Origin of the sequence: Xenorhabdus sp. Sc-CR9, assembly GCF_963897815.1 — a bacterium.
Classification (GTDB): domain Bacteria; phylum Pseudomonadota; class Gammaproteobacteria; order Enterobacterales; family Enterobacteriaceae; genus Xenorhabdus.
In genome coordinates this window covers 1-57671 of sequence record NZ_CAWQTY010000097.1, presented here as the reverse complement: position 1 = coordinate 57671, position 57671 = coordinate 1, and the positions used below count along the sequence as shown (strand labels likewise).

49 protein-coding genes, 1 pseudogene and 1 riboswitch are annotated in these 57671 nt (G+C 45.3%); of the genes and pseudogenes, 26 read left to right on the top strand and 24 right to left on the bottom strand.

The features are described 5' to 3' along the window. Positions 1 to 250 precede the first annotated feature (250 nt). Positions 251 to 1288 (top strand): tRNA (adenosine(37)-N6)-threonylcarbamoyltransferase complex transferase subunit TsaD, encoded by a 1038-nt coding sequence (gene tsaD / locus AACQ81_RS04670; protein WP_237386502.1) that lies wholly within the window; start codon positions 251 to 253, stop codon positions 1286 to 1288. Between the two features lie 121 nt (positions 1289 to 1409). On the opposite strand, the gene AACQ81_RS04665 is transcribed toward tsaD, so the two are convergent. Together AACQ81_RS04665 and plsY are read right to left on the bottom strand one after the other, a co-directional pair. After that, entirely contained in the window at positions 1410 to 2450 is a 1041-nt protein-coding gene (locus tag AACQ81_RS04665; RefSeq protein ID WP_237386501.1) for a zinc-dependent alcohol dehydrogenase family protein, read from the bottom strand. Between the two features lie 332 nt (positions 2451 to 2782). Then, entirely contained in the window at positions 2783 to 3436 is a 654-nt protein-coding gene (gene plsY, locus AACQ81_RS04660; protein WP_237386500.1) for a glycerol-3-phosphate 1-O-acyltransferase PlsY, read from the bottom strand. Between the two features lie 109 nt (positions 3437 to 3545). Here plsY and folB point away from each other — a divergent pair, with 109 nt between their 5' ends. After that, a complete protein-coding gene (folB, locus tag AACQ81_RS04655) occupies positions 3546 to 3899 on the top strand; it encodes a bifunctional dihydroneopterin aldolase/7,8-dihydroneopterin epimerase (RefSeq protein WP_237386515.1) in 354 nt (117 codons plus the stop codon). An 82-nt stretch (positions 3900 to 3981) separates the two neighbouring features. Here the strand turns inward: folB and AACQ81_RS04650 are convergent, their stop codons facing one another. Then, complete coding sequence (locus AACQ81_RS04650; protein WP_237386499.1) at positions 3982 to 5160, bottom strand: multifunctional CCA addition/repair protein; 1179 nt, start codon at positions 5158 to 5160, stop codon at positions 3982 to 3984. 27 nt (positions 5161 to 5187) lie between these two features. Further along, the gene (locus AACQ81_RS04645; RefSeq protein WP_237386498.1) at positions 5188 to 5808 is read right to left on the bottom strand and encodes a TIGR04211 family SH3 domain-containing protein; all 621 of its coding nucleotides are present in this window, start codon (positions 5806 to 5808) and stop codon (positions 5188 to 5190) included. 303 nt (positions 5809 to 6111) lie between these two features. Here AACQ81_RS04645 and AACQ81_RS04640 point away from each other — a divergent pair, with 303 nt between their 5' ends. The 3 genes from AACQ81_RS04640 (at position 6112) to hldE (ending at position 11516) form a co-directional block, all read left to right on the top strand. Then, positions 6112 to 7086, top strand: coding sequence for a CYTH domain-containing protein (locus AACQ81_RS04640; RefSeq protein WP_237386497.1), 975 nt, complete (start codon positions 6112 to 6114; stop codon positions 7084 to 7086). A 56-nt stretch (positions 7087 to 7142) separates the two neighbouring features. Further along, positions 7143 to 9992, top strand: coding sequence for a bifunctional [glutamate--ammonia ligase]-adenylyl-L-tyrosine phosphorylase/[glutamate--ammonia-ligase] adenylyltransferase (gene glnE, locus AACQ81_RS04635; protein WP_237386496.1), 2850 nt, complete (start codon positions 7143 to 7145; stop codon positions 9990 to 9992). 99 nt (positions 9993 to 10091) lie between these two features. Then, entirely contained in the window at positions 10092 to 11516 is a 1425-nt protein-coding gene (hldE, locus tag AACQ81_RS04630; protein WP_237386495.1) for a bifunctional D-glycero-beta-D-manno-heptose-7-phosphate kinase/D-glycero-beta-D-manno-heptose 1-phosphate adenylyltransferase HldE, read from the top strand. A 219-nt stretch (positions 11517 to 11735) separates the two neighbouring features. Here the strand turns inward: hldE and ubiK are convergent, their stop codons facing one another. After that, positions 11736 to 12011 (bottom strand): ubiquinone biosynthesis accessory factor UbiK, encoded by a 276-nt coding sequence (gene ubiK, locus AACQ81_RS04625; protein WP_237386494.1) that lies wholly within the window; start codon positions 12009 to 12011, stop codon positions 11736 to 11738. A 670-nt stretch (positions 12012 to 12681) separates the two neighbouring features. Between ubiK and ribB the strand changes: the two genes are divergently transcribed. Continuing rightward, positions 12682 to 13335 (top strand): 3,4-dihydroxy-2-butanone-4-phosphate synthase, encoded by a 654-nt coding sequence (ribB, locus tag AACQ81_RS04620; protein ID WP_237386514.1) that lies wholly within the window; start codon positions 12682 to 12684, stop codon positions 13333 to 13335. Positions 13336 to 13744: 409 nt separating this feature from the next. Next, positions 13745 to 14521, top strand: coding sequence for a 4,5-DOPA dioxygenase extradiol (gene ygiD, locus AACQ81_RS04615; protein WP_237386493.1), 777 nt, complete (start codon positions 13745 to 13747; stop codon positions 14519 to 14521). A 5-nt stretch (positions 14522 to 14526) separates the two neighbouring features. Here the strand turns inward: ygiD and AACQ81_RS04610 are convergent, their stop codons facing one another. From AACQ81_RS04610 to tolC, 3 genes are all read right to left on the bottom strand, one after another. Beyond that, a complete protein-coding gene (locus AACQ81_RS04610; protein WP_237386492.1) occupies positions 14527 to 15687 on the bottom strand; it encodes a glutathionylspermidine synthase family protein in 1161 nt (386 codons plus the stop codon). A 6-nt stretch (positions 15688 to 15693) separates the two neighbouring features. Further along, positions 15694 to 16392 (bottom strand): DUF1190 family protein, encoded by a 699-nt coding sequence (locus AACQ81_RS04605; RefSeq protein ID WP_237386491.1) that lies wholly within the window; start codon positions 16390 to 16392, stop codon positions 15694 to 15696. A 182-nt stretch (positions 16393 to 16574) separates the two neighbouring features. After that, the gene (tolC, locus tag AACQ81_RS04600) at positions 16575 to 17939 is read right to left on the bottom strand and encodes an outer membrane channel protein TolC (RefSeq protein ID WP_237386513.1); all 1365 of its coding nucleotides are present in this window, start codon (positions 17937 to 17939) and stop codon (positions 16575 to 16577) included. 216 nt (positions 17940 to 18155) lie between these two features. Between tolC and nudF the strand changes: the two genes are divergently transcribed. The 8 genes from nudF to folA all read left to right on the top strand — a co-directional run bounded on the left by nudF (position 18156) and on the right by folA (position 27882). Beyond that, positions 18156 to 18797 carry an ADP-ribose diphosphatase gene (gene nudF, locus AACQ81_RS04595; protein WP_237386490.1) on the top strand — a complete coding sequence of 214 codons (642 nt, stop codon included), beginning with the start codon at positions 18156 to 18158 and terminating at the stop codon, positions 18795 to 18797. Positions 18798 to 18894: 97 nt separating this feature from the next. After that, positions 18895 to 19734 (top strand): 3',5'-cyclic-AMP phosphodiesterase, encoded by an 840-nt coding sequence (cpdA, locus tag AACQ81_RS04590; RefSeq protein WP_237386489.1) that lies wholly within the window; start codon positions 18895 to 18897, stop codon positions 19732 to 19734. Continuing rightward, positions 19734 to 20342, top strand: a complete 609-nt coding sequence (gene yqiA / locus AACQ81_RS04585; protein WP_237386488.1) for an esterase YqiA — start codon at positions 19734 to 19736, stop codon at positions 20340 to 20342. Before cpdA ends, yqiA begins: the two co-directional genes overlap by 1 nt. 73 nt (positions 20343 to 20415) lie before the next feature. Continuing rightward, the gene (parE, locus tag AACQ81_RS04580; protein ID WP_237386487.1) at positions 20416 to 22311 is read left to right on the top strand and encodes a DNA topoisomerase IV subunit B; all 1896 of its coding nucleotides are present in this window, start codon (positions 20416 to 20418) and stop codon (positions 22309 to 22311) included. Positions 22312 to 22347: 36 nt separating this feature from the next. Next, positions 22348 to 24597 carry a DNA topoisomerase IV subunit A gene (parC, locus tag AACQ81_RS04575; protein ID WP_237386486.1) on the top strand — a complete coding sequence of 750 codons (2250 nt, stop codon included), beginning with the start codon at positions 22348 to 22350 and terminating at the stop codon, positions 24595 to 24597. A 137-nt stretch (positions 24598 to 24734) separates the two neighbouring features. After that, positions 24735 to 25466: a 1-acylglycerol-3-phosphate O-acyltransferase gene (locus AACQ81_RS04570; protein ID WP_237386485.1), complete on the top strand. Its 732-nt coding sequence runs from the start codon at positions 24735 to 24737 to the stop codon at positions 25464 to 25466. 322 nt (positions 25467 to 25788) lie between these two features. After that, on the top strand, positions 25789 to 27210 hold the full coding sequence (gene ftsP / locus AACQ81_RS04565) for a cell division protein FtsP (protein WP_237386484.1): 1422 nt from the start codon (positions 25789 to 25791) through the stop codon (positions 27208 to 27210). 186 nt (positions 27211 to 27396) lie between these two features. Further along, a complete protein-coding gene (gene folA / locus AACQ81_RS04560; protein ID WP_237386483.1) occupies positions 27397 to 27882 on the top strand; it encodes a type 3 dihydrofolate reductase in 486 nt (161 codons plus the stop codon). Positions 27883 to 27933: 51 nt separating this feature from the next. Here folA and apaH read toward each other — a convergent pair whose 3' ends face one another. The 6 genes from apaH to lptD all read right to left on the bottom strand — a co-directional run bounded on the left by apaH (position 27934) and on the right by lptD (position 34830). Beyond that, positions 27934 to 28761 (bottom strand): bis(5'-nucleosyl)-tetraphosphatase (symmetrical) ApaH, encoded by an 828-nt coding sequence (apaH, locus tag AACQ81_RS04555; protein WP_237386482.1) that lies wholly within the window; start codon positions 28759 to 28761, stop codon positions 27934 to 27936. A 3-nt stretch (positions 28762 to 28764) separates the two neighbouring features. Next, positions 28765 to 29142, bottom strand: a complete 378-nt coding sequence (apaG, locus tag AACQ81_RS04550; protein WP_237386481.1) for a Co2+/Mg2+ efflux protein ApaG — start codon at positions 29140 to 29142, stop codon at positions 28765 to 28767. 28 nt (positions 29143 to 29170) lie between these two features. Further along, on the bottom strand, positions 29171 to 29998 hold the full coding sequence (gene rsmA, locus AACQ81_RS04545) for a 16S rRNA (adenine(1518)-N(6)/adenine(1519)-N(6))-dimethyltransferase RsmA (RefSeq protein WP_237386480.1): 828 nt from the start codon (positions 29996 to 29998) through the stop codon (positions 29171 to 29173). Then, positions 29991 to 30983 (bottom strand): 4-hydroxythreonine-4-phosphate dehydrogenase PdxA, encoded by a 993-nt coding sequence (gene pdxA / locus AACQ81_RS04540; RefSeq protein WP_237386479.1) that lies wholly within the window; start codon positions 30981 to 30983, stop codon positions 29991 to 29993. Before pdxA ends, rsmA begins: the two co-directional genes overlap by 8 nt. Next, complete coding sequence (gene surA, locus AACQ81_RS04535) at positions 30970 to 32274, bottom strand: peptidylprolyl isomerase SurA (protein WP_237386478.1); 1305 nt, start codon at positions 32272 to 32274, stop codon at positions 30970 to 30972. Before surA ends, pdxA begins: the two co-directional genes overlap by 14 nt. Before the next feature lie 204 nt (positions 32275 to 32478). Next, complete coding sequence (gene lptD / locus AACQ81_RS04530; RefSeq protein WP_237386477.1) at positions 32479 to 34830, bottom strand: LPS assembly protein LptD; 2352 nt, start codon at positions 34828 to 34830, stop codon at positions 32479 to 32481. Positions 34831 to 35012: 182 nt separating this feature from the next. Between lptD and djlA the strand changes: the two genes are divergently transcribed. Continuing rightward, positions 35013 to 35837 (top strand): co-chaperone DjlA, encoded by an 825-nt coding sequence (gene djlA, locus AACQ81_RS04525; RefSeq protein WP_237386476.1) that lies wholly within the window; start codon positions 35013 to 35015, stop codon positions 35835 to 35837. Between the two features lie 134 nt (positions 35838 to 35971). On the opposite strand, the gene rluA is transcribed toward djlA, so the two are convergent. From rluA to AACQ81_RS04510, 3 genes are all read right to left on the bottom strand, one after another. Continuing rightward, entirely contained in the window at positions 35972 to 36625 is a 654-nt protein-coding gene (rluA, locus tag AACQ81_RS04520; RefSeq protein WP_237386475.1) for a bifunctional tRNA pseudouridine(32) synthase/23S rRNA pseudouridine(746) synthase RluA, read from the bottom strand. Between the two features lie 147 nt (positions 36626 to 36772). After that, the gene (gene rapA / locus AACQ81_RS04515; RefSeq protein WP_237386474.1) at positions 36773 to 39682 is read right to left on the bottom strand and encodes an RNA polymerase-associated protein RapA; all 2910 of its coding nucleotides are present in this window, start codon (positions 39680 to 39682) and stop codon (positions 36773 to 36775) included. Positions 39683 to 39914: 232 nt separating this feature from the next. Beyond that, complete coding sequence (locus AACQ81_RS04510; protein ID WP_237386473.1) at positions 39915 to 42263, bottom strand: DNA polymerase II; 2349 nt, start codon at positions 42261 to 42263, stop codon at positions 39915 to 39917. 360 nt (positions 42264 to 42623) lie between these two features. Here AACQ81_RS04510 and AACQ81_RS04505 point away from each other — a divergent pair, with 360 nt between their 5' ends. Beyond that, complete coding sequence (locus AACQ81_RS04505; RefSeq protein ID WP_237386472.1) at positions 42624 to 44390, top strand: hypothetical protein; 1767 nt, start codon at positions 42624 to 42626, stop codon at positions 44388 to 44390. After that, positions 44390 to 44692 (top strand): HigA family addiction module antitoxin, encoded by a 303-nt coding sequence (locus tag AACQ81_RS04500; protein WP_237386471.1) that lies wholly within the window; start codon positions 44390 to 44392, stop codon positions 44690 to 44692. Before AACQ81_RS04505 ends, AACQ81_RS04500 begins: the two co-directional genes overlap by 1 nt. A 164-nt stretch (positions 44693 to 44856) precedes the next feature. Here the strand turns inward: AACQ81_RS04500 and thiQ are convergent, their stop codons facing one another. From thiQ to thiB, 3 genes are read right to left on the bottom strand one after another with little or no spacing between them, the layout of a single operon-like run. Beyond that, the gene (thiQ, locus tag AACQ81_RS04495) at positions 44857 to 45558 is read right to left on the bottom strand and encodes a thiamine ABC transporter ATP-binding protein ThiQ (protein WP_237386470.1); all 702 of its coding nucleotides are present in this window, start codon (positions 45556 to 45558) and stop codon (positions 44857 to 44859) included. Continuing rightward, complete coding sequence (gene thiP / locus AACQ81_RS04490) at positions 45551 to 47155, bottom strand: thiamine/thiamine pyrophosphate ABC transporter permease ThiP (RefSeq protein WP_237386469.1); 1605 nt, start codon at positions 47153 to 47155, stop codon at positions 45551 to 45553. Before thiP ends, thiQ begins: the two co-directional genes overlap by 8 nt. After that, positions 47131 to 48144, bottom strand: coding sequence for a thiamine ABC transporter substrate binding subunit (gene thiB, locus AACQ81_RS04485; RefSeq protein ID WP_443089534.1), 1014 nt, complete (start codon positions 48142 to 48144; stop codon positions 47131 to 47133). The genes thiP and thiB overlap by 25 nt, the downstream gene beginning before the upstream one ends. 88 nt (positions 48145 to 48232) lie before the next feature. Beyond that, positions 48233 to 48337: riboswitch (TPP riboswitch) on the bottom strand. A gap of 116 nt (positions 48338 to 48453) precedes the next feature. On the opposite strand from thiB, the gene rppH reads away from it, so the two are divergent. The 8 genes from rppH to AACQ81_RS04445 all read left to right on the top strand — a co-directional run bounded on the left by rppH (position 48454) and on the right by AACQ81_RS04445 (position 55457). Beyond that, positions 48454 to 48984: an RNA pyrophosphohydrolase gene (rppH, locus tag AACQ81_RS04480; RefSeq protein ID WP_237386468.1), complete on the top strand. Its 531-nt coding sequence runs from the start codon at positions 48454 to 48456 to the stop codon at positions 48982 to 48984. 10 nt (positions 48985 to 48994) lie between these two features. Continuing rightward, positions 48995 to 51241, top strand: a complete 2247-nt coding sequence (gene ptsP, locus AACQ81_RS04475; protein WP_237386467.1) for a phosphoenolpyruvate--protein phosphotransferase — start codon at positions 48995 to 48997, stop codon at positions 51239 to 51241. A 208-nt stretch (positions 51242 to 51449) separates the two neighbouring features. After that, the gene (gene lgt / locus AACQ81_RS04470; RefSeq protein ID WP_237386466.1) at positions 51450 to 52340 is read left to right on the top strand and encodes a prolipoprotein diacylglyceryl transferase; all 891 of its coding nucleotides are present in this window, start codon (positions 51450 to 51452) and stop codon (positions 52338 to 52340) included. Further along, the gene (thyA, locus tag AACQ81_RS04465) at positions 52337 to 53131 is read left to right on the top strand and encodes a thymidylate synthase (RefSeq protein ID WP_237386465.1); all 795 of its coding nucleotides are present in this window, start codon (positions 52337 to 52339) and stop codon (positions 53129 to 53131) included. Before lgt ends, thyA begins: the two co-directional genes overlap by 4 nt. Positions 53132 to 53267: 136 nt before the next feature. Further along, entirely contained in the window at positions 53268 to 53945 is a 678-nt protein-coding gene (locus AACQ81_RS04460) for a prepilin peptidase-dependent protein (protein WP_237386464.1), read from the top strand. Then, the gene (locus tag AACQ81_RS04455; RefSeq protein WP_237386463.1) at positions 53942 to 54553 is read left to right on the top strand and encodes a prepilin peptidase-dependent protein; all 612 of its coding nucleotides are present in this window, start codon (positions 53942 to 53944) and stop codon (positions 54551 to 54553) included. Before AACQ81_RS04460 ends, AACQ81_RS04455 begins: the two co-directional genes overlap by 4 nt. Positions 54554 to 54558: 5 nt before the next feature. Beyond that, complete coding sequence (locus AACQ81_RS04450) at positions 54559 to 55044, top strand: YgdB family protein (RefSeq protein WP_237386462.1); 486 nt, start codon at positions 54559 to 54561, stop codon at positions 55042 to 55044. After that, the gene (locus AACQ81_RS04445) at positions 55041 to 55457 is read left to right on the top strand and encodes a prepilin-type N-terminal cleavage/methylation domain-containing protein (protein WP_237386461.1); all 417 of its coding nucleotides are present in this window, start codon (positions 55041 to 55043) and stop codon (positions 55455 to 55457) included. Before AACQ81_RS04450 ends, AACQ81_RS04445 begins: the two co-directional genes overlap by 4 nt. 84 nt (positions 55458 to 55541) lie before the next feature. On the opposite strand, the pseudogene AACQ81_RS04440 reads toward AACQ81_RS04445, so the two are convergent. The 4 genes and pseudogenes from AACQ81_RS04440 to AACQ81_RS04425 all read right to left on the bottom strand — a co-directional run. Then, a pseudogene (locus AACQ81_RS04440) lies at positions 55542 to 55781 on the bottom strand (transposase); the annotation flags it as partial. A 149-nt stretch (positions 55782 to 55930) separates the two neighbouring features. Continuing rightward, positions 55931 to 56635 (bottom strand): DUF2931 family protein, encoded by a 705-nt coding sequence (locus AACQ81_RS04435; protein ID WP_237386460.1) that lies wholly within the window; start codon positions 56633 to 56635, stop codon positions 55931 to 55933. A 35-nt stretch (positions 56636 to 56670) separates the two neighbouring features. Further along, on the bottom strand, positions 56671 to 57375 hold the full coding sequence (locus AACQ81_RS04430) for a DUF2931 family protein (RefSeq protein ID WP_237386459.1): 705 nt from the start codon (positions 57373 to 57375) through the stop codon (positions 56671 to 56673). A 35-nt stretch (positions 57376 to 57410) separates the two neighbouring features. Next, positions 57411 to 57671 (bottom strand): DUF2931 family protein (locus AACQ81_RS04425; protein WP_237386458.1); only part of this gene is annotated, 261 nt, incomplete at its 5' end.

The following is a 57671-nucleotide window of genomic DNA, read 5'->3' as shown; positions in this document are numbered from 1 at the left end:
GCGCTATTAACATTAACCACACAGGAGATTCAAGTAGGGTACTGATTATAGACTAAACAGGAAAAATAGCCAGCCTATAAATAGTCCGGTTAAGCCATCATTCAGTGAGGCGAGTACAGGTTGTGAATAGTGGTTATAAACGGATAGTGGTACACTTATGCCCGATTTAGGGGAATACGATATACGAATTCATGTGCACCAAGAAATATGAATAGTATGGTGACGATAGAGTGACGAGACGAAAAGTACAATGCGAGTTTTAGGTATAGAAACGTCCTGCGATGAAACCGGAATCGCAATTTATGATGACAGATCCGGTCTGCTAGCCAATCAACTTTACAGTCAGGTAAAACTGCATGCTGATTATGGCGGTGTTGTGCCGGAACTGGCATCGCGAGACCACATTCGTAAAACGGTTCCCTTGATTCAGGCGGCTTTGAAAGAAGCGGGGCTGACAAATAAAGATATCGATGCCGTTGCTTACACTGCGGGGCCTGGTTTGGTTGGTGCATTATTGGTCGGGGCAACTATTGGGCGTTCACTGGCGTTCGCGTGGAATGTACCGGCTATTCCCGTACATCATATGGAAGGTCATTTATTGGCACCGATGCTGGAAGAAAATAGCCCTGAGTTCCCTTTTGTTGCCTTGTTGGTTTCTGGCGGTCATACCCAGCTTATTAGTGTAACGGGAATTGGTGAATACCAATTGTTGGGGGAATCTATTGACGATGCTGCGGGTGAGGCTTTCGATAAGACCGCAAAGTTGCTTGGGTTGGATTACCCCGGAGGCCCGGTACTTTCCCGTATGGCACAGCAGGGTAAAGCCGGACGTTTTATTTTCCCACGTCCAATGACAGATCGCCCCGGGCTGGATTTCAGTTTTTCTGGTCTGAAAACATTTGCTGCCAATACCATCCGTAATAACATTCATGGCCATGATAGTGTTGAGGATGGGCAAACCAAAGCGGATATTGCCCGTGCCTTTGAAGATGCAGTTGTCGATACGCTGGCGATTAAATGCAAACGGGCGTTGGAACAGACGGGGTTTAAACGTCTGGTGATGGCTGGGGGTGTGAGTGCCAACGGGACATTGCGGACAAAAATGCAGGAATTAATGGTAAAACTGGGTGGCGAAGCCTTCTATGCCCGTCCTGAATTCTGTACTGATAATGGTGCGATGATTGCTCTGGCTGGCATGATCCGCTTACAAGGCGGAACCACAGGTGAATTGGGTGTTACAGTAAAAGCGCGCTGGCCGCTGTCGGATCTTCCTGCATTGCAGAAATGATAAGAAATGTACTGAATGACTTGGGTTGACTACCGCTTGGTGCTCAGCCTTGTTCAGTAACCGTTGTTATTTTAGCAGGAAGAAGTAATTAGACTTCCCCTTCCTGCTTTGAGTTATAGGCTTATTCTGATGTTAAAACAATTTTCAGTGCTTTTTCCTGAGCGGCGTTATTAAAGACTTCATAAGCTGTTTCAATTTCACTCAATAGATAACGATGCGTCACGAGTTTTTCAGGTGAAATTTTGCCGGATTGAACACTTTTAAGCAGCATCGGTGTGCTGCTTGTGTTCACCAATCCGGTAGTAATGGTGATGTTTTTGATCCAAAGTTCTTCCAGATGCAATTCAACGGATTTTCCGTGAACACCAACGTTAGCAATATACCCACCAGCAGTGATGATATCCTGACAGATTTTGAATGTTGCAGGTATCCCGACACATTCAATCGCGACATCGACCCCAATGCCATCAGTGATTTTTTGAATCTCTGCCACGACATTTTGGCATGCTGGGTTGATAATTGTGTTAGCCCCAAACTGTTGGGCGACATGAAGACGATTGTCATCAGTATCAATCATAATGATGTGTGCTGGAGAGTAGAATTGTGATGCCAGAAGTGCAGAAAGGCCAACTGGACCAGCACCAATCAAGGCAATAGTGTGACCTGGCTGAACTCTGCCGTTGATGACACCGATTTCAAGACCTGTCGGTAAGATATCACTAAGCATCAATGCAGCGTCTTCATTTATCCCTTCTGGTAAACGATGTAAGCTGTTATCAGCATGAGGAATGCGTACTTGCTCAGCTTGAGTACCATCAATTTTATGTCCAAGGATCCAACCACCATCTTCACAGTGTGAATAAAGCTGACGCTTGCAATAACTACAACTGCCACAAACTGTAATACAGGAAATAATGACTTTATCGCCCACTTTGATATTACGGACAGATTTCCCAATATTTTCAACAATCCCTATACCTTCATGGCCTAAAACCCGGCCCTTATCTACCGTAGGAACATCCCCTTTGAGGATATGTAAATCTGTTCCGCAGATAGTCGTTTTAATAATACGGACAATGGCATCAGTTGACTCAATAATTTGAGGCAATGCTTTTTCTTCCCAATGTTTTTGACCTGCTCCATGATAAACAAGTGCTTTCATAAAACCCCCTTTCACAGATAGTTTGTATTTTGCACTAGAAATCTAGCGTATTATTAAGGTTAAAAATAATGAGTGGTTCAAGAAATACAATCATTTTCACAAAACAATAATGGTTTTCAAAGGTAAGTTTATGTCATATTTATGGTTATAAATATAGATTTTACAGGTTAATTTGATGCTATCTTCTATTTTATCATGATAACGATAGAAGCAATCGTGACGTTAGTCGGGGATGTGATCGGGGTGAGTGAGCGCAGCCAACAAAGCTGCAACTTGAAAGACGACAGGTATATATTAGCCAAGAAAGCCCCTACAATAAGGGGCTTTTGGATTCAGTCGTCTTGTTGTTCTGTTGTGGATTGAATTTTTTCTTTATCCGTCATTTCCTGTTTCTTTTTTAATTTCTGCCAGATACGGCTTTCTTGCCCACGCCAGAGACGCTGGATATTATCGTGGTGGCGTACTAAAACCAAGCACGATAACATTGCTACAGGGAAAGTGAATTCAGGTTTGAACCACCAGACGTAGAAAGGAGCGACCAGTGCGCTGACAATGGCACCTAGTGAGGAATAACCGCTTAACAGCACAGTCAGCAGCCATGTACCAGAGACTAATCCCATTAGATCCCAGCCAATGGCAGCAATGGCACCAAAAGCGGTTGCTACGCCTTTTCCCCCCTTGAAATGGAAGAAGATGGGATAAATATGCCCCAAACAGGCAGCAATGGCGATAACACCTAAGTAAAATGGCGGAATACTGAGTTTGTATGCCAGCCAAACCGGAATAAGCCCTTTGAGGACATCACAAATCAGTACTGCCAATGCAGCCCATTTACCACCAATGCGCAGTACATTTGTTGCTCCAGGGTTACCGGAACCATGTTGACGGGGGTCGGGAAGCCTTGCCAAACGGCATATCAATATCGCGCTGGATATAGAGCCACATAAGTACGCGAAGATGATCATGCCAAGCGCGATTGCACTCATAAGATATCTCCAATGAATAAGAGTCGTTTTATTAAGTCTAACAAGGGATAATACGCACATTTCGCCGGAAGTGGTATCTGGCGGACAGAAAAACGGGGAAAAGGTAGTGATGGATATCGTATTTATTGACGAATTAACGGTGATTACCACTATTGGTGTTTATGATTGGGAACAAACGATTAAACAGAAATTAGTGTTCGATATCGAAATGGGATGGGATAACAAACGCGCTTCTTCCAGCGATAATGTCGAACACTGTCTGGATTATGCCAGGGTCAGCAAAGCCATAATTCATCATGTGGAAAGCCAGCGTTTTGCGTTGGTCGAACGGGTAGCTGAAGAAGTGGCAAATATTTTGCTGAATCAATTTCATTCACCTTGGGTGAAGATCAAAGTGAGTAAACCGGGTGCTGTCGCACAGGCAAAAAGTGTTGGTGTGGTGATTGAGCGGAGTGCAGGTTAACTGATAAATCCTTCCGATGATGATATCAAAAAGCGTCCCAACGTTATGGCTGTTTTGGGACGCGTGTATTTGGCGCCAGAAATTAATTTACCGACCGCTGTTTCCAGTTTGTGATGGCAATATGTCGCTGACGTTCTAACTCTGTGCGTATTTCCGCGCCCTGAAACCCACGGGCAATGACTTCTTGAACGTTTACCTGACTGGCAATCGTAAACACTTCGCGCAAATAATTTCCTTGCAGATAAGCCGAGATTTCTGGAGCTGTGTATCCACGGTTGTCTGCTTCACTGCAAATAATTAATTGCTCGATTCGTTGTGGTTTACGCCAAGCATCAATGGCATTAAACAAGATCAGTAGCTCTTCCGGCAAAAGTTGTTCTGCGGTATGAACCCAATGGTGATATTGGGTCACAATCACGGCTAAGTCGCGTGCTGAGTTAGGAATGCGCAGTCGTTCGCACATTTGTTTTACCTGAGTGATTCCAATATGGCTACATAGTGCGGCGAAACGAATGTCGATCTCTTTGCTCAAGTAAGTGGACATTTGTAAGACGTGCAATGAGTGTAGCCCAGCATCAGGTTGATCTTTATCGTGCGTTTTTTCCCGTACAGGAACGGTAAACAAATTATCGATTTCTGGAAAAAGCACTGTCAGCGCACCACAATCACGCAGAACTTGAAAATAGACTTGTGGTGATTGTGATGTGAGGGCTTTTTCTGTTTCCCGCCAAACTCGTTCAGGGGTCAATGCTGACAATTCACCACTCGCTACCATTTCTATGATGAGCGATTGCGTTTCCGGTGCGATTGAAAATCTTAAATGGGCAAAGCGGGCGGTAAAACGAGCCAAACGCAGAACACGCAGGGGATCTTCTGAAAATGCGGCTGAGACATGGCGCAAGGTACGATTTTTGAGATCATTGATGCCATGACAGGGATCGATAATTTCGCCTTCTGGCGTTTGTGCAATGGCGTTAATCGTTAGATCACGACGCAGCAGATCTTCTTCTAAAGTCACATCGGGAGCCGCGTAACAGGTAAAGCCGGTATATCCCTGCCCTGATTTTCTTTCTGTGCGTGCAAGGGCGTATTCTTCATGGGTTTTAGGATGCAGGAAAACGGGGAAATCTTTCCCGACTTGTTGATATCCTTGTGACAGGAGTTTCTCTGGATTGCCACCAACAACAACCCAGTCCCTTTCAGTCACGGGCAGCCCCAATAATTGATCGCGAACTGCACCGCCAACCAAATAGATTTTCACTCTTCTTTCCTTAAAATCAGCCTTAAATCAGCTCATCCAGCGATCTTTATTTTTACGGCGTGGGATCATATGTGGCAGGATAAGTCCCAGGAGTAGGCCAATTCCCGCAACACCACCACCATACATAAACCACTGTAAAATAATTTCTCTTTGCTTATCATCCAGTTGCAAGTTAGCAACTTCTACCTTTTTCTCAGCTACTGTCAATTTGCTCTGGAGTTGAGCATTCTCTTTTTTCAGGTCATTGATGATCTTATCGCTGGTAGCCACTTTGTTTTGCAACTCTGCGGTACGTTTATCCCACGTATCATCAATATTCTCCAGATTGTCAGTCAGCGTTTTGATCTTCTGTTCCATAGCAGGAATGCGTTCACGCAGGCTTGGAATATTGCTGAGTTCATTTGATAGTATCCAACTTGTGCGTCCTTTACGGTCTTTTATCTGTATGAATCCACCCTCTGATTTTGGGCTGATCAAGGTGACTTCCTCACCCGCATCCAGTGAGCCGATGATACGGTTCTGAATGCTTGGCCCGCTACGAATATAAGCTGACAGCTCATCAGAAACATAACGTTTTTCTTCAGCGTGTATGGATAATGGGAGCGTAAAACCCAGTAACAGGATAAATAATCGATGTAGTTTTTGCATTCTGTGTTCAACTGTTTTTGTGTATGGGCTAATTGTGATTCAAACTACTCAAAGGATAGTAAAGAGTTAAGTTTGTGGGTGCAATCAGTAAACCAGAATGAGAACTTTCTCAACTGGCCGAATACAGACCTTGTTAGGGTTTTTTTGGCGAAGTAAGTATGATGATTGTTGAGATAACGCTCTATTGTGGCTTATTTGCACTTTTTATAAAACAAAATATGTTACGAAATAAAGTATGTTACGAAACAATGTGTGAACAGGGTTAAGAAAAAATTCTGTTATGTGACCTGAGGAATAAAAAATATGAGTTCTAGTTCTGTAGAAATAGAGTTGAAACTGTCTGCTAAGCCTGATGTGATAGCCGCAGTTCGCCAGCAATTATTTCAGTTTCCTCATCACTATACTTCACCACAGCACCTGACTAATATTTATTTTGAGACGCCGGATAACCAATTGCGGCGTTGGGATATGGGACTGCGCATCCGTGGTTTTGACGGGCAATATGAGATGACGATTAAAACCGCAGGTAAAGTGATTGGTGGATTGCATCGGCGCCCTGAATTTAATATCCCATTGCACCACCCTGAATTAGACTTAGCTCAATTTCCTGCCCATATCTGGCCTGAAAACATCAATCTTACGCACCTACAGGCGCAATTGGCCGCATTATTCAGTACCGATTTTACTCGTGAAAAATGGCTTGTAGCCTACGGACAAAGTGAAATTGAAGTGGTGCTGGATCAGGGAGCTATCTTCTGTGGAAATCAGCCTACAGGAACGCAGACGTTACCCATTTGTGAGTTTGAGCTGGAGCTAATAAGCGGGAATGTCACCGATATTTTGTCATTGGCAGATAAATTAGCATCCCAGAATGGCTTGCGTTTGGCGGATAAAAGTAAAGCGGCCCGGGGATATGCGCTTGTGCATGGCCTGTCGCATAAAGCATTGCCAAGTGTGCCTGATGAACCGGAATGGCAGCAACCATTGTCTGCGATCCTCTCTGAAATTCTGGTGCAATGGCAAGAGCAGGAAGAAGGATGGCTGGCGGGCCTGGCAGGAGGTAAAGTGGGACTGGAACAGGTTTTTCAATGGGTACAGCTGTTGACTGAAAAGCGGCCTGAGAGTTTACCCGAACTTGGCCTGTTACCTGAGTTATTATCTGAATTAAAACAGGCGTTGACGGCGGCCAGCGCAGATGCTGAAACAGTATGTTACAACACTTCATGGCTGCAATGTAAGCTGGCGTTAACGCAGTGTTTGATGGCTCAACCTCAGTAAGTTCTTTCTGTTACGCTACTAAATGGTAATATGTGGTAATTAAGGAAAACCCAGTTATGTTGCCTCTCTCACCACCTTTAGCTCAACAATTGCAGCATATTGTTGCAAATATCCAACCACTGGAAGGAACGGCAATATCCTTTACGCTGGATGAAAAAGCCTTACTGTCATTGAGTGATTTTGTAGCAGAAAATTTACTGTCACATCCTGAATGGTTGGATGATATCCGTCAAAATCCTCCCCAGCCGGAGGAGTGGCAGCATTATTTTCCTTGGCTGGCTCAAACGTTATGTACGGTAAATGATGAAAATGGTTTGATGCGAGTTTTGCGTCTGTTTCGTCACCGAATATTGGTGAGGATTACATGGTTGCAGGTATTGCGACACAGTACGACAGAACAGACATTGCAGCAGTTGAGTATGCTGGCTGAAACCTTGATCCTGGCGGCTCGTGACTGGCTTTACCCGCGTTGCTGCCAGGATTGGGGAACGCCCACCAATAATGAAGGTATGGCCCAATCTTTGTTGATTCTGGGGATGGGAAAATTGGGCGGAGGGGAACTCAATTTTTCCTCTGATATCGATCTTATTTTTGCTTATCCAGAAAATGGCGTAACACAAGGCGGACGTCGGGAAATGGATAATGCCCAGTTTTTTACCCGCTTGGGGCAAAAGTTGATCAAAGTACTGGATCAACAAACTGTAGATGGATTTGTCTACCGTGTTGATATGAGATTGCGCCCGTTCGGCGATAGCGGGCCGTTAGTCTTCAGTTTTTCAGCATTGGAAGACTACTATCAGGAACAGGGGCGGGATTGGGAGCGCTATGCACTGGTGAAAGCGCGCATACTGGGGCATGACGAGCAGGAATATTGTCAAGAACTACGCCAGATGTTGCGACCGTTTGTTTTCCGCCGCTATATCGATTTCAGTGTGATTCAATCCCTGCGCAATATGAAAGGCATGATTGAGCGGGAAGTCCGTCGCCGTGGGTTAAAAGATAATATTAAACTGGGTGCAGGTGGGATACGTGAAATTGAGTTTATCGCGCAAGTCTTTCAGCTTATTCGTGGGGGAAGAGAGCCAAGCCTGCAATCCTGCTCATTGCTGCTGACATTAAAAGCGATTGAAGATTTGTCTTTATTGCCGCCGGAACAGGTGAAGCAGCTTGAAGAGAGTTACTTATTCTTGCGCCGGCTTGAAAACCTATTGCAATCGATTCATGACCAACAAACGCAAACTTTACCGAAGAGTGAATTAGATCGTGCTCGCTTGTCTTGGGGGATGGGTTTTGCCGATTGGAGTGAATTGATGGCCGAAACCGAATGCAAGATGAAGGCGGTGCGGAAGATTTTCCAGCAACTGATTGGCGATGAAACTGATGAAAATGGTGAGGAAGCCAGCTATGTGCCCTTTAAGAGCTTATGGCAGGAAGTCCTGAATATAGATGAACTCATGTCATTGGTTTCCCATCTTTCTGAGACAGAAGCCCAGAAGATGCTTGATGTAATTTCGATTTTCCGCCGGGACTTCAGTAAACGCACTATTGGCCCACGAGGGAGGGATGTGCTTGACCAATTGATGCCGCGCCTGTTGGCTAAAATTGGGGAGCGGAAAGATGCCAACACAGTTTTGGAAAGGGTTATCCCCTTATTGCTCAGTATTGTCAGTCGAACAACTTATCTGGAACTGCTGCTGGAATCAGAGCAGGTCATGATTCATGTTATCCGCTTATGCGCTGCTTCCCCGATGATTGCCAGTCAGCTTACTCATCATCCGCTTTTATTGGATGAACTACTCGATCCAAAATCACTGTATCAACCATTACCGATGGAAGCTTATCGTGATGAGCTTTATCAATATCTGCTGCGTATTCCTGAGGATGATGAGGAACAATTGCTGGAGGCGTTGCGTCAATTCAAACAATCTCAATTATTGCGGATTGCAGCAGAAGACATTGTAGGGGCTCTGCCAGTGATGAAAGTGAGTGATCACCTGACTTATCTGGCTGAATCCATTATTGGTGCTGTTGTGCAGCAAGCGTGGAATCAGATGGTAAAACGCTACGGTGCCCCAGCTCACTTGTCGCAACGTCAGGGATTGGGTTTTGCCATTATCGGGTATGGAAAATTGGGGGGTTGGGAACTAGGTTATAGTTCTGATTTAGACCTCGTATTTTTGCTGGATTGTCCAATGGGCGTGGTGACGAATGGCGCTCGTTCCATTGATGCCCGCCAATTTTATTTACGCCTTGCCCAACGCATCATTCACTTATTCAGTACCCGAACGGCGTCGGGGATATTGTATGACGTTGATGCCCGCCTGCGGCCATCCGGTGAGTCTGGGATGCTGGTCAGTACTCTTGAAGCCTTTGACGATTACCAGAAAAATGAAGCATGGACTTGGGAACACCAAGCGTTGATTCGGGCACGTATGGTGTTTGGTGATGAGAAGATGCGTAATGATTTTGAACGCATTCGCCGGGAAACATTATGTCTTCCTCGCGATCCTGATCTTCTGCGACAGCAAGTACGTGAGATGCGAGAGAAAATGCACCGACATTTGGGCAGCCATCAATCTGATCAGTTTGACATTAAAGCTGATCCGGGAGGGATAACGGATATTGAATTTATTGCTCAGTATCAGGTTCTGCGCTATGCCGCCGAAAATGCCAGTCTGACACGCTGGTCTGATAATGTGCGCATATTCGAATTGATGGCGAACCATAATATTATGGAGGATCAGGAAGCGATGGCTTTGATGCAGGCTTATATTACCATGCGTGATGAACTGCATCATCTTGCTTTGCAGGCGCTACCCAGCCGCGTTTCAGACGTTCATTTCAGCCAACAGCAGGCATTGGTCTGCAATAGCTGGCAAAAATGGCTTGGGAATGATCTTGGTTGATCATCGCCGAAATCAGCTCTTTTCCTGATGGGTATTGCTGGCATGTAGTCTGGTTATGGTAATATCCACAACAGTTTATTTTGATATTTGGAGCATGGGATGAAAGTAACACTCCCTGATTTTTATCGTGCAGGTGTTTTGGTTGTTGGCGATGTTATGTTAGACCGTTATTGGTATGGCCCAACCAGCCGTATTTCACCGGAAGCTCCCGTTCCCGTGGTTAAGGTAGAAAATATTGAAGAACGCCCGGGTGGAGCGGCTAACGTTGCCATGAATATTGCATCATTGGGCGCGAATTCGCGTTTGATCGGTTTAACGGGCATTGATGATGCAGCACGTGCATTGAATGAAAAACTCAGCAGTGTGAAAGTCCAATGTGATTTTGTTCCTGTTCCAACTCATCCAACCATCACCAAACTACGTGTATTATCGCGTAATCAGCAATTGCTCCGTCTGGATTTTGAAGAAGGTTTCCAGAATGTGGATGCACAGCCGATGCTGGAGAAAATTCAGCAATCCTTGCCGCATATTGGGGCGTTGGTGCTGTCAGATTATGCCAAAGGCGCACTGAATCAGGTTCAGGCAATGATTAAGCTGGCCAATGAAGCTAATGTTCCTGTCCTGATCGATCCAAAAGGCAGCGATTTTGAACGCTATCGTGGCGCAACGCTGCTCACGCCAAATATGTCAGAATTTGAAGCTGTTGTAGGACACTGCAAAGGTGATGATGATGTGGTGCAAAAGGGTATGCAACTGGTAAAGGATTTGGGGCTGAAAGCGCTGTTGATCACACGTTCTGAACGCGGCATGAGTTTACTGCGTATCGGGCAGCCTCCTTTGCATTTACCGACTCAGGCACAGGAAGTGTTTGACGTTACTGGGGCGGGAGATACTGTCATTGGCGTATTGGCCACGGCCCTGGCTGCCGGAAAACCACTGAACGAAGCTTGTTATCTTGCAAATGCTGCTGCGGGGGTGGTGGTTGGCAAACTGGGAACTTCTACTGTTTCGCCTGTGGAACTGGAAAATGCAGTGCGTGGGCGTGCAGAAACCGGATTTGGCATGATGAGTGAATCCCAGCTGAAAGAAGCTGTCGGACAGGCTCGTCAGCGTGGTGAACGTATCGTCATGACCAATGGCTGTTTTGACATCCTTCATGCCGGACATGTTTCTTATCTCTCGAATGCGCGTAAATTGGGCGATCGCCTGATCGTTGCCGTCAATAGTGATGCTTCCACCAAACGGCTGAAAGGAGAAACCCGGCCTGTAAATCCACTGGAACAGCGTATGATCGTGTTATCAGCATTGGAGTCTGTGGATTGGGTGGTGGAGTTTGAAGAAGATACACCCCAGCGCCTAATTGCAGGCATTCTGCCGGATATTTTAGTCAAAGGCGGAGATTACAAGGCAGAAGAGATTGCCGGTAGTGAAGAGGTTTGGGCTGCTGGTGGAGAAGTGAAGGTATTGAACTTCGAGGATGGTATTTCAACAACCAATATCATCAAAACGATTAAGAGCCAGTAAGTTTATCGTTGTGATGCCGTTATGTTTTTTTAGGCATAACGGCATATCCCTTTCGCCTTTCAAGGTTCCTTTTTGTTGGTGATTTAGCCAATTTTCATCTCTATTCATCCAACTTCGGTAACCCTATTTAAAACAAAGGGGGCTTAAGCGCTTGATAAAATGAGCCGCTTAAGCCCCTTTGGCGGGGAGCTGGTATTTCCCCTCATACAATTATTCCAATTATTCAGCCTGCTCAGTTTTTTTCTCTGTCCCTTCAAGACGGGCTTCCAACTCATTCAAACGCTGTTCCATTGCGACCAATTTTTCACGGGTGCGCAGCAGGACTTGAGTCTGGACATCAAATTCTTCCCGATTGACGAGATCCAATTTGCTTAACTGAGATTGCAGAACGGTACGCAATTTTTTTTCTACGTCATCCCCAAATTCTTTAATGCCTTTCGGCATAGAATTATGGATCTGGCGGGCAACTTGTTCAATTTTCTTTGGGTCGAGCATGATGGGCATCCTTTTACGAAATACTTGTGCTTATGAAATACTAGTGTTGGCGTATTTTAGTACCTGATGGCGAAAGCATAAATGATTGCGAGTCAGGTTTCATATTTGATTTTTGTAGATTGCTCCCCCAAGTCATTAGCGCTATAGTGAAAACGTTTATCTCAGGGCAGGGTGAAAGTCCCTACCGGCGGTAACATAAAATGATCGAATGATTATTTTATGAAGCCCGCGAGCGCTCTGTTTGTTGTTATCCCTAATTTTGGATTTTTTGAAATTCAATAGAGGATATACCCAATGGATTTCAAGATGTAGCTAGGCGGCAAGGGAATGACAAATTCGTCGGGAGCGAATTTGCCCAGCCAAAGGCTGGCCTCCGGTGAAAGGCAGGAGCCTTTCATTAATCCCCAAGAGCATAGTTAACTATGTGACTGGGGTGAGTGAACGTAGCCAACAACGCTGCGACTTGAAAGACGACGGAGATATGGCAGAGGTCAGCAGATCCAGTGTGATTCTGGAGCCGACGGTGATAGTCCGGATGGGAGAGAATAACAGCATCAATCGAGTGCCTGCGCTCGTCTGTTGTTTTTATTGCTGTAGTATTGAGCAATACGAACTCCTCAAAATTGCCCTGATTCTGGTAATCCATACATTTAAAAGAGGTTTCTTTACCATGAATCAGACGCTACTTTCCTCATATGGTACGCCATTTGAACGTGTTGAACGCGCACTTATTGCTTTACGTGTGGGTCAAGGCGTGATGGTGCTGGACGATGAAAATCGTGAAAATGAAGGTGACATGGTTTTTGCCGCCGAAACGATGACGGTGGAACAAATGGCACTCACCATTCGTCATGGCAGTGGAATTGTCTGTCTTTGCTTGACTGAAGAACGTCGCCAGCAGTTGGAATTGCCTATGATGGTAGAAAACAACTCCAGCCAGTATCAAACTGCTTTTACCGTGACTATTGAAGCTGCACAAGGCGTAACAACCGGCGTGTCGGCAGCAGATCGTATCACGACAATTCAAGCTGCTATTGCAGAGGATGCTCAGCCAAGCGATTTGAACCGCCCTGGGCACGTTTTTCCTTTGCGCGCGCAATCTGGAGGGGTTCTGATCCGCCGTGGTCATACTGAAGCAACCATTGATTTAGTGACAATGGCTGGCTTCAAGCCTGCGGGAGTGCTGTGTGAACTGACAAAGGATGATGGCTCAATGGCTCGTGCACCTGAAGTGATTGAATTCGCCAAACAGCATAATATGCCGATAGTCACCATTGAAGATTTGGTGAGTTACCGTCTAAAAATAGCAAAGGCAGCTAGCTGATAACTTACTCAGTTAAGTTATCTAAAAGTAAATGTTGAAATTATTTCTAAATGGTACTGTTTTCTTGGCATTGGACAGAAAACAGATTGAGGAAGAATATATCGGTTATACTCATCAGGCTTCAGGCTATTGTATCGCTATATTGGCACGATAACCCGGAAGGTGAGGGAAATATATCGCATGTACGTATGAGAGGCTACAGCCCACACCCTGTGGCCTTTCAGTATTTTTGAAACACTCCATCATTTTTGATTGGCTATATTCAGGGAAGAAAAGTCTTAATCTTGTCATAGCGTTTTTATCACAATTCACAATTCACTATCTTATACCCAATAGATTTCAAGATGCCGCCAACAGAGCCGTAACTTGAAAGACGGGTTAACTGTTTAATTTGCTGTAAGGGGCGAAAATGAGTCTCCTGAGAATGCCTGCTTTATTCGTTGGTCATGGCAGTCCAATGAACGCCATTGAAGATAACTGTTACTCACGTGCCTGGTTTGAACTGGGGAATAAATTGCCCAGACCAAGGGCAATTCTTGTGGTTTCTGCGCACTGGTACACACAGGGTACTGCTGTGACTGCGATGGCTCAGCCCAGAACTATCCACGATTTTGGTAACTTTCCCAGAGAATTGCATGAAAAACAGTATCCGGCCAAAGGATACCCTGAGCTGGCGGTGCTGGTGCAGGATATCCTTGAACCAATTAAGGTCGAGACTGATTTCGAACATTGGGGACTGGATCATGGATCTTGGGGTATTTTGGCGAAAATGTATCCCGATGCAGATATTCCGGTTATCCAGCTGAGTATAGATCGCAATCAACCCGCTTCTTTTCACTATGAAATTGGCAAGAAATTGACTTTACTGCGGGATGAAGGCGTTTTAATCCTGGGGAGTGGGAATGTCGTACATAACCTGCCAGCCGAAGAAATCGGAGCAAAACCGTTTCCATGGGCGCTTTCTTTTGAGCAGTTTGTGCGTGAAAGCTTGACCAGCCGTGAAGAGCCTCATCCGCTGTTTACGGCGTTGGATAGGGAAGATGGCCTATTATCCAATCCAACACCGGAGCATTTCCTGCCGTTGCTATATGTGATAGGAACATGGGACAAAGAAGAGCCGGTTTCAACTCCGGTGGAGGGCATTGAAGACGGCTCTTTGAGTATGCTGTCGATTCAGATTGGGTAACGGTATCAATCCAGAATAATATGTGGGTAGAAACGTGACAGATCTTGAGTAATTAACTCACGATCTTCACGGATACAGATACCCGCTGATTGATCATCCACCAGCCAGCTACCGATCAACGCATAGTTATCACCAAATTTTGGTAATGTGTGGAACTGTTGCACGATCATGCCTTCTTCCCCGTAAGGGCCATCGGCACTGGCGACTTCTTTGCCATTTTCAATGATGCGAATGTTGGCACCTTCGCGGGAGAATAGCGGTTTAATAACATAGCTATCCATATCAGAAGGACGTTCATCCGCGAAATACGCTGGCAGCAGGTTCGGGTGATTCGGAAACATTTTCCACAGCATTGGCAGTAGTGCTTTGTTGGAGATAATGCTCTTCCATGCTGGCTCCAGCCAGCGGACACCTGCATCGGCCAGCTTGGTAGAGAACATCTCGCGCAGCATAAATTCCCATGGATACAGCTTAAACAGGTTGCCGATCACTTGATCCTGCAAGTCAGTAAACTGCCCTTTTTCACCCAGCCCGATATCCTCAATAAACAGGAATTCGGTTGGAATACCCGCTTCCGCTGCGCAATCCTGCAAATATTGGATTGTGCCACGATCTTCTTCAGTATCCTGGCAACAGGCCATGTGTAGCAGGCCAAAGCCATGTTTTTCACGTAACTGAATAAAACGGTCAATCAGCTTTTCTTGCAGGCTGTTGAACTGATCGGCATTTGACGGCAGATTGCCCGCATTGATTTGGTCTTCCAGCCAGATCCACTGAAAGAAGGCCGATTCATACAATGATGTTGGTGTATCGGCGTTGTTTTCCAGCAACTTGGGTGGATTTTTGCCATCATAGGCCAGATCCAGACGGGAATAGAGCGAAGGCTGGCTGGTTACCCATGAAGAGCGGACAAACTCCCAGCAGTGTTTCGGGATCTGGAATTTTGTCAGCAGCTCTTCACTATCGACCACTTTTTCCACGACCTGCAAACACATTTGGTGCAGCTCTGCCGTTGCGTCTTCAATTTCTTCAATCTGGTTCAGCGTGAACTGGTAATAAGCCTCTTCACTCCAGTATGGCTGATCATACATAGTGTGGAAATTGAAGCCATATTCTGCCGCTTTTTCGCGCCAATCCGGGCGCTCGGTAATTCCAATGCGTTTCATACTTAATTAACCACCCATAGAACGGGAAGAACTGGAACTTGAGTTCGCAGACGAACGCTGCATAGTCGATTGCTTCGCTACCGATTCACCGAACCCGCCGCGGGTAATGGTGGAGGTGGTGGCTGGTTTCGGTGCCATTGCGGTTTTCGGCACAGTCATGCTGCGACCACCGGCAGTGGCAGGGCCATAGCTTTTACCCGTTGCATCAACAAACTTACCATTGGCTGGGCTGGCGGCTGATTTTGATGTGAACAGTGGCTGAGATGGCGCAGAGCTGCCGCCCATCAAACGTCCCATCATATAGCCTGCCATCAAGGGCATCCAGAAACTGCCGCTGCTGTTCTGTTGTGCCTGAGCCTCACCGACTCCAGCCTGAGCGGGGGCTTGGGTACATTGCTGTTCACCGAATTCAGCCACACACTCTTCGCGGGTTGCATATTTCGGTGCGGTTTTCTCTGCTTCTTTCAGAGCATTGTTGTAAGCGAGTGTGCATTGTTCGCTTTGAGAAGGATTCGCCTGAGAACACTCATCGGCATTGGTATAGAGTGAGACCGTTTCATCGTTCTGTTCACAGGCAGACAGCATAAAAACAGCACCGACAGCCAGTGCAACTGGTGTCAGGCGATAGCTTCGCCACGTTTTGCGGAAAGAATCCCGATTTATCTCTTTTGTCCGTTTCCTGGGTATGAAAGAAATAATAGTCATAGGGGGCATCCATCTTGAGGGTAACTAATTAAGAGCATATCCCATTTATGGTGCCCAATGGGAATGGCTCTCAGAGATAGGCTTAAAAAACAGCCCACACAATCGGATTGGCGGGCTGTTTTCTTTATTAGTATAGCGTTTTTAATATAACTTTTTTTAATCGTAAACGATAGTACATTAAATCAGCGAACTGATGGTGTTTCCATCTCTTTGATAATACTGCTGGCAGCAGTTGAGACTTGCGCGCCCAGCATTTTGTTCAATGTGACCAAATCGTTTTCATTCAAGGCGCCACGAGCCAGTTGGATACTTAATTGTGAAATCAGATAGTCGTAGCGAGCTTTAGATAAGTTTTGCTTAGCTTGAAACAGCTTGGTTGTAGCTTCCAGCACATCAACGATAGTGCGGGTTCCGACCTGATAACCTGCTTCCATTGAATCCAGTGAGCTTTGTGCAGAAAGTACGGCCTGTTTGTTGGCCTTAACACTACTGATGGCAGCAGAGATATTATTAGAAGAAGAATGAACTTCTTGTATCACCTTGCGGTAGGTGCTTTCCAATTCCTGGCTGGTACTGACGAAATTATATTTTGCTTGCTCCACTTGGGAATAGGTGGCACCACCATTAAACAGAGGCAGATTTAAAGATAATGAAACGGAATTATTTCCGGTATAGTTATCTCTGCGTTCTTTTCCGCGTGTATGGTTATTCTCAATTCCCCTATTTGCTTTCAAATCAATAGTTGGCATATAGCCGGTTTGTGATTCTTTGATTTGTTCGCGGCTTAGATCCTGCTTTAAACGTGCTGATAACAGGTTTAGATTGCGAGTTTCTGCTTCTTTCAGGACAACATTAGCGGGTTCAGGTTTTTGGGTTTTGAACTGGTCAATATTCAATGAGGCCAGCTGTGGGTAGTAAATTCCTGTGACTGTGCGTAGTTCTTCCAGTGCATTTTCTAGCGCGTTCCGATTGGAAACTTCTTGCGCCAGAATAGAATCATATTGAGCACGGGCATTTTGCACATCAGTAATGGCAACCAAGCCCACATTGAAGCGTTGGGTAGTTTGATCCAACTGGCGGTACAGTGAAGCTTTCTGGGCTTCGCTGTAGGTCAATGCATCAATTTTATTCAGAACATCAAAATATTTTTGGGCAGTATCCAGAATCAATTTTTGTTGTGCTGCCTGATAGCTGATATCTGCAATACCGGCATTTTTCTCCGATTGGCTCAGCTTATTCCATTTTGCCATATCGAAGATGGTCTGGGTGAGTTGCAGACCAGCATTTGTGCCGTGAGATTCTGAATTTCTGCTGCTGCGAAAGCCTTTGCTATAACTAACACCCGCACTTAGACCCAATTGAGGCAGCAACGAACTGCGGGCTTCATTAATTCTTTCAACCACCGAATTGCGGTCAGCTTGTGCCTTAAGCAGTTCGGGATTTGTTTCTTTCGCTTGCTGATAAATCTGTAGCAGATCCGCTGCATGGCTTGAAGTACTAAAACCTACCAGATTCATAGCAATAAAAAGAGAGAGCAATTTTTTCATTTGCGTTCCTTGTTGTGCAGCTATTTTGCTTAAGTTGCCTCTGCATAAAACCAATAGCACAGATTCTAGCAGAGAATGCCAGCAGGGTAGGGTGGCTGTTTGTGCCATATTGCCTCATTTTTCATCTTGTTTGTATCATTGAAATGAATTTATTTAGATCAATCGAGCAAAATACATTTTAATAATAGGAAATTTTAAAAATAATCAGGGGGTTTTATGAACGAAAATTTTTCCTCTATATACAATTTTACGAAACAAGATGTAGAAGTGATTTCCCGAAAAACACTTTATCGTGGTTTTTTCAAAATGACGGAGTATCAGTTCAGGCATCGCCTGTTTCGGGGCGGCTGGAGTGAAACAGTTCGGCGCGAGGTTTTTGAGCGGGGTCATGCCGCTGTTCTGCTGCCTTATGATCCGGTGCGCGATGAAGTAGTTTTGATTGAACAAATCCGCATTCCCGCGATTGAAACCAGTGATACACCATGGTTGTTGGAAGTCATTGCCGGCATGATTGAAGAGGGTGAAAGCGCTGAACAGGTAGTTCGCCGTGAAGCAGGGGAAGAGGCAGGCATTGAAGTTAAGCGCTGCCAGACGGCATTGAGTTATCTTTCCAGCCCCGGCGGTACAACAGAACGCATGAATATTTTTGTCGGCGAAGTTGATGCTTCCACCGCATCAGGAGTTCATGGTCTGGAAGGTGAACATGAAGATATCCGCGTTCTTGTGGTCAGCCGTGAACAGGCTTATCAATGGGTGGAAGAGGGAGTTATCGATAATGCGGCTTCGGTTATTGCAATACAGTGGCTGGCATTGCACCATGAAAAACTTAGGAAAGCGTGGCTGGGTAATGATTCTTAATTTACTCTGGAAAACGGGAAGTGTGCCCCAGTCAGCAGATCTTTTGCATGAAGACACGTTAAAATAACCCTTATGATCGACAGGAAAAGGAAACCTTTTGGAAAGCCTGCTTGAAGTACCTGTGGCAAAAGGCGCCACAACCAGAATACTGCAAATTACTGATACGCACCTTTTCGCCAATAAAGGTGACTCACTGCTGGGTGTCAATACCTACAACAGTTATCATGCTGTACTGGATATGATCCTTGAGCAGTATCTCGATATTGATTTGATTGTTGCCACGGGAGATTTGGTACAAGATCAAACCATCAGTGCCTATCAGCATTTTGCTGAGGGAATTGCCCGTTTGTCTGCTCCTTGTGTGTGGTTACCCGGTAATCACGATTATCAACCCGCAATGGTCGATACGTTGGCAGCCGCAGGGATTTCTCCTTCCAAGCAGATATTTATCGGGCAGCACTGGCAGTTAATTATGCTGGACAGTCAGGTACAGGGTGTTCCTCATGGTGAATTGACAGATTATCAGCTAGAGTGGATGAAAAAATGTCTGGATGAGCACAGTGATCGCCATGCGGTTGTTATGCTTCATCATCATCCTGTACCGTCTGGATGCACATGGTTAGATCAGCACAGCTTGCGCAATGCCCCCGAATTATCTGAATTATTGAAAGGCCAGACACAGGTAAAAGCCATCTTGTGTGGGCACATTCATCAAGAAATTGATGATATGTGGAATGGCATTCGTGTTTTGGCAACACCATCAACCTGTGTGCAATTTAAGCCACATTGTACTAATTTTATGCTTGATACAGTGGCTCCGGGATGGCGTTATCTCGAATTGTCTGTGAATGGCAACCAAGACGTGGGGCTGCAAACACAGGTTCACAGGCTTAAGAGTAACGAGTTTTGCCCGGATTTAGATTCGGACGGGTATTAATGTCAACGTTACTTTATTTACATGGTTTCAATAGTTCGCCCAAATCAGCGAAAGCGAATGCGCTGAGAACTTGGTTGCACCAGCATCATCCTGAAATTGACATGCTGGTGCCGCAATTGCCCCCTTATCCTGAAGATGCGGCTATTTTGCTGGAAGAACTGGTAATGGGGCGTTCTGGTGAGAACATCGGGCTGGTTGGTTCCTCCCTTGGCGGTTATCTGTCTATTTGGCTTTCCCAGTGCTTTGGTCTGCCTGCTGTGATCGTCAACCCAGCAGTACGTCCATTTGACTTGCTTCAGAATTATCTTGGGGAAAACGTGAATCCCTATACCGAAGAGCGGTATACTCTTGAACAAAGCCACATACATGATCTCAAAGTGATGCACATCGATCCGCTGGTATCCCCTGATCTCATCTGGTTATTGCAGCAAACAGGGGATGAACTACTTGATTACCGTCAAGCCGTTGCTTACCTGACGCAATGCCGGCAGACGATTGAATCCGGTGGGAATCATTCTTTTGTGGGCTTCGAATGTTATTTCCCTCAAATCATCAACTTCTTGGGGCTGACCAGTGGCAATAGTAAAAAAATTGCCAAAAATAGGTAAGCGACTGGTATTATCAACAGTATATCAATACTGATTGGCCCTCTAATAACGAAGCAACCGACAGAATTACAACATGACTCAATCTAGTTACAACGCAGAGGCCATTGAAGTCCTCAGTGGCCTGGAGCCAGTTCGCCGTCGTCCCGGAATGTATACTGATACAGCCCGTCCGAACCATTTGGCACAGGAAGTGATCGATAATAGTGTGGACGAAGCTCTGGCTGGTCACGCGAAGCATATTGAAGTGATCCTTCACAGCGATCAGTCTCTGGAAGTGATAGATGATGGCCGTGGTATGCCGGTTGATATCCATCCTGAAGAAAAAGTTTCTGCTGTTGAATTGATTCTGACCCGCCTGCATGCGGGAGGAAAATTCTCCAATAAAAATTACCAATTTTCTGGTGGCTTGCATGGTGTTGGGATCTCTGTGGTCAACGCCCTGTCCAAACGTGTGGAAGTCACTGTTCGTCGTAACAGTCAGGTTCATCAAATTGCCTTTGAAAATGGCGAAAAAGTTCAAGAACTGGATGTCATTGGCAGCTGTGGTAAACGCAATACCGGAACAAGTGTCCATTTCTGGCCTGATGAAAGTTATTTCGATATTCCCCGTTTTTCTGTCACTCGCCTGACGCATTTGTTGAAAGCTAAGGCGGTATTGTGCCCGGGCGTTGAAATTGTCTTTAAGGACAAACTGAACGATACCGAGCAGAAATGGTGTTATGCCGATGGGCTGACAGATTATCTGCTGGAAGCCGTCAACGGGTTAGTAACGCTGCCACAATCCCCATTTGTCGGCACATTAAGCGGGGATACCGAAGCGGTTGACTGGGCATTGCTCTGGTTGCCTGAAGGTGGCGAATTACTGGCGGAAAGTTACGTTAACTTGATTCCGACAGTACAGGGCGGAACCCACGTCAATGGCTTGCGTCAGGGTTTGCTGGATGCCATGCGTGAATTCTGTGAATTCCGTAATTTGTTGCCGCGTGGTGTCAAACTTTCTGCCGATGATATCTGGGATCGCTGTGCTTACGTGTTATCCCTCAAAATGCAAGACCCACAATTTGCCGGACAGACTAAAGAGCGTCTCTCTTCACGCCAGTCAGCAGCCTTTGTTTCCGGCGTGGTGAAAGATGCATTCAGCCTGTGGCTGAACCAGCACACTCAGGATGCGGAACAACTTGCTGAGATGGCGATTGCCAGTGCCCAGCGCAGAATGCGTGCCGCGAAGAAAGTGGTACGTAAGAAGCTGACCAACGGCCCAGCATTGCCGGGTAAATTGGCAGACTGCACTGCGCAAGATCTCAATATCACTGAACTGTTTCTGGTGGAAGGGGATTCAGCGGGCGGTTCTGCAAAGCAAGCCCGCGACCGTGAATTTCAGGCGATCATGCCGCTGCGAGGGAAGATCCTGAATACATGGGAAGTCTCTTCCGATGAAGTTCTGGCTTCGCAGGAAGTGCATGATATTTCTGTTGCGATTGGTATCGATCCAGACAGTGACGATCTCAGCCAGCTTCGCTACGGTAAAGTCTGCATATTGGCGGATGCTGATTCCGATGGCTTGCATATTGCAACGTTGCTGTGTGCCCTGTTTGTCCGCCATTTTCCGACACTGGTAAAACGCGGGCATGTCTATATGGCAATGCCGCCACTGTATCGCATTGACCTCGGTAAAGAAGTGCATTATGCACTGGATGAAGGGGAAAAGAGCGCCATACTGGATCGCCTGAGCCGCAAGCGGGGTAAACCGAATGTCCAGCGCTTTAAAGGATTGGGTGAAATGAACCCGATACAGTTGCGCGAAACCACATTAGATCCCAACACTCGCCGTCTGGTGCAATTGACTATCGACGATGAGAATTATCAGGAAACCCTCTCAGTCATGGATATGCTTCTGGCGAAGAAACGCTCAGAAGATCGCCGTAATTGGCTGCAAGAGAAGGGTGATTCCATCGACATTGAAGTATAAGCACGGTAGTCAAGACAGATTCTGAGGAAATAATACATGAGTGAGATAACTCACGATGGTGTGGAGCGTCAACCGCTTCACACGTTCACTGAAAACGCCTATTTAAATTATTCCATGTACGTCATCATGGACAGGGCGCTGCCTTTTATCGGTGATGGTTTAAAACCGGTTCAGCGCCGTATTGTCTATGCGATGTCAGAATTGGGGCTTAGCAGTAGCGCCAAATTTAAAAAATCTGCCCGTACTGTGGGTGATGTACTGGGTAAATACCATCCGCACGGAGACGGGGCTTGTTATGAAGCCATGGTTTTGATGGCACAGCCTTTCTCATACCGTTACCCATTAGTAGATGGTCAGGGTAACTGGGGAGCGCCGGATGATCCGAAATCTTTTGCGGCAATGCGTTATACCGAATCCCGCCTGTCCAAATATTCCGAACTGCTGTTGAGCGAATTGGGACAAGGCACAGTGGACTGGGTACCTAATTTTGATGGTACATTGCAGGAGCCAAAAATGCTGCCTGCGCGCCTGCCGAATATTCTGCTGAATGGGACAACCGGCATTGCTGTTGGTATGGCGACTGACATTCCTCCGCATAACGCCCGCGAAGTGGCGAATGCACTGATTGCGATGCTGGAGAAGCCTGATCTATCGCTTGATGAAGCGATGGAGTACGTCAAAGGGCCGGATTATCCGACCGAAGCTGAGATCATCACGTCAAAAGAAGATATCCGCAAGATCTATAAAAATGGTCGCGGTTCTGTGCGTATGCGTGCGATATGGTCCAAAGAAGAGGGTAATGTTGTGATTACCGCTCTGCCCCACCAAGTCTCCGGTGCCAAGATCCTGGAGCAAATCGCCAGCCAGATGCGGGCGAAAAAGCTGCCGATGGTGGATGATCTGCGTGATGAATCCGATCACGAAAACCCAACACGTTTGGTGATTGTACCGCGTACCAACCGCGTGGATGTTGAACAAGTGATGAACCACCTGTTTGTGACCACAGATCTGGAAAAAAGCTATCGCGTTAACCTCAATATGATCGGGCTGGATAACCGCCCGGCGGTTAAAGGTCTGGTTGAGATCTTGAGTGAGTGGCTGGTTTACCGTCGTGAAACGGTGCGTAATCGCCTGAATTACCGTCTGGAAAAAGTGCTTAAACGCCTGCATATTTTGGACGGTTTGCTGGTGGCATATCTTAATATTGACGAAGTGATCCATATCATTCGCAATGAAGATGAGCCGAAGCAAGTGTTGACGCTGCGTTTTGGTTTAACCGAAACGCAGGCTGAAGCTGTACTGGAACTGAAATTGCGTCACTTGGCGAAACTGGAAGAAGTCAAAATTCGCGGTGAGCAGGGAGAACTGGCGAAAGAGCGTGACAAACTTCAGGCTATTCTGGGTTCTGAACGTAAGTTAAATACGTTGCTGAAAAAAGAGATTATCGCTGATGCGGAAAGTTATGGTGATATTCGCCGCTCTCCATTGAAGGAGCGCACGGAGGCGAAGGCCATGAGCGATCATGATATCTTGCCGTCTGAACCGATTACGGTTGTTATGTCCGAAATGGGCTGGGTGCGCAGTGCAAAAGGACATGAGATTGATCCGGCTGGCCTGAATTACAAAGCCGGTGACAATTTCCGCAGTGCGGCGCGTGGCAAGAGCAACCAGCCTGTCGTCTTCATTGATACAACAGGGCGGAGTTACTCCATCGATCCATTGGATTTACCCTCTGCCAGAGGGCAGGGTGAACCATTGACTGGCAAACTGGCATTGCCAGTCGGAGCATCGGTCGAGCATCTTTTGACAGCGACAGACGATCAGAAATTCTTGATGGCTTCAGATGCGGGTTATGGTTTTATTTGTACTTTCAGTGATCTGATAGCCAAAAACCGTGCGGGTAAGGCTTTGATTACTTTGCCTGAAAATGCCAAGGTGATGCAGCCTTTGCAGATCAACAGTGAGCAGGATGACATGCTGCTGGCGATTACCAAAATGGGTCGTATGTTGATGTTCCCAGTGGCTGATCTGCCTCAGCTTTCGAAGGGCAAGGGTAACAAAATTGTTTCCGTTCCGGCTGCGCAGGCTGCATCAGGGGAAGATATGCTGAGTTGGTTGCTGGTATTGTCTCCACAATCGTCAATTACCCTCTACTTCGGTAAGCGCAAGTTACAACTTCGTCCGGTAGATTTACAGAAATTCAGGGCTGAGAGAGGGCGTAAGGGAACCTCGCTGCCTCGTGGATTACAGCGTGTTGAACGTATCGTTGTGGAAATGCCCAAATAATAAGTTGAGCCAATAAATAACATACCCATAGGTTTCATGTTGCAGAGCAATCAATAAAGCCACAACTTGAAAAATGAAGGGATCAAATTATAACTGCGGGTCAGTGTAATCACTGGCCTGCTCTGCAAGAGGCAGCTATGCTAGCATTCATTCGTGGAATTATTGTTATTCTGTTTACTCTCTTTATCTGTATCTTCGGCAGTATTTACTGTTTATTCAGCCCGCGTAATCCCCGTCATGTTATGACCTTTGGTCATGCCTTTGGCAAATTGCACAAAATATTTGGTATCAAATTATTGAAGCGTATTCCGGCAGAAGTTCAGCAATACGGGCCTAGTATCTACATCGGCAATCATCAAAACAATTACGACATGATTACTATGTCGAATACAGTGCAGCCACGCACTGTCACCGTGGGCAAGAAAAGTCTCGTATTTATTCCCTTTTTTGGTCAGCTTTATTGGCTGACGGGCAATATTTTGATCAACAGAGAAAACAGGACAAAAGCACACGGTACTATTTCACAGGTTGTTAATCAGATAAAAAAACATCAAATTTCGGTCTGGATGTTCCCGGAAGGAACGCGCAGCCGTGGTCGCGGTTTGCTGCCATTTAAAACCGGAGCCTTTCATGCCGCTATTGCAGCAGGGGTACCTATCGTTCCTGTTTGTGTTTCTTCAACACACGGTAAAATAAAATTTAACCGTTGGAATAATGGCACCGTTATTGTCGAAATATTGCCTGCGGTTGATACCACAAAATACACTAAAGAGCAGGTTCGTGAACTGGCAGAACATTGTCGGCAAATGATGCAGGCGAAAATTGCTGAATTGGATAAAGAAGTCGAGGCACTTAATAAGCAAAGATAATTTAATGGCGATAAAATGACCTTGATCATCAAATATATCTTCCCTCATTTTGGGCGAATTCTAGCTATAAATTTAAGATAGTTTTAGAATTTCTTTCCTATTCGAGATATGATTGCGTTTAATAAATTACCGTTTTTATTAAACGCAATCGATAGAATAATAAATCCTGATAGCCACAATATCGGGGTATTCATCCCAGAAATTATTTGAATTATGCAGTAATTGCGTCGCGTTTGCGTTCGCATAAGCAATTATTGTTGATTGCTATTTTTGTCGTGGAGACTATTCCTGTCATGGAAACGATTCCTGCCGTGGAGAAAGTATGTCACTGAGTCGGCGCCAGTTTATTCAGGCATCTGGTTTGGCTATGTGTTTAGGGACACTCCCTTTTGCGGTTCGGGCCAACAAAAATCAACAAACGAAATTACCACTCCCTCCCTTACTGGAATCCCGGGGAGGACAACCTTTATTTTTAGCCATGCAAAAAGCCAGATGGTCGTTCAATGGTCAGAATAAAGTTCAGGTCTGGGGTATCAATGGACATTATTTAGGGCCAACTATTCGGGTTCGTCGGGGCGATAATATTAAACTGATATATAGCAATCGCCTGTCTGAAGATGTGTCAATGACAGTAGGCGGATTGCTGGTGCCCGGAACTTTGATGGGAGGCTCAACACGTGTGATATCACCAGGGGAAAGCTGGTCTCCGGTTATCCCAATCGATCAGCAGGCAGCGACCTGCTGGTATCACGCCAACACGCCGAATCGCATGGCACAACATGTTTATGCAGGGTTGGCAGGTATGTGGCTGGTGGAAGATGAAGACAGTCGCAAGTTGTCTTTGCCTACACATTATGGTGTCGATGATTTTCCGGTTATTTTGCAGGATAAACAATTAGATAATTTTGGCGTACCTCAATATAACCCTCCCGCCAACAAAGATTTTCTCGGTGATACTCTGGTTGTTAATGGTGTCGAAAATCCTTTTGTTGAAGTTGCCAGAGGTTGGGTCAGACTACGCTTACTGAATGCTTCTAATGCCCGACGCTATCAGTTGCAGCTCAGTGATGGGCGTCCATTCTATATGATTGGCACTGACCAAGGATTGCTGCCTGCGCCTGTAGCTGTGCAGGAGTTGCCACTCGCGCCTGGAGAACGTCGTGAGGTTCTGGTGGATATGTCGAAAGTCGAGAATGTGACCATTACAGCCGGAGAATCCGCAAGTGTAATCGATCGTCTGAAAGGGTTGTTTGAGGCTTCGACTAAACTAGTGTCAACCACAGTTTTGACGCTGAAAGCGAGCGGGCTGCTCCCTTTAGTGGCGGATCAATTACCAACTCAACTCGTGGTTGATAATCCACACATCAGCTCTTCTATCCGCAATCGTCAACTCGCGCTGGGAGATTATTCCCAGGGAATTAATGGTGTGTTGCTGAGTGATAACCGCATCGATATAACCAGCCAGCAAGGGGCATGGGAACGTTGGGTAATTACAACAACCGTCCCTCAGCCTTTTCATATTGAAGGGGTAAGGTTTAAAGTCATTAGCCTGAATGGCAATCGCCCCGAACCACAGGATTATGGCTGGAAAGATACGGTTTGGATTGATGGGCGAGCTGAATTACTGGTGAATATGATGAAGCCGTCTTATGAGCATTTCCCTTTTATGTACTACAGTCAGAGATTGGAAATGGCAGATTATGGGGTTGCGGGACAGTTGGTTGTCAATCCTCCTGACTTCTAATCGATAATTTCTTAGCTGTTTTGAATACTATTTGCGTCAGAATGACGGGTTAAACAATGGACTATTTAACAATTCGTGTGCAAACAAACTATTTACTCTGAATAAATTGCTAATCTTATCGACGGAGACTGACCCTTTCCGTATAGTGTCCCAAATTTTCATACTACTTGCCTGTAAGGTGATTTAATGAATATCAGCTTGATTGCTGCGATGGCTATGGATCGAGTTATTGGTATGGAAAACGCCATGCCATGGACTCTTCCGGGTGATTTAGCCTGGTTTAAACGCAATACGCTCGGAAAGCCAGTTGTGATGGGGCGGGTTACATATGAATCGATCGGCCGTCCTTTACCGGGACGCCTGAATATCGTGATCAGCAGTCAACCTGCGAGTGATGATCGGGTCACTTGGGTAAACTCTATCGAAGCTGCGTTGGCCGCCGCCGGTGATATTGAAGAAATTATGGTGATGGGGGGAGGAAAAGTGTATGAACAGTTCATTCCTCTTGCCTCCCGTATGTATCTGACTCATATTGATGCAGAAGTGATTGGTGATACTCATTTCCCTGATTATGAGCCTGATGAGTGGAATTCAGTTTTCACCGAATATCATGATGAGGATGAAAACAACTCTCATGGATATTGTTTTGAAATTCTGGAACGCCGAGAGTAATTGAACCTTACGTGCGTGCGGAGTGCCGACAGGCACTCCTGTGTCACTGATTCAGACTGGTGATTTGTTACCCAATGAATCTTGTCTGAAATATTGCTTATCTTCCCAACGCAGCATTGTCAATTTTCCTCCCCAGCAACAGCCCGTATCCAGTGCATAAATATTGGCAGGCGTTCCCCGGCCTTCCAGTGCCGCCCAATGACCAAATGCAATGGAATAGTCTTCAGGGATATTACGCGGTAATTCGAACCAAGGCTTCAGTGGTGCAGAGGCATTTTCGGGTTTAGACTTGCAGATCATATCCAGCTGACCATTTGGAAAACAATAACGCATCCGTGTTAGTGCATTGGTACTGAAACGTAACCGAGCAAGGCCGCTTAATTCTGGTGCCCAGTTATTCGGCATATCCCCGTACATCTCATTGAGGAACAGAGGATAACTGTCACTGCAAAGAATAGCCTCCACTTCACGGGCACACATTCTGGCTGTCTCCAGATCCCATTGTGGCGTGAGTCCTGCATGTGTCATGACCAGTTTTAATTTGTCATCAATCTGTAACATGGGCTGTTTTCTCAGCCAGTTTATCAGCTCATCAATATCTGGTGCCGAAAGTAATTCATCTAGCAAGTCTTTTGGTTTATTGCGGCTGATCTTGGCGTAAACAGCCAGCAGATGCAGATCGTGATTACCCAATACTAATTTAGCCGCCGAGCCGAGTTGTTTTATATAACGAAGCACTGCCAGCGAATCAGGGCCACGGGAAACCAGATCACCCGTCAGCCATAGGGTATCGTTATTGGAATGAAAATCGACTTGTTCTAATAAGGCGATCAATTCACGGTAACAGCCGTGAATATCGCCGATAAGATATGTAGCCATACGTTAATTTATCAGTGTAGGAATAGCCAGCCTAAACACGGGAATAGCGGTACGAAATGGGCGACCATCATGATCAATCATTTCATAATGGCCTTCCATAGTACCCAGGGGGGTTTCCAGAATGGCTCCGCTGCTGTAACGGTATTCTGTTCCTGGTAGGATCAAAGGCTGCTTTCCCACAACCCCTTCACCCTGAACTTCTGTTTGGTGACCATCACTATTGGTTATACGCCAGTAACGGCTAATTAGCTGCACGGGAGAATGCCCAAGATTGCGAATTGATATTGTATAAGCAAACACAAAACGTTGTTGTTCCGGTTGTGATTGGCTTTCTACGTAAGTACTTTGTACTTGAATATGAATTCTTGGTTCGTTGAGCATAAGTGCCTCCTGTTACTGTGACGGCTGTTTATTGGTTTCCGACAATTTCTTTAGGCTGGGACGATAACCAATTCGCCATCTTACAGTATTGCTCGACAGAAATATTTTCAGCCCGCGTACTTGGATCAATGCCCAATTCAGATAACTGCTCAACGGAGAAGATATTGCCAAGGCTGTTGCGGATTGTTTTTCGGCGTTGGTTAAATGCCTGAGTTGTAATCCGGGATAACACACGAAGGTCATGAGCCGGATTGGGTATGGCCTTATGCGGAATCAAACGCACAATGGCGGAATCTACTTTTGGTGCTGGCGTAAATGCTGTAGGTGGCACTTCAAGAACTGGAATAACCTGACAGTAGTATTGTGCCATCACACTTAAACGTCCATAGGCTTTGCTGCCAGGCCCTGCGACCAGGCGATTGACCACTTCTTTTTGCAACATAAAACTCATATCAGCAATGGCATCAGTATAGCTGAAAAGATGGAACATCAATGGCGTAGAAATGTTATAAGGCAAATTACCGAATACGCGCAAAGGCTGCCCGCGTTCTTTGGCAATCTGACCAAAATCAACGGTCATTGCATCTTGCTGGATAATTGTCAGCTTGTCTTTCAATTTTGGATGAACGTGCAGGCGGGCAGCAAGATCGCGGTCAAGTTCGACAACCGTCATTTTATCCATGCGCTCACCAACGGGTTCAGTCAATGCTCCCAGACCAGGGCCAATTTCCACTACAGCTTGACCCACTTGTGGATTCATCGCATCGACAATGCTATCAATAATAAACTGATCGGTTAAAAAGTTTTGCCCGAAACGTTTACGGGCATGATGCCCTTGATGGACTTTATTATTCATTACTGTTTTGTATCATTTTAATTGCTAGATTTAATGCGGTGATAAAACTACCCACATCAGCTTGACCTGTCCCCGCCAGCTCGAGTGCTGTGCCATGATCGACAGACGTTCGGATAAATGGCAGACCGAGCGTAATATTCACTGCTCTGCCAAAACCTTGGTATTTTAACACGGGTAGCCCCTGATCGTGATACATCGAAAGCACAGCATCGGCATGATCCAAATATTTAGGTTGGAACAGTGTATCAGCAGGTAATGGGCCTTCCAGCCATATCCCTTCTGCCCTCAGGCTCTCTAATGCTGGAATGATCACGTCTATTTCTTCACGTCCCATATGTCCTCCTTCACCGGCATGAGGATTCAGGCCGCAGACATAAATATGGGGGCGATGGATACCGAACTTGGTTTTGAGGTCATGGTTGAGAATGGTGACTACTTCCCGCAGGGAATCAAAGGTAATTGCCTTGGGCACATCCAGAATCGGCAGGTGTGTTGTCGCCAATGCTACCCGAAGCTCTTCCGTTGCCAGCATCATGACTACCCTTGAGCATTTACTGTGGTCAGCAAAAAACTCAGTATGTCCGGTAAAAGAGACTCCGGCATCATTGATAACCCCTTTATGAACAGGGCCGGTTACCAATGCGGAGAATTCGCCATTCAGACAACCATCGCAGGCTTTTGCCAATGTTTCCGTGACATAAGTTCCGTTTTTTCGGTTTAACTCACCCGCAATGGTCGGGGATTGGAGATAAACAGGCAGAATAGTCAATGTTCCAGCGGCTTGTGATAAAGAAGTATGCTCAGGGGAATAAGTTTGTAGTTGCAAAGGCAAATTGAGTTGTCTGGCTCGGGAGAGCATCATTTCCGGATCAGCGCAGACAACCAATTGAATAGGCCATTCTCGTTGGGCGAGGGCAATGACTAAATCTGGACCAACCCCGGCCGGTTCGCCGGGGGTGATAATGATGGGTTTATTGTTTTGCATCGCTACCATCTAAAATTTTCACATAAGCGGAAGCGCGTAATTCCTGCATCCAGCTTTGTTCTTCTTCATTGAATTTACGGTTGAACAGCAGGCGATAAGCACGATCTTTCTGCGCGGCATCCGTTCTATCAACTTTGCGGCTATCAAGCAGTTGGATTAAGTGCCAGCCGAAAGAAGAGTGAACAGGTTGACTGATCTCGCCTTTTTGCAATTTTGTCAATGCATCACGGAAGGCTGGATCATAGGTACTTGGCAAGTTCCATCCCAGCTCTCCACCACGCATAGCTGAACCTGGATCTTCAGAATACTCTTTCGCGGCTTCTTCAAATGTAGTTTTGCCGCTTAAGATCTCTTCTCTGAGTTTCATCAAATCATTGCGGGCTTTCTCATCATTCATGACAGGTGAAGTTTTCAACAGAATATGACGGGCATTGACTTCGGTGACTGCGATTGGCATATGATCGCCACGGATATCATTCACTTTAAGAATGTGAAAACCAACACCAGAACGGAGTGGGCCAATAATCTGCCCTTTATGTGCGGACTTGAGTTGTTCAGCAAACAGAGAGGGTAGCTCATGTAGTTTGCTCCAACCCATATTGCCCCCTTTCAGGGCTTGAGAGTCACCAGAATAAGTGATGGCCAGTTTACCGAAATCGACACCGTTCTTGAGTTCAGACAAAATATTTTTGACAATCGTCCCGGCTTTTTCAACCTGAGCCTGATCCGGATTTTCTGGCAACGGAATCAAGATGTGGCTGATGTTCAGTTCCGTATTCTGACTATTTTGGCCTTCAAGCTGATTAGCCAGTGAGTCAACTTCTTGTGGCAAGATCGTGATGCGGCGACGTACCTCATTATTACGTACTTCTGCGATAGTCATTTCCTTGCGGATTTGATTACGATAGGTATCAAAGTTAATTCCATCTGTAACCAAATTTTGTTTCAACTGGGCAAGGCTCAAATGGTTTTGAGCCGCGATATTTGTGATCGCAGAATCCAAAGCTTGATCAGGAATAGTAATCTGCATCCGTTCAGCCATTTGCAGAACGATATCATCCATAATCAGGCGTTCAAGGATCTGATGACGCAAAGCTTTCTCATCCGGTATCTGCTGACCCGCCTGTTTTGCATTGCGTTTAACGGTTTGTAAGAGGCTGTTGACGTCACTTTCCAGTACGACATCATTGTTAACAACGGCAGCGACCTTATTGATTTCTTGTGGTGCTGCTATTGCGACAGAATTTACTGAAAACATCAATCCGAGAACGAGGGATCTCCAGTTCTTCATACATTTCCCATTATATTAATCCCGCCTTGGCGGGGTTATTGTGTTTAACCCGTCATCTTTCAAGTTGCTGCTTTGCTGACTGCGCTCACTCATCTCAGTCATCGTTTTTTATCAACAAACGATTGGCTATGTTTTTGGAGATGTGTTCTCTTGCCGCCGCGCTGCAACTTGAAGTTTATTCGGTATACATTGTGTTTATCGGTATCAGAATGCACGCTGGTATGGAAGAATACCTTGCTGCAACATTTTCTGACTACCCAGACTATGATTGTTACTTAAGCCACGAAGTTCAACATTGAATGACCATTTGTTGTCATATTGGCTGCTGCCGAATCTCCAGTTGACGATCTTGCGTTCATAACCCACATTGATTGCCCAGCAGCAAGTATTATATTGCAGACCCACCATTTGACTCGCAGGCTGTTTTTCTTTGGTATCGTAGTAATACGCTCCCACAAACGCCCAGCGATCTGACAATGGCCAGCTTGCTGCCAGACCCACCTGTGAAATTCCTTGCTGGTAAGCGGGTAATGTCCCAAGTGTAGCCTGAATATAATCGCGATCGACAAAGCGATAGTTTAATTGCAGCAGGCGGTCGGCATCCCGGTGGTATTCGACAACCGCATTGCCCATGGTTACACTGCTCAGTCGGTTATCGTATTGTAACCCACCTTTGAAACCCCAAGAATCGCTGATTTTCCAGTGTACATCTCCGGCCCATGTAGTCGGCCCTGTACCTTGTTTGTTCCTGATAATACCTTTGCCGCTTGAGTTGGGATCTGTATCAGTAGTACGTGGACGTTCAAAGTAGTAGATTTGACCCACGGACAGGCTAAAACGTTCAACTAAATCTTCATCATAAATACGTGAGGTTATACCCGTGGTAAATTGATTAGCCGATGAAATGCGGTCTAACCCGCTGTAGAAGCGGTCACGGAACAATCCGGTATAGTCTGTTTGCAGCAGGGATGAATCAAAGTTATTAATGTTATTTTGATTCTTATAAGGCACATAGAGATATTGAACGCGGGGTTCCAGAGTCTGGGTGTAACCCTGATTAAAGTACATGGAGCGTTCAAACACTATTTTCGCGTCTGATTTAAACACAGGCAGAACACGGTCAACTGATTTTTCCAATGAGGGGTTTATTTTTTGTATCTCAGGGGAAATATCCTGCTCGTAATGGGTAGCCATCACTTTAAATTCATTATTGATGCTGGCCCAGCCATTGGAGAGCGGCAGATTAAGGGACGGCTCCAGATGCCAGCGAGTTGCATCTGGATTGTTTTTTCCTACGCTGGTTAGCTTAGCTACTTGGGCGTAGGTACGAAAATCAAATGGCCCCAGATCATTCTTATAGTAGTTTAGATCCAATTGAGGTTCAGTTCGGTAAGCTTTTCTACTATCACTTGCGGTAAATATCTGGAACTGTTTGGTTGACAGTGTGGCATCCCAGTTTTGCTGAGCATAACCAATACTGAATTTTTGAGTGGCATAGCCATCGGTGCTGGAGCCGTACTGTGAAGAATAATCACCAAAATAGCTAGGGTCGCTGACTTTGGTATAATCGACGTTGAAACGCCAAACCTGATTCATGACACCACTGTGATTCCAGTAGAATAACCAACGGTTGCTGCTGTCCCGCTCAGGTTTGATGCCGAGTTTTTTGTCTTCCTCATACAGGCGGTCATGACCAATCCAATCCAGCGCAACCGTACCCGTACCTGCTTTGGTTAAATAACGGAATTCATTATCCAGTTTAAAGCCACGCATAGTAATGAGGTGCGGAGTGATCGTAGCATCATAGTTCGGAGCGATATTCCAGTAATATGGCAGCAGGAACTGAAAACCGTCTTTATTGGAAAAACTGGCATTGGGGATCAAGAAACCAGAGCGGCGTTTGTCACCAATCGGCAACTGCAAGTATGGGCTGTAAAACACGGGTACATTGGCAATCCGAAAACGAGCGTTCCAGATTTCAGCTACTTCTTCTTCACGGTCGAGGATCACTTCTGAGCCGACAACACTCCAGCTATCATTGCCCGGCAAACAGGAGGTAAATATCCCATTATTCAAAATAGTATAGCGGTTTTCATCACGCAGCATCATCTTATCTGCGCTACCACGTCCCTGACGGCCGACCATCTGGTACTTGCCCTGCTCTACGTCAGTGTCTTTATTATTCAAATTAGCCCAAGCCCGTGGCCCTTTTAAAATGATCTGGGGGTCATCATAGCTGAAGTTACCGATGGCGGTAATAGTACGGATTGGCTCTTTATCCTGTGTCTGTTCAAGCCGTACCTTATCGGCTGTCAGTGTTTTGTTTCCCTGTTGGATATCAACATTACCAATGAACTCAGCTGAGTAGGGATATTCACCGTGAGTATCATCAGACTTAATGTTAACAGGCATTTTATTGGGATCGCCTGTGATAATCAGCTTATCGTAGACAGGTACGCCCAGCATACATTGTGCTGCGAGATCAGCATGAGCTTGCTGACTATAGAGTGCTGCCCATACCATTGTGGCCAGCAGAGTTGGATAACATTTATTCATAGATGTTTATGCGGTTCCGTCATCAGTGGCATCGTGCCGGCGAATGTTCAGAGACTAACTTAGTTAATAAATAGGCGCCAGAGTAAAGTTTAACTTTGCTAATCTTGCTGTTAGGCACAGAGCTTAATGAATAGTATGATAATGCAAAATTGCGCTCAGGGCATTGGGGAATTGAAGACTATATGCAGTATTGGGGAAAATTATTTGGATTAATATTCGGTATAGCGTCCGGTGCAGGTTTCTGGGGCATTGTGATTGGCCTGTTACTCGGTCACATCCTTGATAAGGTCAGGCTGCGGGATCAACGTATTGATACCAAAGGCCAGACCCGACAAACCCTGTTTTTCCTCAGTACATTCCAAGTACTGGGGCACTTAACCAAAGCAAAAGGCCGGGTAACCGAAACGGATATCCAGCTTGCCACTCAACTGATGGACAGAATGCAGCTGCATGGTGAGGCCAGGACTTCTGCCCAGCAATCGTTTCGTGAGGGTAAACAGCCCGAATTCCCCCTGCGAACGACATTACGGCAATTGCGGCGCGCTTGCTTTGGCCGTTTCGATCTCATTCGCATGTTTTTGGAAATACAATTGCAGGCCGCGTTTGCTGATGGTGAACTGCATCCCAATGAAAGAAAAGTCCTGTTTGTCATTGCTGAAGAACTGGGGATTTCCCGCATGCAATTTGAACAATTTCTTGCCATGATGGAAGGTGGTCGTCATTTCGAAGGACATCATTATGGTGGGCAGTATCAGCAACATGGGCACTATCAGGGGGCTGGGCAGCAGCGTGCAACACTGGCGGATGCCTGTAAGGTATTGGGTGTCAATGAGCATGATGATGCCACAACCATTAAGCGGGCTTATCGGAAACTGATGAGTGAACATCACCCCGATAAGCTGGTGGCAAAAGGTTTACCACCAGAAATGATGGAGCTTGCAAAGCAGAAAGCGCAGTCTATCCAATCCGCGTATGATTTGATCAAAAAAGAGAAGGGCTTTAAATAGCACTGATCCTAACGTATTTCACAACAACCTAAAGTACTTCACAACAACCTAAAGTACTTCACAACAACCTAAAGTACTTCACAACAACCTAAAGTACTTCACAAAAACTTAAAGTACTGCAAAAAACGCATCCGTCAAAAATCGGCTTTGCATTCAAAATGCATTGGCGTGCCATAAGCCGGATGCGTAATGGATAGTTCTTGGGCGTGTAATTGCAGGCGAGGTGTAAGCTCCCTTGCCTGCGGATGGGCATAAAAGCGATCCCCCAGAATAGGATTGCCAAGAGCCAGCATATGCACACGAAGCTGATGGGAACGACCGGTGATTGGAGCCAGTCTGACACGTGTTGCCTGTTCTTCATATTTCAGCACTTGATATTCAGTTTGTGCCGATTTTCCGGTTTCAAAGCAGACTTTCTGCTTCGGACGATTTGGCCAGTCGCAGATCAACGGCAAATCCACCAATCCCTTTTCCGGCTCCAGTTTTCCCCAGACCCGGGCGATATAGACTTTTTTCGGCTCACGTTCACGGAACTGACGTTTCAACTCACGTTCGGCGGCTTTAGTCAGTGCTACAACCATGATACCGCTGGTGGCCATATCCAATCGATGTACCGATTCTGCGGTAGGAAATTCAGCCTGAACCCGTGTCATAATACTGTCTTTGTGCTCTTCTGCTTTACCCGGCACAGAAAGTAATCCACTGGGTTTATTAACAACCATAATGTGCTCATCTTGATACAGCACATATAACCAAGGATCTGTCGGGGGATTGTAAGACTCCAGCATGAGTGGCTCCAATTGGGTCGGGAAAATAAATCAGGTCGGAAAAATGACGGGGCGCATTCTATCAGATATGACCCGGGGTGCGAGATTAATATAGTGAGACTGAACTCAGGGGCACCTTGCGGAGAATGCCCCTGAATTTACGCGCATTTATTGATGAGAAACAACAACCAGACGAATGGCATCCAGACGCCAGTTGGCCTGATCAAGGTTCAGCAACAGATGCTTATGCTCAGATTCGATAGCTTCCAGCTCATCGTCACGAATATTCGGGTTAACCGCTTTCAGGGCTTCCAAACGTGACAATTCCGCTGACAGCACTTCATCCGCTTCTTTCTTTGCTTTCTCAATCAATTCACGTGACTGTTTTTCAATCAGAGGTTCTGATTGTTGTAAAATCGCATGAACTTCTTGCTGTACCGCATTGACCAGCTTGCTGGCGTTATGGCGGTTGATGGCATTGAGCTGACGGTTGAAACTTTCAAACTCTACCTGAGGAGCCAGATCAGTGCCTTTTAGATCCAATAAGAGACGTACTGGCGTTGGCGGCAGAAAACGGGTCAATTGCAAATGTTTAGGTGCTTGCGCTTCAACAACGTAAATCAACTCAACCAACAGAGTACCTACCGGCAGTGCTTTATTTTTCAGAATAGAAACGGCGCAACTTCCTGTATCCCCTGACAGGATTAAATCCAGACCATTGCGAATGATAGGGTGTTCCCAGCTCAGAAATTGAGTATCCTCGCGGGACAGTGCTTTCTCACGGTCAAACGTAATGGAGCAGCCGTCCTTCGGCAATCCGGGAAAATCCGGCACCAGCATATGATCAGATGGATTCAGGACGATAATACCGTCACTGTGATCTTCCTGATTGATGCCGACGATATCGAATAAATTCAGGGCAAAATTCACCAAATCGGTATCATTATCCTGCGCCGCAATTTTTTCTGCCAGTTTCTGACCTTGTTCACCACCGTTGGAGTTCATTTCCAGCAGACGGTCACGGCCTTGCTCCAATTGTTGTTTGAGTTGTTCATGATGCGTGCGGCATTCAGTAATAAACTCATTGAAGTCAGTTTGCTCATTAGGTTTGGCAAGGAAATTCAACAATGTTTCGTAATACTTGTCGTAGATGGGACGACCGGTCGGGCAGGTATGTTCAAACGCATCCAGTCCTTCGTTATACCAGCGCAGGAGAATGGATTGCGCCGTGTTTTCCAGATAAGGCACACTGATTTTAATATCGCGGTTTTGACCGATACGATCCAGACGACCGATTCGTTGCTCCAGCAAATCAGGGTTGAATGGCAGATCAAACATAACAAGCTGATTGGCAAACTGGAAGTTACGTCCTTCAGAGCCAATTTCAGAACAGAGCAGCACTTGTGCTCCGTCTTCTTCAGAAGCGAAGTAAGCGGCGGCACGGTCACGTTCCAGCAAGGACAAACCTTCATGGAAGACGGCACCGCGGATACCTTCGCGTTCACGCAGAACTTGCTCCAGTTGCAGCGCAGTTTCTGCTTTTGCACAGATTACCAGCACTTTTTCATCACGGTTTGCCATCAGGAAACCTAACAGCCATTCTACGCGTGGATCGAAGTTCCACCATGTGGCGTTTTCACCTTCGAATTCCTGATAGATCCGCTCAGGATAGAGCATATCTTTAGCACGCGCTTCCACGGTTTTTTTGGCACCCATGATTTCAGAAACCTTGATTGCCGTCTGATATTGGGTTGGCAATGGTAACTTGATTTCATGCAGTTCACGGTGTGGGAAACCTTTCACGCCACCACGGGTATTACGGAACAGCAGCCGGCTGGTTCCATGGCGATCCATCAGCATAGAGACCAGTTCGTGGCGAGCATTGTTGCTCTCCTCATCCTGCTGGCTGTTTACCGCTTTCAACAAAGGCTCAATATCTTGTTCGTTAATCAGTTCAACAATTGCATTTTGCTGGTCATTGTTTAAAAGATCATCGGACAGCAGCAAAGTCACGGCATCCGCAACAGGACGATAATTCTGTTGTTCATCGATGAATACCTGATAATCATGGAAACGATTTGGATCAAGCAGGCGCAGACGGGCAAAGTGACTCTCTTGGCCCAACTGTTCTGGTGTGGCTGTCAGCAGCAGAACGGAAGGAATTTGCTCTGACAACTGTTCAATAACGAGATATTCGCGGCTCGGGGATTTTTCGTGCCACTCTAGATGGTGAGCTTCATCCACTACCATCAAATCCCAGCTCGCTTCCAGCAAATGTTCAAAACGTTGCTTATTGCGGCGAACAAAATCCAGAGAACAGATAACTAATTGCTCTGTCTCAAACGGATTATCGCTGTCATGAAGCGCTTCTGTGTACCGACCATCATCGAACAGTGAGAAACGCAGGTTAAATCGACGTAGCATTTCTACCAGCCATTGATGTTGCAGGCTGTCTGGTACAATGATCAATACACGTTCCGCACGTCCTGCCATCAATTGCTGATGAATGATCATGCCAGCTTCAATGGTTTTACCCAGCCCCACTTCATCTGCCAGTAATACGCGGGGAGCATGGCGTTTGCCTACTTCATTGGCAATATGTAGCTGATGTGGGATCAAACTGGCACGAATGCCACGTAGTCCACTTTCTGCCAGACGAAATTGTTCGCTTTGGTGTTTACGGGCGCGAAAACGCAGAGCAAAGCGATCCATACGGTCAATTTGACCAGCAAACAGACGATCTTGCGGCTTATTAAACGTCAGCTTGCTATCCAGAAAAACTTCCCGCAGGCAGGTATTTTCTTCTTCAGTGTCCAGGCGAGTACCGATGTAGATCAGCAGGCCATTATCTTGCTGAACATCATCGATCTTGAGTTTCCAACCTTCGTGACTGGTCACGGTATCGTCCACATTAAACATAACGCGGGTAATAGGGGAGTCATTGCGTGCGTAAAGGCGGTTTTCTCCGCTGGCAGGAAAAAGTAACGTCACCATGCGCGTATCAAGCGCTACGACTGTTCCTAATCCAAGTTCGCTTTCTGTATCGCTTATCCAGCGTTGACCAAGAGTAAATGGCATAAATTTCGGCTCAGTTTTCTGTTAGACAATATCATTTATAGGTGCAGGATGGCTGCTTTTGTTGGATATCGATCATCGTTGATTATCGATAGGGATAGTTTTCAATAGCACTTTTCCAATAGCACTTTACATCCCGCGTTTTTTGGTAACGAGGTCACAAAAGTACCATTGCCCATTAGAGGAGCGATATGTTAATTGAAGCTGAGCAAGCCGTCACCTGCAAAAATATCCATTACTCAAAAGAGATGCTCATTTGCCCTGTTTGCAGGGTCATAAAGTCATCCTGAATAAACGGCAAAATAGCATCGGCAATGGGCATTAACTGCTTATTGATATAGTGCTCATAGTCTGGTGCAGTAGTTTGATTTTCCATGGGTTCTGGTCCGGACAGCGTGATAATGTAGTTGATCCAACCACCGTTTTGGTACTGTAGTGGACGATTATGCTGCTGGTTATATTCATCCGCTAAACGTGCAGCCCGAACATGCGGGGGAACATTGCGCTGGTAATCCGATAAATTGCGGCGCAATCGCTTACGATAAACAAGGCGCCCATCAAACTCCCCCGCCAGCGTCTTGGCAATATACTCTCGAATATAATCTTGATAGGGTTGCTGGTGAAAAATCAGCGTATACAGTTCTTTTTGGAAGATTTGAGCCAGTGGTGTCCAGTCGGTTCTCACCGTTTCCAACCCTTTGAAAATGACCTTATCGCTACTCAGTCCGGCATAGCGTTTTTTGCTGCCTTGCTCTGCTCCACGTACTGTCGGCATCAAGAAGCGACGATAGTGTGTCTCAAATTCTAACTCCAATGTATTTTCAAGATTGAATTCGGATTTCAGGTGTTCTTTCCACCATTGGTTGATGAATTGTGTCAATGAATGCCCAATTTGGCTGGCTTCGTCCTCTGAATGAGGGCGTTTGAGCCAGACAAATGTTGAATCTGTATCACCATAAATGACCTGATAACCCTGTGATTCAATTAACTCACGGGTTTGATGCATGATTTTATGCCCACGCATCGTAATTGATGATGTCAAGCGGGGATCAAAAAAATGGCATCCGGAAGCACCGAGTACGCCATAAAACGCGTTCATAATAATTTTCAGGGCTTGGGAAAGCGGCGCGTTACCCAGTCTTTTGGCTTTGTCGCGCTCATACCAGATTTGCGTGACAATATCGGGTAAACAATGTTGGGTGCGGGAGAAAAAAGCCTGCCGGAAACCGGGTACGGAATGTTCACTGTCGGGTTGAGCAAGGCCTTCGACCATACCTACAGGATCAATCAGGAATGTGCGGATAATCGAAGGGTAGAGGCTTTTATAGTCCAGAACGAGTACCGAATCATACAGACCCGGAAACGAATCCATCACAAAACCACCGGGACTGGTATCATCGAAATAAGTGGGCTGAACGGGAGCAACATAGCCAATGCGGTGCATTCTTGGCAGATAAAGGTGGGTAAATGCGGCTACTGAACCACCGCTGCGATCTACTGCCAATCCTGTAACAGTGGCCCGCTCCAAGAGGAACGCCATCAAATCCACTTTCTCAAAAATACGATTGACCAGAGTACAGTCTTGCAAATTATAGTAGGCGAGGGCGGGCTTATCTTCCTGAAAACGGTGGTTGATTTCATCCATCCGGTCATAAGGATTATCAAGGGCTTTCCCTTCCCCTAATAGCGTTTGAGCAACATATTCAAGACTGAATGAGGGAAAATTCCACGTCGCTGTTTTCAGGGCATCAATGCCGTCAATAATGAGACGACCTTCTGCTGATGCAAAAAAGTGCCCCGGTTTGAAACCGTGTTCCCGCCATTCGAGCAAACTCTGATTACGACCGAACTTTAGCGGCACGTTGTAGTGTTCGGCATGTTTCTGTAACACCCGTAAATCGAACTGAATCAAACTCCAGCCAATAATGGCATCCGGATCGTAATGAGCCAGCCATTGATTGAGTTTCTCCAGCATCATCGGGCGGCTGGCAACATATTCCAGCCTGAAACCGAGTTCCTGCGGATTCCCATTTTCCGACCCTAACATAAACACAGTTTTCTCACTACATCCAGCCAGACCAATGGAATATAGCTCACCATGTTGACTGGTTTCAATATCCAGAGATACCCATTTCAGAGTGGGCCGATAAGTGGGATTGGGCTTCATTTGATACATTCCATCTGGTTTCTGGCTGAACCAGACGGGCGCTGTGATAAAATGCTCCATCATAAACCGATCGGGTGGGCGGATATCGGTTTCGTAGAGTGGGATATCTTGTTCTTTGAGGATTTTTTCCAGATATTGCAATTGACGATATTGCTGGCAATACAGCGCAGCGACAGGCTGGCGATTGAAATCTTTTAATGGCAATGCCTTAAGTTCGCAGTGTCGTTCCTGCACGAGTAATTGTTTGACTTTAGGCAAATCACGCTGAGGAAGGAATACAACCGCTTTTTCATGAGGAATTGTAATGCGGCGAGCACCCAGATCTGTCGCCAGCCAATACACCAACTCAATGCCAGATGGTGTATCTTTCCAATGGCGAGTTAAAATAAAGCCTTGTTCGACGTGATTTATCTGCATGATCTTTCTGTTTAAGCGTTATCAGCCAGAACCCGTATTACCAAAGAGGGTTTCAACTATAGCATTTCGAATGGTTATTTATACAGTATTTTTTGAAGGGCCAACAGGTAAAAATTGATCATTAAGAAGCACTTTAGCATCGCACCTCAGTACCTTTTGTAATTATTCTTAATTGGCTATACCCATTGGATTTCAAGATGCAGCGCGACGGCAAGGAGCGAATCCCCTGAAGCATAGATAACTATGTGACCGGGGTGAGTGAGCGCAGCCAACAAAGCTGCAACTTGAAAGACGACAGGTATACTATGATTAATGATTTTTTATGGAGAAATAAATATTAATTTCACTTGGTAAATATTGATGAATAACTCTAATAGACTGAGTCAAACAGATATCAAAGCTTTACTGTTATTTATAGTTTTTATGCTGCTTTATTTGTTACCCGGTATTTATGGACATAATCCGTGGAAACAAGATGAAAATTATAGTTTTGGTATTATTCAAACGATGTATGAAACCGGAAATTGGTTGGTAACAATCAATGCTGGACAACCTTTTATGGAAAAGCCTCCACTATATTATTGGACGGCAACGACATTTATACATCTATTATCGCCCTGGCTTCCAATGCATGATGCTGCCAGAACTGCTTCTTTATTATTTTCTATAATCAATTTTTCCTTTTTCATTTTTCTTGCCCGCCGTGTATTTGATGTCAAAAACTTTACCGATAGTCGGATATGGATTGCTTTTGCCCTGTATGCCAGTGCGCCCGGACTGGTTCGCCATAGCCACGATATGTTTACTGATATCTCATTGGTAGCGGGAACAGTTATCGGTTTATATGGTTTGCTGGGATTAATTAAAAAGGAAAAAATAGTCTATTCCTGTTTATGGTTGATTATTGGTACAGTGACGACCCTATTATCAAAAGGGATTTTCATTCCAGGACTATTATGGATATGCCTTATTCTGGCCCCTGTTTTTCTTAAATTTTGCAGAACTAAACAATATTGGCTGAATGCTATATCGTCAGGGATTATTGCACTGGTTTTAATCTTACCGTGGCCAGTTATGTTATTTCTTGAATATCCTGATTTATTTAAAGTCTGGTTTTGGGATAACAACATTGGTCGTTTCTTAGGTTTCTCTGTTGAAGATCTTGGTGCCAGAGGTAATTTGACGACTATCCCCGAAGCAGTACTGTTTTTTGCTCTCCCGTCAGGCATATTGGCTTTGATTTTTATATTAAAAAATCCAATTAACGCTTTGTTAGACGAGCATTATTTCCTTTGTACGGCATTTTCTGTTTTAGGTGTTGTTTTATTACAAATATCAGCTTCCGGGCGCGCTTTATACTTATTGCCCTTTATTGCACCAATGGCAATATTAGCCACAGAGATTTTTATTAAACTACCGGAAAGAATCTATAAATATTTCAGTGTATTTTCTACTACTCTCTGGTCTTTTCTCATCGTATTCTTATGGTGCTGCTATTTCTTATCGCTTTCCGGCGATGATAAACATGGGTTGGAGCCATTAGGCAGATGGTTACCCATGAGCTATCAGATGCACTTTTCAGGATTAATATTTGGCATAGCGTTTTTGATAACCATCGTATGGATAGCTAAGAATAAGTTACTTGCTCAATTGCCTGCTTTACGTGCCGCTCAAAATTGGGTATTGGGTATTGCCGTCGTTTGGGGATTGGTATTTACATTATTTGTCGGCTGGATTGATTATTCCAAAAGTTATAAACAGGTATTTCTTGATCTCAAGCAGCAATTAGCCGGAGTCTATCAAGATAGCCAATGTATGGCGTCATATAATATCGGTGAATCCGAAGCGCCAATGCTTTATTACTATGCCCATATTCTGCTTCATAAACAAAAGACTTTTGAGACGCCTGAACAATGTGGATGGTTGATGGTTTTATCCGAAGAGATTGATCCCGCGCCAGAGGGAATGGAATTATTCTGGCATGGTCATAGACCAGATGAAGATCGTGAGAATTTAGTTGTGTACAGGAAAGTGGGATTAGGTGATATAAAAAACGGAAATTGGCGCGTGACATTCGAGTTTATTGATGGCGACGCATATATTGTTAACTATGAGGATTATCATTAATGAAGATGTTTAACCCCGCTCATCCAGGCGAAATTATTGCGGACTCTTTGGAAGAGTTAGGTTTGAGTATCCGTGATCTTGCTCGGGCATTGGATGTTGCCCCTTCTACAGCTCAGCGTTTGGTGACGTGTAAAGCAGCCATCACGCCAGAGATGGCCGTGAGGTTGTCCAAGGTTCTTGGTAGCAGTCCTCGACTGTGGTTAAAGTTGCAGGAGACATATAGCCTTGATAAGGCGGAGAAAGTGGTTGATATTTCAAAATTAACCCCTCTATTTAAGCCTGAAGCTTTATCTCATACTTAATGAAAATTAGTTAGGCGACACTAAATCGCCTAACAACATCAATATTGTTAAGCGGGGTATTAGGGATAGCCTCAGGACTCGGAAAATATAGCACCTTGCGTCAGTTGTTATTGTCGTAGTGGCCTGAATTCTAAATGGCGGTTACATACAATAATAAACAGGGTCTAAATATTGGTGATACCCAAAATCACTGCCTCTTTTGCCTCACCACTTACCAACCTCTCAGTCTTCCCATCATAATGAATTTTTCCGTCCACAATCAGCAAAGAACGCGGAGCGATTTTCGCTGCGTCATCAAGATTATGGGACACCATAAGTAAAGTAATTTGGCGTTCACAGCATATTTGATCCAGCAATTCCAGCATCTCATTGCGCAAAGCAGGATCGAGCGCTGAAAATGGTTCATCCAGTAATAAAATCGGTTGATGGCGGACTAAACAACGAGCCAGTGCCGCCCGTTGGCGCTGTCCGCCAGAAAGCTGGGACGGCAGGCGAGATAAATACGCCTCCAGCGATACCTGAGAGGCAATTTGCTGGAGTGTTTTCTTTTGCTCTGCATTCAACCGCAACCCAGGATGCAATCCTAAACCAATATTTTGCTCAATGGTCAAATGGGAAAACAGGTTATTTTCCTGAAACAGCATGGAAACAGGCCGCTTGGAAGGCGGTGTATTTGTGTGATTTTTGCTATCCATCCAGATATTGCCTTGCTCTGGAAATTGGAAGCCCGCAATTAAACTTAACAATGTGCTTTTGCCCGCTCCACTTGGGCCGAGGATCGCAATGCGCTCTCCAGCTTTAATGTCTACATCAAAATGCATAGCAAGGTGTTTATAGGTGTAAGTGACATTTTCGAGTTTAATCATGGCGTCGGCCCGGTAAGCGTTCAATGACAGTGAACAAAATAAAACAGAGAAGCAGCAACAGGAATGCGGTCACGGCACCATCCTGATTGCGATAGGCTCCAATTTGTTGATACAGGTAATAAGGCAAAGTACGGAAATCTTCGCTTGCAAATAACGCGACAATACCGAAATCGCCAATTGATAGAACACAGGCGAAAGCCAACGCTTGTGCTAATGGAATTTTCAGCGCCTTGAACTCAATCCAGCGTAGGCGCTGAATACCTTGAATATTGAGTGAACGGCACAGAGGGTTGTAGCGTTCCGCCAGATCATGCATCGGATTTTCCAAAACTTTCAAAGCATAAGGGATTGCCATCAGTGCATTGGTCAGAATGACCAATCCGTAAGGTGATTGAGGCAATCCAAAAGTTGTGTTCAGCAGAAGAAAAAAACCTGTGGCAAGAACAATTCCCGGCATGGCAAGGATCAACAAGCCGCTGGTTTCTATCGCTTGTCCCCAACGGGAAAAGTGGCGTAAGCGTAATTCCCTGCTGCTCCATAGCAACATCATGGTCAGTATTACACACAGCAGCCCCGCTCCCAGTGCGATAATGACCGAAGTTGTAAAGGCTTGCCATAAAGCAGGCTGGCGTAAAACATCAAAAATACCGCTGTTTAAACCATCCACAATAACTGCCAGCAAAGGGGGGAGTAGAAGCAACAAAGCCAGACTAATCAGCAGGCCATCAAATAATTTCCGCAACCATGAATCCTGTGGATTGCGCCATTGTTGTTGATGACCATAACCCACTGATAGAGCGCCTTTGAGTTTTTGGCTGATCAGTACCAAGCCAACGCAGCAAAATAGTTGAATCAGTGCAAGCAAAGCCGCATGTGTAAGATCGTAGTCATAGCTAAGAGCCTGGTAAATCGCCAGTTCAATAGTTGTTGCCGCAGGGCCTCCCCCTAAAGCGAGAACGGTAGCAAAGCTGGCAAAACACAGCATGAAAATCAGTGCGCCTGTTGGTAAAAGTTGGCGGCGCAGATAAGGCCATTCAATAAAACGAAAATGTTGCCATTCATTCATACCAAGCTGGGCTGAAAGTTGCCGCTGTTCAATTGCGATACTTTCCAGCGATTGCAGCAGCAGGCGTGTTGCCATCGGCATATTGAAGAAAATATGAGCCAGCAAGATCCCTTGTAATCCATAAGGTGTAAAACGATATTCAATACCTAACCATTGGAAAATATTTGCCAACCAGCCTGTTTGACCATAAACGGTAAGGATACCAAACAAAGCGACCAAAACCGGCAGGATCAATGTCATTGCGCATAAGCGCAGAAAGAGAGCCTTACCGGGAAAATGGCGGCGGTAAAGTGATCTTGCAAGGAAAATGGCGGGGGTCACCGATAATACGGCGGATAAAAATGCTTGCCAGAAAGTGAATCGAATGACATGCCAGAGATAACGGTCATTCAAGAATTCCTGCCAATTACTTTCAGGCGCATTGAACCACAGCGCCCCAAATGCAGACAAGGCAACGATAATCAATAAACCGGAGGCAATGACCCCCGGTAATAACCAGCCTGCTATTAGCGGCTTACAGCGCTTTGCCATGTACGTATCCATTTTGTACGGTATTTTGCCACTTCATCTGCGTTGAATTGCAGAGAGTTCTCAGGAACAGGAAGTTGTTTGAAAACGTCAGGCAACGGAATATCAATCACAGGATACATCCATTGAGTTGTTGGAATGACTTGCTGAAATGCTGGAGAAATCATGAAATTCATGAATCTCTGTGCTAATTCAGGTTGCTTACTTGAGGCTAACTGGGCTGCTACTTCAATTTGTAAATAGTGGCCTTCCTTGAAGATAGCCGCTGCATAATTATCTTTTTTCTCTGAAATGATGTGATAACCCGGAGATGTGGTATAGCTCAGTACCATATCGCCCTCACCTTTCAGAAACAGGCCATAGGCTTCACTCCAGCCTTTCGTGACGGTGAGTGTCTTTTTGGCAACTTTTTGCCATTCCTGTGCCGCTTTGTCACCATAGAGATCTTGCATCCAGAGCAGGAACCCCAAGCCCGGAGTACTGGTGCGAGGGTCTTGGTAAATAATCTTCCAATTCTGGTGGTCATTGATTAATTCATCCATACTTTTGGGTGGATGAGGTAAGGTATTCTTGTTGTAAATAAAGGCGAAATAACCGTAATCATAAGGAATGAACGTATTATTATTCCATGAAATGGGTAATTTCAGTTTTGAAGTATCGATATGGCTTGGTGTGAACAATCCGGTTTGTTGAGCCGCTTGAATCAGATTGTTATCCAATCCCAGAACGATATCCGCTGATGTTTTTTTGCCTTCCATCCGCAAACGGTTCAGTAAGGAGACCCCATCTTCCAGAGCGATGAGTTTCAGTTCACAATTGCACCCTGTTTCAAAAGCTTTTTTAATGGCAGGCCCCGGTCCCCATTCAGAGGCAAATGAGTCATAAGTATACACTGTCAGCGTAGGCTTTACTTGAGCCGTCTGAGCAAAAACACTGGCAGAAATCGAGAGAGTACTAATGGCAATAAAGCGGGAAAATAATTTCTTAAACACTTTGCTCTCCTGTCGTTATTAACAATGGTTATTAGAAGATTGGCAAAGGATCTGAGAAGGAGCTAAATGAAAATTACTTATTTTAATCAATTATTAGCATCCCAAATCCCTACGCCGGTACTAACCGGTTCAGGTCCGACGGGTTTGTTCTCAGCAGCAATATTTTGCAACAACTGCACCCCGTTGAGATGGCCGTATTGTAGAGACTTCGGCCGGGTCTGCAAAGTCCAATCATAGAGGTTTACCGCTTGAGATGAGTGTGAAACAATTAGTTATCTTTTCAAATTCGTTTTATCGAGAGGTAGTCTGGTGATCGATGATGATGGCTACCGCCCGAATGTAGGAATTGTAATTTGTAATCGCCAAGGTCAGGTTCTATGGGCTCGCCGCTATGGACAGCATTCTTGGCAGTTTCCTCAGGGGGGGATAAATCCAGGGGAATCACCAGAGCAAGCAATGTATCGCGAGTTGTTTGAAGAAGTTGGTTTAAATCGCAGAGATGTCCGGGTTCTTGCCTCGACCCGGAGCTGGTTGCGTTACAAATTACCCAAGCGTTTGGTGCGTTGGGATACAAAGCCCGTCTGTATTGGGCAAAAGCAACGTTGGTTTTTATTACAGTTGTTGTGTAATGAAGCTGATATTAATGTGCAGCGCAGTAATACGCCGGAGTTTGATGGCTGGCGTTGGGTTAGTTACTGGTATCCTGTCCGGCAAGTGGTTTCTTTTAAACGGGATGTATATCGCCGCGTGATGAAAGAATTCTCTTCCATTGTGATGCCAATGCAGGAACCTGCTTCACAGCTCTATTCGCCTTATTTATATCGTCGCAGAAGAAATTAGGTAACAGTTTATGCTCATGCGCTTACGAGAAATTGTTGAAAAGGTTGCGATGGCAGCCAATTTATCTGAAGCGCTTGAGCTACTGGTCAATGAAACCTGTCTGGCAATGAATACGGATGTTTGCTCTATCTATCTGGCAGATCATCAACGTCAGTGTTATTACCTGATGGCAACCAGAGGGCTGAGAAAACCAAAAGGGCGTTCGGTCAGTTTAGCTTTCAATGAAGGTGTTGTGGGTGAAGTCGGGCGTTTGTCTGAATTAATTAATCTTTCTGATGTTCGTGACCATCCCAGTTTTAAATATATCCCCCAAGTGAAAGAAGAAAGTCTGCGGGCTTTTTTAGGTGTCCCGATTATTTATCGCCGCCAGTTGCAGGGGATATTGGTTGTTCAGCAACATGAACGGCGCCTGTTTGATGAAAGTGAAGAATCTTTCATGGTAACACTGGCAATGCAGCTTGCTGTTATTCTCGCTCAGGCGCAGGCAAAAGGGATATTTGGTCAGTACCGCCAGAGTCGTATTAAAGCACTGGCCATTTCCAATGGCATCGTCATGTCCCAAGGGTGGCAAGACCGCTCACAACCTTTGCTGGAGCAGGTATCTGAGGCATCAACCTTGGATTATCAATCTGAACGTCTGAGATTAATTCGTGCTCTGGAAGAATCAACTGCGGAGTGCCGTCGAATCAGCAAGCGTTTCACCTCTAGCTCGCAGAAAGAAAGTGCTGCCATTTTCGATCTCTATTCTCATTTATTAAATGACCCCCAACTCAAGCAAGATCTGTTTTATTCAGTTGATAATGGTTTTGTCGCTGAATGGGCAGTCAAAACTGTGATTGAAAAATACGCCGGGCAATTTGCCAGCCTGCAAGATCCCTACATGCGGGAGAGGGCATCTGATCTGCGTGCTCTTGGACAACGGGTATTGTTTCATCTGAATGATTCTTTCACTGATGCCACTCAGTGGCCGGAGCATTTTATCCTGGTTGCCGATGAACTCAGTGCCAATTTGTTGGCTGAGATGCCACAGGAACAATTGACCGGGGTGATTGTGCGTGATGGCGCAACGCATTCCCATTCCGCTATTCTGGTTCGTGCGATGGGGCTTCCCGCTATCATGGGGGCAGATATACAACCTGAGTTGTTGCACAATCGGACGCTAATCCTTGATGGTTATCGCGGTGAGATTTTTATTGAGCCAGAGCCGTTGATTGTCCAGGAGTATCAGCAAATAATTGAAGAAGAACAGGTTCTCAGTAAATTAGCTGAATGTGAGCAGCAACAGCAGGCACAGCTTAAAAGCGGAGAACAAGTGCTTGTGCAACTCAACGCAGGGCTTAGTTTAAAATATGAGCAGCAAATAGCGGACAGTATTGATGGCGTTGGACTGTATCGTACAGAGATCCCTTTTATGCTGCATAGTGGTTTTCCATCAGAAGATGAGCAGAAGAACCGTTATCAAGAAATATTGGAACTTTTCCCTGATAAGCCGGTGGTGCTGCGAACGCTGGATGTTGGTGCAGATAAACAACTTCCTTATATGCCGATTAATGAAGACAACCCTTGTCTTGGTTGGCGCGGAATTCGTATCACGCTGGATCAGCCTGAAATATTCCTGATTCAGCTCAGAGCGATGCTAAAAGCCAATGCTTCCACTGGCAATCTAAAGATACTTTTGCCGATGGTGACAAGCATTGAGGAAATTGATGAGGCACGAAAACTGCTTGAGAGGGCGAAATCTGAGGTTGAACAAGCCATCGCTAGAACGATTACCATGCCACAGATTGGCATTATGCTTGAAGTCCCTTCCACTATGTTTTTGTTGCCGCAATTAAAGAAACGGATTGATTTCGTCTCTATTGGCACAAATGACCTGACCCAATATTTGCTTGCGGTAGATCGCAATAATACACATGTAGCTTCACTATATGATAATTTGCATCCGGCTGTAATTAGAGCTCTGAAACTGGCTTTTGACGAATGCCAACGCCTTGCTCTCCCTATTAGCATATGTGGTGAAATGGCAGGTTTACCGCTCGGGGCATTAATATTGCTTGGTTTAGGTTATCGTAGCCTGAGCATGAGTGGCCGGAGTGTTCCGCGTATCAAATACTTGCTGCGCCATTTGGATGCTAATGATCTAGAACGTCTTATCAGCGTCATATTGAAAGCTGAAACTAGTGAGCAGATCAAAGGGTTGGCAGCCGAATTTATGGAGGCGAATAGTCTGGGTGGCCTGATTCGGGGCGGTATTTAGCTTTATCCATAGCACTTAGTCAGCTTACGCCCGACGGATTTCAAGATGTAATGCCGCCAACAACGCAATAGTTTGAAAGATGAAGGGAATAGTTGCCTATGCTATTATTTGCAATTATTTGTCTTAAGTTATTCAAGCAATATAATTCATTCGCAACAGATGATTTATTCACAATAGCATTCACACAACATATTTTTAGTGGGGAACGATGAGCACTAGCTATCTGGCATTTCCTAACATTGACCCTGTCATGTTTTCAATCGGGCCCGTATCTCTCCACTGGTACGGTTTTATGTATCTGGTTGGTTTTGTTTTTGCCATGTGGTTGGCAAATCGCCGTGCGGCACAACCGAACAGTGGCTGGAACAAAGTCGAAGTCGAGAACTTATTATATTCAGGGTTTGTCGGGGTTTTCGTTGGCGGACGTCTTGGCTATGTCCTGTTCTATAATCTCCCAATGTTCCTTGATAATCCCCTTTATCTGTTCAAGATTTGGGACGGAGGCATGTCTTTCCACGGTGGGTTGGTAGGGGTTATCTGTGCCATGTGGTGGTTTTCGCGCCGTACGAAGCGCCACTTTTTACAGACTGCTGATTTTGTCGCTCCGTTGGTTCCCTTTGGCTTGGGGATGGGGCGTATCGGTAACTTTATCAATGGGGAGTTGTGGGGGCGTGTTACGCTTGATACACCTTGGGCGATGTTGTTCCCGAGTTCCCGCAGCGAAGATATTGCATTGGCTACAACCAACCCTTCTTTATGGCCGATTCTGGAGAAATATGGTGTCTTACCCCGCCACCCGTCCCAGCTATATGAGATGGTACTTGAAGGCATCGTGTTGTTTATCATTCTTAACTTATTTATCCGTAAATCGCGCCCGATGGGGAGCGTTTCGGGGTTATTCCTGATCGGATACGGTGCATTCCGCATAATAGTAGAATTTTTCCGTCAGCCTGATGCCCAGCTCGGGCTGTTTGAAGGAATTAGTATGGGGCAACTCCTTTCCATTCCTATGATTTTAGTGGGAATATTTATGATGGTATGGGCATATAAATACCCCCGCAACAAAACTCGAAATGACAAGATACAAGAGGCAAAATGAAACAGTATCTGGATTTAATGAAAAAAGTGCTGGAAGAAGGCACTGCAAAAGATGACCGTACGGGGACGGGAACGCTTTCTATCTTTGGTCATCAGATGCGTTTCAATTTGCAAGAAGGTTTCCCATTGGTAACAACTAAGCGTTGCCATCTGCGCTCTATCATTCATGAGCTGCTTTGGTTTTTGAATGGTGATACCAATATCAAGTATTTGCATGATAATGGCGTGAGCATCTGGAATGAATGGGCCGATGAAAATGGAGATTTGGGACCTGTTTATGGTAAACAATGGCGCGCCTGGGGTTCTGCGGATGGTCGCCAAATCGATCAATTGACCCAAGTCCTTGAGCAGTTAAAAAGTGATCCTGATTCACGCCGGATTATTGTTTCTGCGTGGAATGTTGGGGAATTGGATAAAATGGCGTTGGCGCCGTGCCATGCGTTTTTCCAGTTCTATGTAGCAGATGGCAAACTTTCCTGCCAGCTTTATCAACGTTCCTGCGATGTGTTTTTAGGATTGCCCTTCAATATTGCAAGTTATGCTTTGTTGGTACATATGATGGCTCAGCAGTGTGATCTTGAAGTGGGTGATTTTGTTTGGACAGGGGGGGACACCCATCTTTACAGCAATCACTTGGAGCAGACTCATCTTCAGTTGGACCGTGAGCCGCGTGCATTGCCTAAACTGGTTATTAAACGCAAGCCAGATTCACTGTTTGATTATTGTTTCGAAGATTTTGCGATTGTGGATTATGACCCGCATCCGGGCATCAAAGCCCCAGTTGCGATCTAAGAACCATAATAGTTCAAAATTCAATATCAAATTGTTAAAGAGCGGGTTTTACCTGCTCTTTTTACATCTGTCGCTAACGGTTCTCAATATTAAAAATTAGCTTCCTGTCATTTTTGCGTGCCACTGCGCAAATAAAATGAAAAAGTCATTTCATCATTATTTTTTTCTGAAAACGCTTCGCATAATTCAATTAGTTGTCTTTTCATTTTTCTATGAATTGAAGATATTTGCTGCAAGAAACAGTGAGTCTGAACCAGAAAAAAATAAAATTGATATGGAAATAATGTGTTATCACAATAAAGCACTCAGCAATGCTGTAATTAGCAATGAAGCATCAGGATTTACATTATTGGAGTTATTGATAGCGATGTTTATCATTTCCATTAGCCTGTCTTGGGGAGTGTATCATTGGGAGAAATATCAGAACCGATTACATTTGCAATCAGCGGTGAATAACGTGCTGTCTTTTATGGAAAGGCAACAGGCTCAGGCAAACTATCTGAATCAGAATCGCACATTATGGTTAATGAGCGGGCAGTCTTGGTGTTTGGTATCTTCTATCACTCAGATATCTGACTGTGATGAAGGTGATGGCGCACGAGTTTATTCTCCTTATGATGATGTGCTTTTAGTATCATCTACGACGAATCGCATTGATTTTTATGGCGTCAGGAACACTGCCATGCCAGCCAATTTTATATTGGCAAACTCTGCCGGAGAAATTAGCGTGATAATTTCAGGGCGGGGGAGGATCAGGACATGCAGCGATACTATTAGCCAGCTTCCTCATTGTGAAGGAATAAAAAAACCATGATGCCGGCCATTTTCTGTTTTAAGCAAAAACAGACAGGGTTTTCTTTATTGGAAGTTTTGGTGGCAATGCTAATCGGTAGTGTGATTTTGGTCGCCATGACAAAAACTTACCCAATTTTATCAGGGCAAATTCTCGACCTCTATCGAAAGTATAGGTTGCATTATTTGGTAACTAGAACTGCCTATTTGATGGAAAAGGATATCAGGCGAGCAGGTTATTGCCGGGATAGAAAACAGTGTGAAGGAGAACCACTGATAATAAAAAATAAAAATACAGAATCCGTTAATTCCTGCATTATTGTTGCTTTTGATCTTAATTTAAATGATCGATGGGAAAAACCCGAACATATTGAATCTGAGTTTTTTGGTTATCGGTTAAATAACCGTGCTCTGGAATGGAAAAGAGGTGCGGGCGATTGTCAGGAAAATGGTTGGGAAAGGTTGTTTGATCTCAGAGAAATTGGGATTGATACCTTTTATCTTGAAAAGTTACAGGTAAAAAGAGGGCTGGTTTTCATTAGCTTGTCCATTAACGCTCATTGGCTTAAATCTCCATCCATTGTGCATCGCCATCAAACAACAATCCGGCTGCGCAATATCAGGGAGTGAAGAAAATGGCAGGAACTGATAATAAAAAACAGATAGTAAATAAGCAGCAGGGAAATATCTTGTTAGTCTCGATAATTATGCTGTTGGCATTGAGTTTAATGATGTTGAAATCACTCCATTATCAACAAGAAAATGCGATGTTTATGATGATGGATGAACAAAACTATTTGAATGCCTTTTGGCGGGCTGAATCATCATTAACATGGGGAAAAGTGCAATCATGGCGGATCAATCAACAAGGCATTGATGGTTGGTTTTGTTTGCAACAGATTGAATTTAATCTTAAAAGTTGTATCAGGCGTTATTCGGATACACTCTTTCTGCTAAAAGGCATAGCCCAATTTGCAGCAGAGGAAAATCTTGAACTTTATCAATGGATGAAACAGATGAAACACTCAAGTCAGGATACACTTACTCCTATAGAACTGGTTCCTGTTGAAAGTGGTTGGTTGGATTTTTGTCCTGTTCTTCAGGCCGAATTTTGCTTATGAAAATGCGCCATCAACCCGACCGGCAAGAAGGCATGAGTTTGCCAGAAGTCATGGTGGCATCTGTTGTATTTGCCATCTCTTTGCTGGGATTAATGCGTTACCACCAAGCATTGTCAGCAAATTTTCAGCAATATTGGGGGCAGCTTAAGGCCGTGCGATATGCCCATGATCAGTTGGAACAATATGAACGTTTGGAAGGGCAGGGAGAATTCGGGGAAACAGGAGGAAAAACGGCATCAGAGCAGAAATGGAAGATGGAATTTCAACGAGAGTTTCGCTCTTTTGGCTGCTATCAGGTAACAGTTAAGTTGACAGTACATTACAATAAACTAAGTAAATTAGAGCGCTGGTTTTGTGCAAGTGGGAAGAATATAACTAACATCCATTATAGCCCACCTCTATCAATTAATTAAAGTAAAATCAACTAATTGATTTTACTTCAGACCGCTGACAAACCTCGTTGAAAGTAACGGGGTTTGTCGCATTCATTATCACTCATTATCTGCCGATTTTTCCTTATTGCTCCCCGATACGCCCTTTTTCGCCCGGGTACAGGCCGCCCACAGCGGGCAATGCTGGCAAATACCCGCGGCCGTCCGGTAATAACGGTATCCCTGACGGCCAGTGGTGGTATAAATCAGCTTTTCGCCCTGCGGGCAGACATAGCAGTCTTGTTGTGCGTCATAAATAAACTGTTTCTTTTGAAAGTCATTCGGCCCTTTGTTGGGGCGTCGATACACGGAGAAGGCAAGCGTAGCGCGTCAGCTGACTCTACGAACCATCAAGAGAGAAACGCTTTCCGACTGGTTATCAAGATTAGCTCCCCCTAACATCAGAAATCAACCATGCCAACTTCTGATGTTGAGACGATTTTAAGATAACCCTTTTACCATTCTCCGTAGGGGTATTTTTTCCCTTTGATAAAGGCTTTTATCCTCTCGGAATATTCCCCATAGCCATCAGAATGTTTGGTTTTCCCCTGACACACTGTCATCTTATCGTCGGAAACCGATTCTCCCATCGAGATCAGGATATTATCGCCGTTGTTTTTATCATATCCCCGCAACCAGGAGCGAGCCGCTCCACCGGGAGCCAGACCAATAAATATTGTATCCCGATAGAATATATGGCCTTTAACGACGCGCCCGACATAAGGCTCGCGCATCAGTTGCCGAACCTCAGGTGTGAAGTTAAACAGGGTCTGGAAGGGTTTTTTATCAATCACAGAATCCCAACAAACCATCAGCCGTTTGGGAAGCGCTTCACCATGGTTTCTGATAGCGCCGCCACCGCCGCCTATTTTTTTATCCCAGGTAGTTACACTACGATAATGTGAATTGGCACCATCTGGCATAAGTTTTTGAACAATATAATTATCTTCGTCCTGAAACTGGACAAAACTGATACTGACCGGAAAATATTCTGGGGTGTTAAATTGAAACTCCCACCGATTATAAGGCAGCGGCTCACTTTTACGCACAATGGGTTTGTAGGTCACCACCCGTTTTCCGGGGGGGGGGTAAGACTGGCAGGCCGCTAAGCCCCATACCAATCCAAAACCCAGCAGTGATATTAAGATTTTTCTTTTCATTATGAGATTTCCAAAAGTTGAGGGATGCCCTGTTTTTACCATTCACCATAGGGATAGGTTTTTCCTTTGATAAAGGCTTTTATCCTCTCGGAATATTCCCCATAGCCATCAGAATGTTTGGTTTTCCCCTGACACACAGTCATCTTATCGCCGGAAACCGATTCACCCGTAGAGATCAGGATATTATCGCCGTTGTTTTTATCGATGCCGCGTAACCAAACACGGGCAGCCCCCCCCGGTGCCAAACCAATGAATATCGTATTTCGGTAATCAGGTGGCTGTTTTTCATAACCCGGGTAGAAAGCAGGCTCACGCATCAGTTGCTGAACCTCAGGTATGAAGTTAAACAGGGTCTGGAAGGATTTTTTATCAATCACAGAATCCCAACAAACCATCAGCCGCTTGGGAAGCGCTTCGCCATGGTTTCTGATAGCGCCGCCACCGCCGCCTATTTTTTTATCCCAGGTAGTTACACTACGATAATGTGAATTGGCACCATCTGGCATAAGGAGTTGGTCAATATAATTATCTTCATCCTGAAACTGAACAAAGCTGATACTGACCGGAAAATATTCTGGGGTGTTAAATTGAAACTCCCACCGGTTATAAGGCAGTGGCTCACTTTTACGTACAATAGGTTTGTAGGTCACCACCCGCTTTCCGGGTGGGTAAGACTGGCAGGCCGCTAAGCCCCATACCAGTCCAAAACCCAGCAGTGATATTAAGATTTTTCTTTTCATTATGAGATTTCCAAAAGTTGAGGGATGCCCTGTTTTTACCATTCACCATAAGGATAGGTTTTTCCTTTGATAAAGTTCCTGATGTATTCAGGATACTCACCATAGCCATTAAGTACGTTGGTTTTTCCCTGACACACAGTCATCTTATCGCCGGAAACCGATTCACCCGTAGAGATCAGGATATTATCGCCGTTGTTTTTATCGATGCCGCGTAACCAAACACGGGCAGCCCCCCCCGGTGCCAAACCAATGAATATCGTATTTCGGTAATCAGGTGGCTGTTTTTCATAACCCGG

Coding starts and splice junctions, on each gene's coding strand:
- tsaD (WP_237386502.1), top strand. CDS start 251: ATGCGAGTTTTAGGTATAGAAACGTCCTGCGATGAAACCGGAATCGCA.
- AACQ81_RS04665 (WP_237386501.1), bottom strand. CDS start 2,450: ATGAAAGCACTTGTTTATCATGGAGCAGGTCAAAAACATTGGGAAGAA.
- plsY (WP_237386500.1), bottom strand. CDS start 3,436: ATGAGTGCAATCGCGCTTGGCATGATCATCTTCGCGTACTTATGTGGC.
- folB (WP_237386515.1), top strand. CDS start 3,546: ATGGATATCGTATTTATTGACGAATTAACGGTGATTACCACTATTGGT.
- AACQ81_RS04645 (WP_237386498.1), bottom strand. CDS start 5,808: ATGCAAAAACTACATCGATTATTTATCCTGTTACTGGGTTTTACGCTC.
- AACQ81_RS04640 (WP_237386497.1), top strand. CDS start 6,112: ATGAGTTCTAGTTCTGTAGAAATAGAGTTGAAACTGTCTGCTAAGCCT.
- glnE (WP_237386496.1), top strand. CDS start 7,143: ATGTTGCCTCTCTCACCACCTTTAGCTCAACAATTGCAGCATATTGTT.
- hldE (WP_237386495.1), top strand. CDS start 10,092: ATGAAAGTAACACTCCCTGATTTTTATCGTGCAGGTGTTTTGGTTGTT.
- ubiK (WP_237386494.1), bottom strand. CDS start 12,011: ATGCTCGACCCAAAGAAAATTGAACAAGTTGCCCGCCAGATCCATAAT.
- ribB (WP_237386514.1), top strand. CDS start 12,682: ATGAATCAGACGCTACTTTCCTCATATGGTACGCCATTTGAACGTGTT.
- ygiD (WP_237386493.1), top strand. CDS start 13,745: ATGAGTCTCCTGAGAATGCCTGCTTTATTCGTTGGTCATGGCAGTCCA.
- AACQ81_RS04610 (WP_237386492.1), bottom strand. CDS start 15,687: ATGAAACGCATTGGAATTACCGAGCGCCCGGATTGGCGCGAAAAAGCG.
- AACQ81_RS04605 (WP_237386491.1), bottom strand. CDS start 16,392: ATGACTATTATTTCTTTCATACCCAGGAAACGGACAAAAGAGATAAAT.
- tolC (WP_237386513.1), bottom strand. CDS start 17,939: ATGAAAAAATTGCTCTCTCTTTTTATTGCTATGAATCTGGTAGGTTTT.
- nudF (WP_237386490.1), top strand. CDS start 18,156: ATGAACGAAAATTTTTCCTCTATATACAATTTTACGAAACAAGATGTA.
- yqiA (WP_237386488.1), top strand. CDS start 19,734: ATGTCAACGTTACTTTATTTACATGGTTTCAATAGTTCGCCCAAATCA.
- parE (WP_237386487.1), top strand. CDS start 20,416: ATGACTCAATCTAGTTACAACGCAGAGGCCATTGAAGTCCTCAGTGGC.
- parC (WP_237386486.1), top strand. CDS start 22,348: ATGAGTGAGATAACTCACGATGGTGTGGAGCGTCAACCGCTTCACACG.
- AACQ81_RS04570 (WP_237386485.1), top strand. CDS start 24,735: ATGCTAGCATTCATTCGTGGAATTATTGTTATTCTGTTTACTCTCTTT.
- ftsP (WP_237386484.1), top strand. CDS start 25,789: ATGTCACTGAGTCGGCGCCAGTTTATTCAGGCATCTGGTTTGGCTATG.
- folA (WP_237386483.1), top strand. CDS start 27,397: ATGAATATCAGCTTGATTGCTGCGATGGCTATGGATCGAGTTATTGGT.
- apaH (WP_237386482.1), bottom strand. CDS start 28,761: ATGGCTACATATCTTATCGGCGATATTCACGGCTGTTACCGTGAATTG.
- apaG (WP_237386481.1), bottom strand. CDS start 29,142: ATGCTCAACGAACCAAGAATTCATATTCAAGTACAAAGTACTTACGTA.
- rsmA (WP_237386480.1), bottom strand. CDS start 29,998: ATGAATAATAAAGTCCATCAAGGGCATCATGCCCGTAAACGTTTCGGG.
- pdxA (WP_237386479.1), bottom strand. CDS start 30,983: ATGCAAAACAATAAACCCATCATTATCACCCCCGGCGAACCGGCCGGG.
- surA (WP_237386478.1), bottom strand. CDS start 32,274: ATGAAGAACTGGAGATCCCTCGTTCTCGGATTGATGTTTTCAGTAAAT.
- lptD (WP_237386477.1), bottom strand. CDS start 34,830: ATGAATAAATGTTATCCAACTCTGCTGGCCACAATGGTATGGGCAGCA.
- djlA (WP_237386476.1), top strand. CDS start 35,013: ATGCAGTATTGGGGAAAATTATTTGGATTAATATTCGGTATAGCGTCC.
- rluA (WP_237386475.1), bottom strand. CDS start 36,625: ATGCTGGAGTCTTACAATCCCCCGACAGATCCTTGGTTATATGTGCTG.
- rapA (WP_237386474.1), bottom strand. CDS start 39,682: ATGCCATTTACTCTTGGTCAACGCTGGATAAGCGATACAGAAAGCGAA.
- AACQ81_RS04510 (WP_237386473.1), bottom strand. CDS start 42,263: ATGCAGATAAATCACGTCGAACAAGGCTTTATTTTAACTCGCCATTGG.
- AACQ81_RS04505 (WP_237386472.1), top strand. CDS start 42,624: ATGAATAACTCTAATAGACTGAGTCAAACAGATATCAAAGCTTTACTG.
- AACQ81_RS04500 (WP_237386471.1), top strand. CDS start 44,390: ATGAAGATGTTTAACCCCGCTCATCCAGGCGAAATTATTGCGGACTCT.
- thiQ (WP_237386470.1), bottom strand. CDS start 45,558: ATGATTAAACTCGAAAATGTCACTTACACCTATAAACACCTTGCTATG.
- thiP (WP_237386469.1), bottom strand. CDS start 47,155: ATGGCAAAGCGCTGTAAGCCGCTAATAGCAGGCTGGTTATTACCGGGG.
- ptsP (WP_237386467.1), top strand. CDS start 48,995: ATGCTCATGCGCTTACGAGAAATTGTTGAAAAGGTTGCGATGGCAGCC.
- lgt (WP_237386466.1), top strand. CDS start 51,450: ATGAGCACTAGCTATCTGGCATTTCCTAACATTGACCCTGTCATGTTT.
- thyA (WP_237386465.1), top strand. CDS start 52,337: ATGAAACAGTATCTGGATTTAATGAAAAAAGTGCTGGAAGAAGGCACT.
- AACQ81_RS04460 (WP_237386464.1), top strand. CDS start 53,268: ATGAAAAAGTCATTTCATCATTATTTTTTTCTGAAAACGCTTCGCATA.
- AACQ81_RS04455 (WP_237386463.1), top strand. CDS start 53,942: ATGATGCCGGCCATTTTCTGTTTTAAGCAAAAACAGACAGGGTTTTCT.
- AACQ81_RS04450 (WP_237386462.1), top strand. CDS start 54,559: ATGGCAGGAACTGATAATAAAAAACAGATAGTAAATAAGCAGCAGGGA.
- AACQ81_RS04445 (WP_237386461.1), top strand. CDS start 55,041: ATGAAAATGCGCCATCAACCCGACCGGCAAGAAGGCATGAGTTTGCCA.
- AACQ81_RS04435 (WP_237386460.1), bottom strand. CDS start 56,635: ATGAAAAGAAAAATCTTAATATCACTGCTGGGTTTTGGATTGGTATGG.
- AACQ81_RS04430 (WP_237386459.1), bottom strand. CDS start 57,375: ATGAAAAGAAAAATCTTAATATCACTGCTGGGTTTTGGACTGGTATGG.